General features: G+C 59.2%; 58 protein-coding genes, 1 tRNA gene and 1 pseudogene (1 of these 60 only partly in view). 40 read left to right on the forward strand and 20 right to left on the reverse strand.

Translation table 11 applies throughout. The features are described 5' to 3' along the window. From JWS10_RS01485 to JWS10_RS01510, 6 genes are all read left to right on the forward strand, one after another. Window positions 1-413 (forward strand): ATP-dependent Clp protease proteolytic subunit (locus JWS10_RS01485; RefSeq protein WP_299504092.1); only part of this gene is annotated, 413 nt, incomplete at its 5' end. Window positions 414-533: 120 nt separating this feature from the next. Continuing rightward, window positions 534-1799, forward strand: a complete 1266-nt coding sequence (clpX, locus tag JWS10_RS01490; protein WP_299504094.1) for an ATP-dependent Clp protease ATP-binding subunit ClpX — start codon at window positions 534-536, stop codon at window positions 1797-1799. An 85-nt stretch (window positions 1800-1884) separates the two neighbouring features. Further along, window positions 1885-3642 carry a cobalamin-dependent protein gene (locus JWS10_RS01495; protein ID WP_299504096.1) on the forward strand — a complete coding sequence of 586 codons (1758 nt, stop codon included), beginning with the start codon at window positions 1885-1887 and terminating at the stop codon, window positions 3640-3642. 51 nt (window positions 3643-3693) lie between these two features. After that, window positions 3694-4068 (forward strand): NADH:ubiquinone oxidoreductase subunit NDUFA12, encoded by a 375-nt coding sequence (locus tag JWS10_RS01500; protein WP_299479031.1) that lies wholly within the window; start codon window positions 3694-3696, stop codon window positions 4066-4068. A gap of 31 nt (window positions 4069-4099) precedes the next feature. After that, window positions 4100-4594, forward strand: a complete 495-nt coding sequence (mlaD, locus tag JWS10_RS01505) for an outer membrane lipid asymmetry maintenance protein MlaD (RefSeq protein ID WP_299479034.1) — start codon at window positions 4100-4102, stop codon at window positions 4592-4594. Then, the gene (locus JWS10_RS01510) at window positions 4591-5043 is read left to right on the forward strand and encodes a DUF2155 domain-containing protein (protein WP_299504098.1); all 453 of its coding nucleotides are present in this window, start codon (window positions 4591-4593) and stop codon (window positions 5041-5043) included. Before mlaD ends, JWS10_RS01510 begins: the two co-directional genes overlap by 4 nt. Here JWS10_RS01510 and aat read toward each other — a convergent pair. From aat to accB, 3 genes are all read right to left on the reverse strand, one after another. Beyond that, on the reverse strand, window positions 4995-5636 hold the full coding sequence (aat, locus tag JWS10_RS01515; RefSeq protein WP_299504100.1) for a leucyl/phenylalanyl-tRNA--protein transferase: 642 nt from the start codon (window positions 5634-5636) through the stop codon (window positions 4995-4997). The two genes, JWS10_RS01510 and aat, sit on opposite strands and share 49 nt — an antisense overlap. Window positions 5637-5713: 77 nt before the next feature. Next, the gene (accC, locus tag JWS10_RS01520) at window positions 5714-7063 is read right to left on the reverse strand and encodes an acetyl-CoA carboxylase biotin carboxylase subunit (RefSeq protein ID WP_299475110.1); all 1350 of its coding nucleotides are present in this window, start codon (window positions 7061-7063) and stop codon (window positions 5714-5716) included. 4 nt (window positions 7064-7067) lie between these two features. Beyond that, entirely contained in the window at window positions 7068-7556 is a 489-nt protein-coding gene (gene accB, locus JWS10_RS01525) for an acetyl-CoA carboxylase biotin carboxyl carrier protein (RefSeq protein ID WP_299504102.1), read from the reverse strand. A gap of 227 nt (window positions 7557-7783) precedes the next feature. On the opposite strand from accB, the gene JWS10_RS01530 reads away from it, so the two are divergent. The 3 genes from JWS10_RS01530 (at window position 7784) to JWS10_RS01540 (ending at window position 11584) form a co-directional block, all read left to right on the forward strand. Then, window positions 7784-9091, forward strand: a complete 1308-nt coding sequence (locus tag JWS10_RS01530; RefSeq protein WP_299504104.1) for an NAD(P)-dependent oxidoreductase — start codon at window positions 7784-7786, stop codon at window positions 9089-9091. A 9-nt stretch (window positions 9092-9100) separates the two neighbouring features. After that, window positions 9101-10402 carry an NAD-dependent dihydropyrimidine dehydrogenase subunit PreA gene (gene preA, locus JWS10_RS01535; RefSeq protein WP_299504106.1) on the forward strand — a complete coding sequence of 434 codons (1302 nt, stop codon included), beginning with the start codon at window positions 9101-9103 and terminating at the stop codon, window positions 10400-10402. A 201-nt stretch (window positions 10403-10603) separates the two neighbouring features. Further along, window positions 10604-11584 (forward strand): LLM class flavin-dependent oxidoreductase, encoded by a 981-nt coding sequence (locus JWS10_RS01540; protein ID WP_299504108.1) that lies wholly within the window; start codon window positions 10604-10606, stop codon window positions 11582-11584. 18 nt (window positions 11585-11602) lie between these two features. On the opposite strand, the gene JWS10_RS01545 is transcribed toward JWS10_RS01540, so the two are convergent. From JWS10_RS01545 to JWS10_RS01560, 4 genes are all read right to left on the reverse strand, one after another. Then, window positions 11603-13432, reverse strand: a complete 1830-nt coding sequence (locus JWS10_RS01545) for a potassium transporter Kup (RefSeq protein WP_299475095.1) — start codon at window positions 13430-13432, stop codon at window positions 11603-11605. Window positions 13433-13655: 223 nt separating this feature from the next. Continuing rightward, entirely contained in the window at window positions 13656-14270 is a 615-nt protein-coding gene (locus JWS10_RS01550) for a TetR family transcriptional regulator C-terminal domain-containing protein (RefSeq protein ID WP_299504109.1), read from the reverse strand. A gap of 85 nt (window positions 14271-14355) precedes the next feature. After that, window positions 14356-14805, reverse strand: a complete 450-nt coding sequence (locus tag JWS10_RS01555) for a heme-binding protein (RefSeq protein WP_299504110.1) — start codon at window positions 14803-14805, stop codon at window positions 14356-14358. An 84-nt stretch (window positions 14806-14889) separates the two neighbouring features. After that, the gene (locus tag JWS10_RS01560; RefSeq protein ID WP_299504111.1) at window positions 14890-15531 is read right to left on the reverse strand and encodes a TetR/AcrR family transcriptional regulator; all 642 of its coding nucleotides are present in this window, start codon (window positions 15529-15531) and stop codon (window positions 14890-14892) included. 126 nt (window positions 15532-15657) lie between these two features. Here JWS10_RS01560 and JWS10_RS01565 point away from each other — a divergent pair, with 126 nt between their 5' ends. The 10 genes from JWS10_RS01565 (at window position 15658) to JWS10_RS01610 (ending at window position 23714) form a co-directional block, all read left to right on the forward strand. Then, window positions 15658-16905, forward strand: a complete 1248-nt coding sequence (locus JWS10_RS01565; protein ID WP_299504112.1) for a Zn-dependent hydrolase — start codon at window positions 15658-15660, stop codon at window positions 16903-16905. A gap of 66 nt (window positions 16906-16971) precedes the next feature. Next, a complete protein-coding gene (locus JWS10_RS01570) occupies window positions 16972-17259 on the forward strand; it encodes a GIY-YIG nuclease family protein (protein ID WP_299504113.1) in 288 nt (95 codons plus the stop codon). Between the two features lie 64 nt (window positions 17260-17323). Then, on the forward strand, window positions 17324-18775 hold the full coding sequence (hydA, locus tag JWS10_RS01575) for a dihydropyrimidinase (protein WP_299504114.1): 1452 nt from the start codon (window positions 17324-17326) through the stop codon (window positions 18773-18775). Beyond that, entirely contained in the window at window positions 18775-19179 is a 405-nt protein-coding gene (locus JWS10_RS01580) for a hypothetical protein (protein ID WP_299504115.1), read from the forward strand. Before hydA ends, JWS10_RS01580 begins: the two co-directional genes overlap by 1 nt. A 57-nt stretch (window positions 19180-19236) precedes the next feature. Then, window positions 19237-20031: an ABC transporter ATP-binding protein gene (locus JWS10_RS01585; protein WP_299504116.1), complete on the forward strand. Its 795-nt coding sequence runs from the start codon at window positions 19237-19239 to the stop codon at window positions 20029-20031. 90 nt (window positions 20032-20121) lie between these two features. Then, window positions 20122-20454: a hypothetical protein gene (locus tag JWS10_RS01590; RefSeq protein ID WP_299479864.1), complete on the forward strand. Its 333-nt coding sequence runs from the start codon at window positions 20122-20124 to the stop codon at window positions 20452-20454. Next, window positions 20451-20960 carry a hypothetical protein gene (locus JWS10_RS01595; protein WP_299504117.1) on the forward strand — a complete coding sequence of 170 codons (510 nt, stop codon included), beginning with the start codon at window positions 20451-20453 and terminating at the stop codon, window positions 20958-20960. Before JWS10_RS01590 ends, JWS10_RS01595 begins: the two co-directional genes overlap by 4 nt. Next, on the forward strand, window positions 20957-21817 hold the full coding sequence (locus JWS10_RS01600; protein ID WP_299504118.1) for an ABC transporter permease: 861 nt from the start codon (window positions 20957-20959) through the stop codon (window positions 21815-21817). Before JWS10_RS01595 ends, JWS10_RS01600 begins: the two co-directional genes overlap by 4 nt. Further along, window positions 21814-22683: an ABC transporter permease gene (locus JWS10_RS01605; RefSeq protein WP_299504119.1), complete on the forward strand. Its 870-nt coding sequence runs from the start codon at window positions 21814-21816 to the stop codon at window positions 22681-22683. The genes JWS10_RS01600 and JWS10_RS01605 overlap by 4 nt, the downstream gene beginning before the upstream one ends. A 44-nt stretch (window positions 22684-22727) precedes the next feature. Beyond that, on the forward strand, window positions 22728-23714 hold the full coding sequence (locus tag JWS10_RS01610; RefSeq protein ID WP_299504120.1) for an ABC transporter substrate-binding protein: 987 nt from the start codon (window positions 22728-22730) through the stop codon (window positions 23712-23714). 6 nt (window positions 23715-23720) lie between these two features. Here JWS10_RS01610 and JWS10_RS01615 read toward each other — a convergent pair whose 3' ends face one another. Further along, window positions 23721-24704, reverse strand: coding sequence for a hypothetical protein (locus JWS10_RS01615; RefSeq protein ID WP_299504135.1), 984 nt, complete (start codon window positions 24702-24704; stop codon window positions 23721-23723). Between the two features lie 119 nt (window positions 24705-24823). After that, complete coding sequence (locus JWS10_RS01620; RefSeq protein ID WP_299504136.1) at window positions 24824-25015, reverse strand: hypothetical protein; 192 nt, start codon at window positions 25013-25015, stop codon at window positions 24824-24826. On the opposite strand from JWS10_RS01620, the gene JWS10_RS01625 reads away from it, so the two are divergent. The 5 genes from JWS10_RS01625 (at window position 25014) to JWS10_RS01645 (ending at window position 30776) form a co-directional block, all read left to right on the forward strand. After that, a complete protein-coding gene (locus JWS10_RS01625; RefSeq protein WP_299504137.1) occupies window positions 25014-26249 on the forward strand; it encodes an XRE family transcriptional regulator in 1236 nt (411 codons plus the stop codon). The genes JWS10_RS01620 and JWS10_RS01625 overlap by 2 nt on opposite strands. A gap of 159 nt (window positions 26250-26408) precedes the next feature. Further along, window positions 26409-26774: a response regulator gene (locus JWS10_RS01630; RefSeq protein ID WP_299504138.1), complete on the forward strand. Its 366-nt coding sequence runs from the start codon at window positions 26409-26411 to the stop codon at window positions 26772-26774. After that, window positions 26774-27031: a hypothetical protein gene (locus tag JWS10_RS01635; protein ID WP_299479890.1), complete on the forward strand. Its 258-nt coding sequence runs from the start codon at window positions 26774-26776 to the stop codon at window positions 27029-27031. The genes JWS10_RS01630 and JWS10_RS01635 overlap by 1 nt, the downstream gene beginning before the upstream one ends. After that, window positions 27031-29748, forward strand: coding sequence for an ATP-binding protein (locus tag JWS10_RS01640; RefSeq protein WP_299504139.1), 2718 nt, complete (start codon window positions 27031-27033; stop codon window positions 29746-29748). Before JWS10_RS01635 ends, JWS10_RS01640 begins: the two co-directional genes overlap by 1 nt. Before the next feature lie 62 nt (window positions 29749-29810). Next, on the forward strand, window positions 29811-30776 hold the full coding sequence (locus tag JWS10_RS01645; protein ID WP_299504140.1) for a FliM/FliN family flagellar motor switch protein: 966 nt from the start codon (window positions 29811-29813) through the stop codon (window positions 30774-30776). A gap of 99 nt (window positions 30777-30875) precedes the next feature. Here JWS10_RS01645 and JWS10_RS01650 read toward each other — a convergent pair whose 3' ends face one another. The 4 genes and pseudogenes from JWS10_RS01650 to JWS10_RS01665 form a co-directional block, all read right to left on the reverse strand. Next, a complete protein-coding gene (locus JWS10_RS01650; protein ID WP_299504312.1) occupies window positions 30876-31319 on the reverse strand; it encodes a TIGR01244 family sulfur transferase in 444 nt (147 codons plus the stop codon). A gap of 117 nt (window positions 31320-31436) precedes the next feature. Further along, window positions 31437-31835 (reverse strand): annotated as a pseudogene (locus JWS10_RS01655) (DUF6691 family protein); the annotation flags it as partial. Then, a complete protein-coding gene (locus JWS10_RS01660) occupies window positions 31835-32257 on the reverse strand; it encodes a YeeE/YedE thiosulfate transporter family protein (RefSeq protein ID WP_299504142.1) in 423 nt (140 codons plus the stop codon). The pseudogene JWS10_RS01655 and the gene JWS10_RS01660, both read right to left, overlap by 1 nt. 15 nt (window positions 32258-32272) lie before the next feature. Beyond that, complete coding sequence (locus JWS10_RS01665) at window positions 32273-33136, reverse strand: MBL fold metallo-hydrolase (protein ID WP_299479902.1); 864 nt, start codon at window positions 33134-33136, stop codon at window positions 32273-32275. Between the two features lie 177 nt (window positions 33137-33313). Here JWS10_RS01665 and JWS10_RS01670 point away from each other — a divergent pair, with 177 nt between their 5' ends. From JWS10_RS01670 to JWS10_RS01680, 3 genes are all read left to right on the forward strand, one after another. Further along, window positions 33314-33601: a TraR/DksA C4-type zinc finger protein gene (locus tag JWS10_RS01670; RefSeq protein ID WP_299504144.1), complete on the forward strand. Its 288-nt coding sequence runs from the start codon at window positions 33314-33316 to the stop codon at window positions 33599-33601. 10 nt (window positions 33602-33611) lie between these two features. Then, window positions 33612-33815, forward strand: a complete 204-nt coding sequence (locus JWS10_RS01675; protein ID WP_299504146.1) for a hypothetical protein — start codon at window positions 33612-33614, stop codon at window positions 33813-33815. A 121-nt stretch (window positions 33816-33936) separates the two neighbouring features. Then, a complete protein-coding gene (locus JWS10_RS01680) occupies window positions 33937-35754 on the forward strand; it encodes an enoyl-CoA hydratase-related protein (RefSeq protein WP_299504148.1) in 1818 nt (605 codons plus the stop codon). 22 nt (window positions 35755-35776) lie between these two features. On the opposite strand, the gene JWS10_RS01685 is transcribed toward JWS10_RS01680, so the two are convergent. Then, a complete protein-coding gene (locus tag JWS10_RS01685; protein ID WP_299478788.1) occupies window positions 35777-35992 on the reverse strand; it encodes a hypothetical protein in 216 nt (71 codons plus the stop codon). A 132-nt stretch (window positions 35993-36124) separates the two neighbouring features. Between JWS10_RS01685 and JWS10_RS01690 the strand changes: the two genes are divergently transcribed. Continuing rightward, complete coding sequence (locus JWS10_RS01690) at window positions 36125-36379, forward strand: DUF2312 domain-containing protein (RefSeq protein WP_299478791.1); 255 nt, start codon at window positions 36125-36127, stop codon at window positions 36377-36379. A gap of 91 nt (window positions 36380-36470) precedes the next feature. Here JWS10_RS01690 and JWS10_RS01695 read toward each other — a convergent pair whose 3' ends face one another. Continuing rightward, the gene (locus JWS10_RS01695) at window positions 36471-37343 is read right to left on the reverse strand and encodes a hypothetical protein (protein ID WP_299478794.1); all 873 of its coding nucleotides are present in this window, start codon (window positions 37341-37343) and stop codon (window positions 36471-36473) included. Between the two features lie 88 nt (window positions 37344-37431). Here JWS10_RS01695 and JWS10_RS01700 point away from each other — a divergent pair, with 88 nt between their 5' ends. The 5 genes from JWS10_RS01700 to JWS10_RS01720 all read left to right on the forward strand — a co-directional run bounded on the left by JWS10_RS01700 (window position 37432) and on the right by JWS10_RS01720 (window position 41474). Next, window positions 37432-39108: an iron ABC transporter permease gene (locus JWS10_RS01700; RefSeq protein WP_299504150.1), complete on the forward strand. Its 1677-nt coding sequence runs from the start codon at window positions 37432-37434 to the stop codon at window positions 39106-39108. Window positions 39109-39163: 55 nt separating this feature from the next. Then, window positions 39164-39239 (forward strand) — tRNA-Thr (locus JWS10_RS01705). A 31-nt stretch (window positions 39240-39270) separates the two neighbouring features. Continuing rightward, a complete protein-coding gene (locus JWS10_RS01710) occupies window positions 39271-39633 on the forward strand; it encodes a diacylglycerol kinase (RefSeq protein WP_299504152.1) in 363 nt (120 codons plus the stop codon). Between the two features lie 50 nt (window positions 39634-39683). Further along, the gene (locus JWS10_RS01715) at window positions 39684-40412 is read left to right on the forward strand and encodes an SDR family oxidoreductase (protein ID WP_299504154.1); all 729 of its coding nucleotides are present in this window, start codon (window positions 39684-39686) and stop codon (window positions 40410-40412) included. 102 nt (window positions 40413-40514) lie between these two features. Continuing rightward, entirely contained in the window at window positions 40515-41474 is a 960-nt protein-coding gene (locus JWS10_RS01720; protein ID WP_299504156.1) for a PHP domain-containing protein, read from the forward strand. Between the two features lie 51 nt (window positions 41475-41525). Here JWS10_RS01720 and JWS10_RS01725 read toward each other — a convergent pair whose 3' ends face one another. Continuing rightward, window positions 41526-42410, reverse strand: a complete 885-nt coding sequence (locus tag JWS10_RS01725; RefSeq protein ID WP_299478806.1) for a LysR family transcriptional regulator — start codon at window positions 42408-42410, stop codon at window positions 41526-41528. 131 nt (window positions 42411-42541) lie between these two features. Here JWS10_RS01725 and JWS10_RS01730 point away from each other — a divergent pair, with 131 nt between their 5' ends. The 7 genes from JWS10_RS01730 (at window position 42542) to JWS10_RS01760 (ending at window position 53585) form a co-directional block, all read left to right on the forward strand. After that, window positions 42542-44974: an FAD-dependent oxidoreductase gene (locus JWS10_RS01730; RefSeq protein ID WP_299504158.1), complete on the forward strand. Its 2433-nt coding sequence runs from the start codon at window positions 42542-42544 to the stop codon at window positions 44972-44974. A 59-nt stretch (window positions 44975-45033) separates the two neighbouring features. Beyond that, the gene (locus JWS10_RS01735) at window positions 45034-47481 is read left to right on the forward strand and encodes an FAD-dependent oxidoreductase (RefSeq protein WP_299504314.1); all 2448 of its coding nucleotides are present in this window, start codon (window positions 45034-45036) and stop codon (window positions 47479-47481) included. Next, window positions 47478-48302, forward strand: a complete 825-nt coding sequence (locus JWS10_RS01740; protein ID WP_299504160.1) for an isocitrate lyase/phosphoenolpyruvate mutase family protein — start codon at window positions 47478-47480, stop codon at window positions 48300-48302. Before JWS10_RS01735 ends, JWS10_RS01740 begins: the two co-directional genes overlap by 4 nt. 60 nt (window positions 48303-48362) lie before the next feature. After that, window positions 48363-49916: a trimethylamine methyltransferase family protein gene (locus JWS10_RS01745; protein ID WP_299504162.1), complete on the forward strand. Its 1554-nt coding sequence runs from the start codon at window positions 48363-48365 to the stop codon at window positions 49914-49916. Window positions 49917-49923: 7 nt separating this feature from the next. Beyond that, window positions 49924-51354, forward strand: a complete 1431-nt coding sequence (locus JWS10_RS01750; protein WP_299504164.1) for an aldehyde dehydrogenase family protein — start codon at window positions 49924-49926, stop codon at window positions 51352-51354. An 82-nt stretch (window positions 51355-51436) separates the two neighbouring features. Continuing rightward, window positions 51437-52336, forward strand: coding sequence for an NAD(P)-dependent oxidoreductase (locus tag JWS10_RS01755; protein WP_299504166.1), 900 nt, complete (start codon window positions 51437-51439; stop codon window positions 52334-52336). A gap of 142 nt (window positions 52337-52478) precedes the next feature. Beyond that, window positions 52479-53585 (forward strand): cystathionine gamma-lyase, encoded by a 1107-nt coding sequence (locus tag JWS10_RS01760; protein ID WP_299504168.1) that lies wholly within the window; start codon window positions 52479-52481, stop codon window positions 53583-53585. Between the two features lie 69 nt (window positions 53586-53654). Here JWS10_RS01760 and JWS10_RS01765 read toward each other — a convergent pair whose 3' ends face one another. The 4 genes from JWS10_RS01765 to purF all read right to left on the reverse strand — a co-directional run. Beyond that, window positions 53655-54311 (reverse strand): SDR family oxidoreductase, encoded by a 657-nt coding sequence (locus tag JWS10_RS01765; RefSeq protein WP_299504171.1) that lies wholly within the window; start codon window positions 54309-54311, stop codon window positions 53655-53657. Between the two features lie 87 nt (window positions 54312-54398). Further along, the gene (locus JWS10_RS01770) at window positions 54399-54944 is read right to left on the reverse strand and encodes a hypothetical protein (protein ID WP_299504172.1); all 546 of its coding nucleotides are present in this window, start codon (window positions 54942-54944) and stop codon (window positions 54399-54401) included. A gap of 22 nt (window positions 54945-54966) precedes the next feature. Beyond that, the gene (locus JWS10_RS01775; RefSeq protein ID WP_299504173.1) at window positions 54967-55317 is read right to left on the reverse strand and encodes an iron chaperone; all 351 of its coding nucleotides are present in this window, start codon (window positions 55315-55317) and stop codon (window positions 54967-54969) included. Further along, on the reverse strand, window positions 55314-55917 hold the end of the coding sequence (gene purF / locus JWS10_RS01780) for an amidophosphoribosyltransferase (RefSeq protein ID WP_299475387.1). 860 nt of this gene lie beyond the right edge of the window; the window shows 604 of its 1464 coding nt (coding positions 861-1464); the start codon falls outside the window, past its right edge; it ends in the stop codon at window positions 55314-55316. Before purF ends, JWS10_RS01775 begins: the two co-directional genes overlap by 4 nt.

Consider the following 55917-nt stretch of genomic DNA (forward strand, 5'->3'; position numbering starts at 1 on the left):
TCAACAGCCCTGGCGGCGTTGTGACCGCTGGTTTGTCGATCTACGACACAATGCAATACATTCGCCCAAAGGTTTCGACACTTGTGATTGGCCAAGCGGCATCAATGGGTTCGCTTTTGCTGCAAGCTGGTGAAAAAGGTATGCGGTTCTCGCTGCCAAACAGCCGCGTCATGGTTCACCAACCGTCTGGCGGGTATCAGGGCATGGCCACCGACATCATGATCCACGCCCGTGAAACCGAAAAACTGAAGCGTCGACTCAACGAAATCTACTCCAAGCACACCGGCAACAGCTACGAAGCCGTTGAGGCTGCGTTGGAGCGGGACAATTTCATGTCCGCCGAAGACGCTAAGGCTTGGGGCTTGATCGACGAAATTCTCGAAAACCGCAGCAAGGTTGACGAGGTGAAGTAAGCAAGTTGCCGCCGGTCTGGGCCCGATCTGGCCCGGCGGCACTTTCGGATTGTGGAGGTTTGGGCCTTGGCCTACACTTCATTCAAACGCCCTTAGCGGGCGCAGGGCTAGAGGATACCCATGGCTAACAATTCCGGCAGCGACAGCAAGAACACGCTCTATTGTTCCTTTTGCGGCAAAAGCCAACACGAGGTCCGCAAGCTGATCGCCGGCCCGACGGTTTTCATCTGTGATGAATGTGTCGAGCTGTGTATGGACATCATCCGCGAGGAAACCAAAACCACGGGGCTGAAGACGACCGACGGCGTGCCAACGCCGCGCGATATTTGCAAGGTATTGGACGATTATGTCATCGGCCAAATCCACGCCAAGCGTGTGCTCTCGGTTGCGGTGCACAACCACTACAAGCGGCTGAACCACGCTTCCAAAACTGACATTGAACTGTCGAAATCAAACATCCTGCTGATCGGCCCGACCGGTTGCGGCAAGACGTTGCTGGCGCAAACTTTGGCCCGCATATTGGATGTGCCGTTTACCATGGCGGATGCGACGACCTTAACCGAAGCAGGCTATGTCGGTGAAGATGTTGAAAACATCATCCTGAAACTGCTGCAAGCTTCGGAATACAATGTTGAACGTGCGCAACGCGGCATCGTCTATATCGACGAAGTTGATAAGATCACCCGCAAGTCGGACAACCCTTCGATCACCCGTGACGTCTCGGGTGAGGGCGTGCAGCAAGCCCTGCTGAAGATCATGGAAGGCACCGTGGCATCTGTGCCGCCGCAAGGTGGCCGCAAGCATCCGCAGCAAGAATTCCTGCAAGTCGATACCACCAACATCCTGTTCATCTGTGGCGGTGCGTTCTCGGGGCTTGAGAAAATCATCGCGCAACGCGGCAAAGGCTCGGCCATCGGCTTTGGTGCTGCGGTGAAAGACCCGGAAGATCGTGGCGCGGGCGAGTTGTTCCAAGAGCTTGAGCCGGAAGACCTTTTGAAATTTGGTCTGATCCCGGAATTTGTGGGTCGTTTGCCAGTGATTGCCACCCTGACGGACCTTGACGAAGGCGCGTTGATCACAATCTTGACCGAGCCGAAGAACGCTTTGGTCAAGCAGTATCAACGTTTGTTCGACATTGAAGGCACCAAACTGACCTTCACGCCGGATGCTCTGGTTGCGATCGCCAAACGCGCCATCAAGCGCAAAACCGGCGCGCGTGGCCTGCGCTCGATCATGGAAAGCATCTTGCTCAACACCATGTTTGAACTGCCCGGCATGGATGATGTCGAAGAAGTCGTGGTGAACGAAGAAGCCGTCACCAACAACGCGGCTCCGCTTTTGGTGCACACCGATGCGAAGAAAAAAGAACCCGCGACCGCCAGCTAAGGCGTTTCAAATAATGATGAAAAAGGCGGGTCATCGGCTCGCCTTTTTCATTGCAAGCCCCCGGGTTCTGCCCAATCATCCCGCCATGCAACGCATTGACCTCCTCCCCGAACCCGACTTGCCGAAGGGCGCTGATCTGCTCGCTGAAGGCCGTGATTTGGCCGCCATCTGGCAAACTGGCCCCTCGGCCTTCCTCACGCACTACGCCACGCCCTCCGAACTTGACTACAAACGTGATGCGATGGCGCAGGGCAGGGTGATGCAGCACGCCCAGATCGGTTACCGCGACCCCGCCAAAAGCATCCGCGCCTATCACGACATTTGGGCGGCCTGTGACGCTCAAGGCACCCGCCTAGACCGCTACGGCCTCTGCCTCGACTGGTCGATGGCGCTCCCCCGCGCGATCCGAGCGAAAGCCCAACGCGGCACCGGGATGATTCTGCCTCGCGTCGAAGATTTTATTGCCCTCGCCAACGCCGCCCCCGTCGCCGCACATTTTGGAGATTTCGTGCTGGGCTTTCCCGCAGCACTTGAGAACACACAAGCTGCCCTGACCGCCGGAGCCACCGCCATTGGCAACCTAGGCCAATACTTCACCTTCCGCGTTCCCGGACATGACGATGATATCGAAGCCACCAAAGCCACCGTCATAGCCCTCGGCCTGATCGCTGCCCAAACCATCCCGGTTCTGATCCACTCCAATATTGACGACGGGTTCGCTGCCCAATTCACCGACCTAGCCAATGCCTTGGGGATGATTCTGGTGGAACGGGATATCGCCGCGCTGATCGGCGCGCCTATCGGCCACGCCTTTGGCCACCACTTCTCCGATCCGCTGGCCCGCCTCGCCTTCCAACATGCGCTCGCCCTTGAGGGCGCGTCTCCCGGCACGATGATCTATGGCAACACCACCTCTTACCGAGGCGCGCCGTCGAAAAACTGGGCAGCACTTTCCGCCTACTTGATGGTCGATGCTTTGGGTCAACGCCTGCACCCGAGCGGCCATGCCATCAACCCGGTCCCCGTCACCGAAAACCAACGCATCCCTGAGATTGACGAAGTCATCGAGGCGCAACTGTTCGCAGGTCGTTTGATTGAGCTGTCCGACACATGGCAACCGCTGATAGACCCCGTCACGGTCGCAAGCCTAAGCCAAACTCTCCGCCAAGGTGCCCAGACTTTCCGCCAAAACCTGTGGCACGGTCTTATTGAAGCTGGCCTTGACACCAAGGACGCCTTCGAATGCCTGCTCTCGCTGCGCCGCATGGGCGGTCGCCGGATTGAGGCCGCGTACGGCGCGGGCATCCTGAACCCCCGCGCGATGGGCGGCCGAACGCCTGTCGTCCCCGCCACCATCCTTTCAGAAATTGCTCATCTCGCGAAAGCGGCGCTGGGCCCGAATCCGCCTCGCATTGAAAACCTGAACATCCTTGTAGCGACTTCAGACGTTCACGAGCACGGTAAAATGCTGATCGACGAGATGCTGAACCAGATCGGAGCCACCGCCATTGACGGCGGAACCTCGACTGATCCCGACAAAATCATCCAGCAAACTCTGGCGCACACTCCTGACGCAATTGCGATTTCCACCTATAACGGTGTTGCCCTCAGTTACTACCAAGCCCTGCGCCACGGTCTTGCCAAACACGGGCTGACCACTCCCATTCTGATCGGCGGTCGGCTGAACCAGATCCCCGAAGGCTCAAACTCGTCGCTGCCGCAAGACGTCGGCGATCAGTTGGCAGATGAGGGCGCGCTGGTCTGCCGCGATGCCGCCGACCTTCTGCCGATCCTGCAACAAATTGCTGGCCGCAAAGCCGCCGCAGCCAAATCTGCCCCCTAGACCTTTGCGGCCCTTTCGGCCATATCAGACAAAACCCCTTCGGAGTCCCCAATGTATTTTCTCAAGCGAATGCTGACATGGTGGAACAGTCAAACCCTTGGCACCCAGATCTATACGGCTCGCAAAGGCCAAAAGGTTGGCGAGGATGAGCAGGGCAATATTTTCTATCAAACCGCCGATACCAAGCGCCGTTGGGTGATTTACAATGGCGAGTCTGAGGCGAGCCGGGTTTCGCCCGATTGGTTCGGTTGGCTGCATTTCACTTGGGATGATCCGCCGACCAAAGCGCCGCTGAAGCACAAAGCGTGGGAGCAGCCGCATCAGGAAAACCTGACTGGCACCCCCTCGGCCTATGCGCCTCCGGGTTCGATCCGCGCAAGCGCGCCGGTGCTACGTACAGATTATGAGGCATGGCGGCCCGAATAAGGCAGCCCAAACAATAGCCGAGACCAAATAAATGTCAGAAAATCGCGCAGAAATCGTTGCCGGGGCTGCGGTGCTTGCCGCCGCTATCGGCTTTTTGTTCTACGCCATGGGCGGCAGCAGCCTGTCGGCAGCCGCTGGAACCTACCCGCTAAAAGCCTCGTTCCGCTCGGTCGATGGTATCACGCCGGGATCGGATGTGCGGCTTGCCGGCGTCAAAGTTGGCAGCATTACGTCGCTGACGCTAAACCCGGAAACCTTCTTTGCCGATGCCAGCATCGCCATCGACAGCAAAATCCAGCTGCCGACCGATACCGCAATCCTGATCTCATCCGAAGGTCTGCTTGGCGGCAACTTCGTTGAACTCTTGCCGGGGGGCGCGGTGGATGTGCTGGCTCCGGGTGATGAGATTGAAGACACTCAGGGCTCGGTCAGTCTGATTTCGCTGCTGATGAAGTTTGTATCCAGCGGATCATCAGACAAGCCCGCCGATCCTGCAACAGCAACCCCGGCTCCGGTAACCCCATGATCCGCTTGGCGATTTGTCTTAGCTTGCTGGCCGCGATGGCCAGCGCGCAGGAAGTCGCCGAGGCCCCGGGTGCCAAGCTGCGCCTGCTCGATAAGTTGACGGGCAAAGTCACCGATCTTGATCTGTCGAACGGGCAGTCGCAAACCGTTGGCCGTCTCACGGTGCAGATGGATGGTTGCCGTTATTACCCCGAAAGCCCCGCCGCCGAGGCTTTTGCGCATCTGACAATCCTTGATGCTCAAGTGCCGGACCCTGTCTTTAACGGCTGGATGACGGCGACCAGCCCGGCTTTATCTGCACTGGATAATGCGCGCTATGATGTCTGGGTTTTGCGCTGCGATGTGCCCGACGTGGTGCTGCCCGATGTCGAAGATCCGCCCGAGGATACCCCCGGCGAGGGTCAAGACCCCGAGGTGCCGTCTGATACCACCGATGATGGCAACGGCTGATAACCTTCCGGGGTGAAGCTGGCTTGCGTTTGAACCGCTTTCGCAAGACGGCGCTGATACTCGGCGCGGCTGATTTCGACAGCGCCAAGCGATGCCAAATGCGACGTTAGAAACTGCGTATCAAACAGCTGAAACCCACCCGCCCGCAACCGATGCGTCAGATATGCCAGCGCGGTTTTTGAGGCATTGGTTTGGCGCGAGAACATGCTTTCGCCGAAAAACGCCGCCCCCAATGTGACGCCATACACTCCGCCGATCAGCGTCTTGCCCTGCCAGACCTCTAGGCTATGCGCAAAACCCATCTGGTGCAGCGCGGTGTAAAGCCCGGTGATTTCCGCATTTATCCAGGTTTCTGGCCGATCCGCGCAACCCTCGACCACCTGCCCAAACGCCTCATCGACGCTGATCCGGTAATCCGCTGTCAGGATATGCTTGGCGAGTGAGCGCGAGATATGAAACCCGTCCAGCGGAAAAACCCCGCGCCGCTTCGGATCAACCCAATGGATTTCGGGATCATCCCGGCTTTCCGCCATTGGAAATATCCCGATTGCATAGGCGCGCAGCAGGATTTCAGGGGTTAGGATCTGGGTCATAAATCGGTTTGGCTCTGCTGATGAAGGGCGATCCTAGCCGAAACTTCGTAAAGGGCGCCCGAAAGCGCCCTTTGATCCTATTGCCCGAAGGTCGCTTCCAGCCAATTCTCCAGCCAGTGAATGCCATACTCACCATTCTGGATATCCGGCTCGGCGAGCAGCATATCAAACAGCGGCACCGTGGTCTCAATCCCGTCAATGATCAACTCACCCAACGCCCGCTTCAAGCGTGCCAGCGCCTCTGGCCGGTCCCGGCCATGCACGATCAGCTTGCCGATCAAGCTGTCATAAAACGGTGGGATCGAGTAGCCGCCATACAAAGCCGAATCCATCCGTACGCCCAAACCGCCGGGGGCATGGAATACCTTGACCTTACCCGGGCGCGGCGCGAAATCGGGCAGCCGTTCGGCGTTGATCCGAACCTCAATCGCGTGGCCGTTGATCTCCAGCTCATCCTGCGTGAAGGACATCTCCATCCCAGCCGCGACCCGGATTTGTTCGCGCACGAGGTCAACACCGAAAATCGCCTCGGTGACCGGATGTTCCACCTGAAGCCGGGTGTTCATCTCGATGAAGAAGAATTCGCCATCCTCATACAGAAACTCGATGGTGCCAGCGCCGATATAGTTGATCTTGGCGACCGCATCGGCGCAAACCTTGCCAATCCGCGCACGCATTTCCGGCGTGATGCAGGGACCGGGGGCTTCCTCGAACACCTTCTGGTGGCGACGTTGCAACGAGCAATCCCGTTCACCCAGATGCACGGCGCGACCTTTGCCGTCGCCGAACACCTGAATCTCAATGTGGCGCGGCTTTTGCAGATACTTCTCAATGTAAACTTCGTCGTTGCCAAATGCCGCTTTAGACTCTGACCGCGCGGTGCGGAAAGCGATCTCAAGTTCTTCAGCGTTTTTCGCGACCTTCATCCCACGGCCACCACCACCCGCAGTCGCCTTGATGATGACCGGAAAGCCGATGCCCGCCGCCACGCCAATCGCGGTTTCATAGTCTGGCACGCCGCCATCCGAGCCGGGAACCACGGGAATGCCTAAGTCTTTCGCGGTAATTTTGGCGGTGATCTTGTCACCCATGATGCGGATATGCTCAGGCCGCGGGCCGATAAAGGTGATGCCATGATCTTCCAACGCCTGCGCGAAGCTGGCATTTTCAGACAGGAACCCATAGCCCGGATGCACCGCCTGCGCGCCGGTAATCTCACAAGCCGAGATGATAGCGGCTTTCGACAGGTAACTCGCCGAAGACGAAGCCGGACCGATACAGACACTTTCATCCGCCATCCGCACATGCATCGCATCAGCGTCGGCGGTGGAATGCACGGCGACCGATTTGATCCCCATCTCCTGGCAGGCGCGGATCACGCGGAGGGCGATCTCGCCCCGGTTGGCGATCAGGATTTTTTCAAACATCGGCTTACTCGATGATCATCAGCGGTGCGCCGTATTCGACAGAATTGCCGTCGGCGACAAGAATGCGTTTCACCGTGCCAGCCCGCTGCGCTGGAATGTGGTTCATGGTTTTCATCGCTTCGATGATCAGTACGGTCTGGCCCTCAGTCACCACCGAGCCGACGGTTACAAACGCCGGTGCGCCCGGTTCAGCTGACAAATAGCAAGTGCCGACCATCGGCGAGGTCAAAGCGCCCGGATGCTGGGCAGGGTCTTCGATCGCCGCTGGAGCAGCGGCCGGGACCGAACCTGCAACAGGCGCGGGTGCGGATTGCATCGCGGGCGCATTTGCCGCCATTTGCACGATGTTGGACTGCTTGACGACGCGCACTTCAAGGCTGTCATCCTCGCCGTACTCGCGTTTTACCGACAACTCGGTCAGATCATTTTTGTTTAAAAGCTCTGCCAGAGCCGAGATAAACGCGACGTCCGCGTCGGAAGATTGTTTGCTCATGCGGTCCTCTTTGAGAGTCTTTTGGCGTCGTTGCTGCGCGCTGGATGGGCCATATCCGCGCCTTGATCGCACACATATACATAAGCAATCGCCCAGAAAAAAGGCCCAACATCGGCCAAGGCTTTCCGATCGCTAAAAAACTGCCGCGCGCCATTATTTACCGTTTGATAAAAAAATTCAGCTATGGCAGCCTGAATGTAACAACTTAGCCAAAGGGAGGCCCTGCCTTGTCCAATAGCCCGTTGACCCCCGGCATCGTGCCTGATCGGTTGCCAAGCGCCGCTTACGCCCGGAATTTCGCCGATGTGCAGCCGGTGTTTGACAGGCACGAGGCGCGCGTTGCCGCGGATCGCTGTTACTTTTGTTTTGACGCGCCCTGCATGACGGCTTGCCCAACCAGCATCGACATTCCCTTGTTCATTCGCCAGATCTCGACTGGTACGGCAGAGGCAGCCGCCAAGACGATCTTTGCGCAAAATATCCTCGGCGGCATGTGCGCGCGGGTGTGTCCTACCGAGCAGTTGTGCGAGGAGGTCTGCGTGCGCGAAGTGGCCGAAGGCAAGCCGGTGGAAATCGGGCGTTTGCAGCGCTTTGCCACCGATACGCTGATGGCGAAAGGCGTACATCCATTCACGCGGGCGGCGCCCACTGGCAAAAAGGTGGCGGTGATTGGGGCAGGGCCAGCGGGACTTGCCTGCGCGCATCGGTTGGCGATGAAGGGGCATGAGGTCGTGATCTATGAGCGTCGGGCCAAGCCGGGTGGGCTGAATGAATATGGCATTGCGACCTATAAAACCCCAAATGATTTTGCGCAGGCAGAGGTGAATTGGCTGCTGAAAATCGGCGGTATTTCGGTGCTGACGGGGGTGGAGCTTGGTCGCGATGTCACGCTGCCGGATTTGCAATCGGAATATGACGCGGTGTTTCTGGGCATCGGTCTCGCCGGAGTGAACGCCTTGCGCGCGGCGGGTGAAGACCTGAGCGGCGTGCGCAATGCCGTTGATTTCATTGCAGAACTGCGGCAGTCCGATAAAATGGCGGTGCCAGTTGGGCGTGATGTGGTGGTGATTGGCGGCGGCATGACCGCGGTGGATGCGGCCGTGCAATCTAAGCTGCTCGGCGCAAATTCGGTGACGATGGTGTATCGGCGCGGCAAGGATAAGATGAGCGCGTCGGAGTATGAGCAGGACCACGCCACCCAAAGCGGCGTGCGGATCATCTATAACGCCGCCCCGGTGCGGGTGCTGGGCGATACTGCGGTCGCGGGGGTGGAGTTCGCCTACACGGTTGAAGGCGCGGGCGGCTTGGAACTCAGCCAAGAAACCTTCACTTTGAACGCCGATCAGGTGTTGAAAGCCATCGGCCAGACGCTCGGGGCGGCTCCGCTGGCGAAAGACGGCAGCAAACTGGTGCTGCGGCAGGGCATGATCTGGGCGGGCGGCGATTGTGCGGCGGGTGGCGAGGATCTGACGGTCACAGCAGTGGCCGAAGGGCGCGATGCGGCGGAAGCCATGCATCTTGCGCTGATGGCATAGGGGAAAATCATGGCAAATCTTTACACCGACTTCATCGGCATCAAATCCCCCAACCCGTTTTGGCTCGCCTCTGCACCGCCAACAGACAAAGAGGTTAACGTCCGCCGCGCTTTTGAAGCGGGCTGGGGTGGTGTCGTTTGGAAAACGCTCGGGTCGGAAGGCCCTCCGGTGGTGAACGTCAACGGCCCGCGGTATGGCGCGATCTGGGGCGCGGACCGCAGGCTGCTGGGGCTGAACAATATCGAGTTGATTACCGATCGCCCGTTGGAGATCAACCTGCGTGAAATCAAATCGGTGAAGCGCGATTATAAAGACCGCGCCATGATCATCAGCTTGATGGTGCCCTGCGATGAGGATTCGTGGCGCGATATTCTTGGCCATCTCGAAGATACCGAGGCGGATGGGGTGGAACTGAACTTCGGCTGCCCGCATGGCATGGCGGAGCGTGGCATGGGCGGCGCAGTGGGGCAGGTGCCGGAATATATCGAGATGGTGACGCGCTGGTGCAAAAAGCATACGCGGATGCCGGTGATTGTGAAATTAACGCCGAATATCACTGATATCCGCAAGCCCGCCGAGGCTGCCAAGCGGGGGGGCGCTGATGCGGTGAGCCTGATCAACACGATCAACTCAATTACATCCGTTAATCTCGACAGCTTTGCGCCAGAGCCTATGATTGACGGCAAAGGCACCCATGGCGGCTATTGCGGCCCTGCGGTGAAGCCGATTGCGCTGAACATGGTGGCCGAGATTGCGCGCAGCCGTGAAACCTACGGCCTGCCGATCTCCGGTATTGGTGGCATTACCACTTGGCGCGATGCGGCGGAATTTATGGCTTTGGGCGCGGGCAATGTGCAGGTTTGTACGGCTGCGATGACTTATGGCTTCAAGATCGTGCAGGAAATGATTTCGGGCCTGTCGCAGTATATGGACGAAAAGGGCATGGTTTCGACCTCGGAACTGGTCGGTCGTGCGGTGCCGAATGTCACCGATTGGCAGTATCTCAACCTGAATTACGTGACGAAAGCCCATATATCGCAGGATGATTGCATCAAATGCGGCCGCTGCTATGCCGCGTGTGAGGATACCAGCCATCAGGCGATTGCGATGGGGCAGGATCGCACCTTCACCGTCAAGGATGATGAGTGCGTGGCGTGTAACCTGTGTGTTAACGTTTGCCCGGTGGAAAACTGCATCACCATGGTAGAGCTGCCCAAGGGGGCGATGGATGAGCGCACAGGGCGCATTGTCAGCGGTTATGCCAACTGGACGACGCATGTGAACAACCCGACGGCCACGGCAGCGGAGTAGGGGCGGGCCAACCGCAGCCTTCTAGGCAGGTGTGGTGCCCGCGCGATGATCAAGCGATTTTTCCGATCGAAGATGCGGCTGGCAGATAAATCTGCCGCTGCATCTTTCATTTCGCCAAACTGAACCCAACTGTATAGAAAGCCTGTGATCATCTAACATGATCATCCTTCTCCGGGCCGAAAATTCAGCAAAAAGAATCCCATGCAGTATTCTCTTCTCGATCTTTCTCCAGTTGCCGAAGGCCAGACCACGGCGCAGGCGCTTGCCAATACGCTCGATCTTGCCCGTCACGCCGAGGACTGGGGCTACCACCGGTTTTGGCTGGCCGAGCATCACAACATGCCAGGCATCGCCTCGGCTGCGACCTCAATCGTGATCGGGCATGTTGCGGGGGGCACCAAGACCATTCGCGTCGGGGCAGGCGGCATCATGCTGCCGAACCATGCGCCCTTGGTGATTGCCGAGCAGTTTGGCACCCTTGCGACGCTGTATCCGGACCGCATCGATCTTGGGCTTGGCCGCGCGCCCGGCACTGACCAAGGCACAGCGAGGGCGCTCAGGCGCAATATGCAGGCATCGGATCAATTCCCCGAAGACGTGCTAGAGTTGATCAACTATCTCGACGCGCCGCATCCCGATGCCCGTATCCGTGCGGTGCCCGGCGAAGGCACCGAAGTGCCGGTTTGGATATTGGGATCAAGCCTTTATGGCGCGCAACTCGCGGCCTATCTGGGTCTGCCCTACGCGTTCGCCAGCCATTTTGCTCCCGCGATGGTTGCGCAGGCGATAGAGACCTACCGCGCGACCTTCCGCCCTTCGCAGTGGCTGGAACACCCGTATTTTATGTTGCTCGCCGGGGTGGCTGCGGCTGAAACCGATGCCGAGGCGGAATATCTGCGGTCTTCGCAAGTGCTGGCGTTTTCGCGCCTGCGCACGGGACAGCCCGGAAAGTTGCCGCGCCCGGTACATGATCTGTCTGAGGTCACGCCGCAGATGCGCGCCGAGGTGGAACATGCGCTGTCCTGCGCGGCGGTCGGCTCGCCTGCGACGATGCGGGCGCAACTTAGACAGTTGATAGAGACCTACGCCCCTGATGAGATCATGCTGACGGGTATGATCCACGATCACCAAGCGCGGTTGCGGTCATTTGAAATCACCGCAGAAGTAATGCGTGGGCTTTAGCCGCGAAGCAGCTGGCGATCAGATCGCCAGCTGTTGCCCCAGTTCGACCACCCGGTTGGAGGGCAGACAGTAAAACGCGGTCGCGTCCGAGGCAGATTTCGTCATCGAGATGAACACCCGCTCTTGCCAGAACGGCAGCCCGTGATTGCGGGCTGTCCGGAACGTCCGACGGTTCAAGAAGAACGATGTCGTCATAATGTCGAACTTTTCGCCACGCCGCCGCGCCAAAGCCAAGGCGCGCGGCACGTTAGGGGTTTCCATATAGCCGAACATCAGACGCACCCGGACAAAGTTTTCGCTCAATCGCTCAATGGTGACGCGATTTTCATCGTTAACCTTTGGAGTGGTCGCCACACCGACGGTGACGATGAAGTTTTGGCTGTGCAGCACCCGGTTGTGCTTCAGGTTGTGCAGCAGAGCCGAAGGCGCGGTGTCGGGGTCTTGGGTCAAAAACACCGCCGTGCCGGGCACTTCGATCGGATGCGATTTTTCCAGCATCTTGATTAGTTTAGACAATTCCACAGCGGAATCGTGCGCTTTGCGCTGCACATGGGCAGTACCGCGCACCCAGGTCCAGATCAGGAAGCACGAGGCAGCCGCCATCAGCACCGGCACATAGCCACCATCAGGCAGCTTGATCAGGTTGGCCGACAGGAACATCAACTCGATGATAAAGATCGGCAGCAATACAGCGACAACCACCCACAACGGCCATTTCCAAGCCTTGCGGAACAAAATGGACGCGAGGATCGTGGTGATCACCATATCACCCGTCACAGCGATACCGTAGGCCGAGGCAAGATTGGACGACGAGCCGAACGCCACCACAAGGCACAGCACGCCGACCATCAGGATCAGGTTGACCTTCGGCAGATAGATCTGGCCCAGTGTGGTCTCCGAGGTGTGTCGGATCTCAAATCGCGGCAACAGGCCCATTTGCACGGCTTGGTGCATCATTGAGAACGCGCCCGAAATCACCGCTTGGCTGGCAATGATAGTCGCGCAAACCGAAAGCAGTACTAGGGGAAGCAGCAGGAAATCCGGGGCCATCAGGAAGAACGGGTTATGAAACGTCTCGGGATGCGCCAGCACCAAAGCGCCTTGGCCAAGGTAAGACAAGGTCAGCGACGGAAAGACCAAAAACGCCCAAGCCAACCGGATCGGCTTGCGGCCAAAGTGGCCCATATCGGCGTAAAGCGCTTCACCCCCGGTGACAGCCAGAAACACCGAGCCCAGCACAAAGAACGATGCCGTGCCGTTGGTCACGAGAAAGCCCGCCGCATGCATCGGGTTGAAGGCCGTCAGAATGCTCAGATCGTCGCTGAGGTGATAAATCCCCATTGCCGCCATCACCAGAAACCATGCCACCATGATCGGGCCAAACAGAATCGCCACCCGCTCGGTGCCCTGGCTTTGGAACAAAAACAGCCCGAGGATGATCGCCAGGGTCAGCGGCAACACGAATGGCCCCATCGAAGGCGCTACAAGGTCCAGACCTTCAACCGCCGACAGCACCGACATGGCTGGCGTGATCATAGCATCGCCAAAAAACAGCGAGATGCCCACGACACCAATCGCCAGCAACCAACCGGGCCGCGCCTTTAACGCGCGCTGCACCAAGGCCACCAAGGACAGCGTGCCACCTTCGCCCTTGTTGTCGGCGCGCATGATCAGGGTGACGTATTTCACCGAAACGATCAGAATGAGCGTCCAGATCAGCAGCGAGATTACGCCGATCACATCATCGCGAGACAGCCCATCATAGCTGGCGGCGTGCAGCGATTCCCGCATAGCGTAAAGCGGGCTGGTGCCAATGTCTCCATAGACCACGCCAATGCAGCCTAGCACCAATTTCCCCATGTTTTGAGGGGTTTGATGCTCTGGGTGCGTGGGGACAGGAGTCGGGTTGGCAGCCCGATCGGTGGTTTCGTTTGGTGGATTCATAACCTTCGACCGGAAACTCTTGCAAAGTTGCTGATTATACCCGCTTCACCCAAAGGTCCAGCACTCTGCAAGCAATCTGCAACTGCGGGCACGCCACGTCAATTTGACAGGAAAAGTGATTTTGCGGTCAGATCGGCTGCGGCGCGAGCAGCTTTGTGAACAGGGTCTCAAGAAATTCGCCCGCCTCGGTGAACGGATCATGCCCCGCACCGAGCACCGCGCGCACCTGCACGTCAAAATCGGCGTAGTGCTGCGTCATTGCCCAGATTGAGAAGATCAGATGCACCGGGGGCAGGCGGGCAATGCGCCCCTGATCCATCCACAGCTGCAAGACAGCAGCTTTCTCATCGACCAGCGTTTTCAGATCGCCCTCAATCACGGCGCGCATCCTTGGCGCGCCTTGCAGCATCTCATTGGCAAACAGCCGACTTTCGCGGGGGAAGTCCCGCGACAGTTCCAGCTTGCGACGCACGTAAGCCATGATTTCGACCATCGGTTCTCCGTCCGGATTCATCGCGCGCAGAGGGTCCAGCCAGTTGCACAAGAGCTGCCCGAGCAATGCCGAATGCACCGCTTCTTTCGAGGGGAAATAATACAGCAGATTGGGTTTCGACAGGCCAGCTACGTCCGCAATCTGATCCAGAGTAGCGCCACGAAAGCCATGCTGCGAAAATACGTCCAGTGCTGCATCCAGAATCACATCCGAATTGCGCGCCTGAATCCGGGTTTGGGGTTTGGTCATTGCTTGGCCGCTGTTTGCATTTCTGACGGTCAAAGTGGCGTATTCTTTGGCAAATTGTAAACCCCATTTGCCCTCGACAAGCGTGTTATCCTGCCAACACCGCCTGCATCGCAGCCACCACCAAGGCGTGATCGTCCGCTTGCGGCAGACCCGACACCGTCGCACAGGCGACCACACCAACGCCCACCACCTGAATTGGCACCGCACCGCCATGCTCGGCATAGTCCGCCTCAGACAGGCCATGGCCCGCAAGGCTGCCACCATTGGCTTTATGCCGCAGCCCGACCAGAAATGACGGCAGTTGAAACAACAGCGCCGTGTTGCTCTTGCGCCGCGCCCAAACATCATTCAGCGGCGCAGAGCCGGGCAGGGCGGCGTGAAACAACACCCGGTCGGCGCTGCGAATATTGATCACCACCGGAGCCGTGCCCGCCAAATCCACGAGTTTTTGCCCCAAAGCCCAAGCCTCGGTCTCCGCAAAGTGCGGAAAGATCAGCGTGGCGTATTCGGCTTCAAGTGCGGCGACGGTTGGCATCTGGGGTTCCGATCCTGAATGAGCGGATAGCTTCGGCGGCGCGCGCCCGACTGTCAATCCAGCACGGAGCGCGATCAAAACCTGTCAAACCGCGCCAATTCCCCGCAAGATCATCATCTTGACGCTGGCTTTCGCCTCGCGCCATTGGCGTTCGGTTAGCGGCCCAGCGTTCAAAGTCTCAATTTGATGGCCGAAATCGGCGTAATGCTGCGTCGCGGCCCATAGCAAATACAGCAAATGGCGCGGATCGACCGCCGCCATTTGCCCCGCATCTATCCAGCCTTGGATCAGAGCCACCCGCCCAGCCGTCCAATCGCGCAACGTGGTTTCGAGATAATCCTGAATGACCGGCGCACCATGCATCACCTCTGATGCCCACACTTTTGAGCCGTCAGGATGCCTGCGCGAAATCTCCATCTTGGCATCTATATAAGCGCCGATACCCTCCACCGGGCCGGGAGCGTTATCCATGCTCTCCGCCGCATGGAGCCAAATCTCAAAGATATTCTGCACCACTTTGCGGTAAAGTTCCTCTTTGGTGGCAAAGTAGTAATGCAGGTTGGCCTTTGGCAGCCCCGCCACATCGGCGATCAACTGCATCGTAGCGCCACCAAAGCCGGCCTCGGCAAAGACTTTCTCGGCTGCCTGTAAAATCAGCGCCTCGTTCTGCTGGCGGATCTCATTGCGCCGCGCGGGGCGAAGGGCTTGGTTTGCGGGTTCGGGCATTGCACCAGCCTTCAGATTTTCGTTGACCGCTTGGTCAGCTTCTATAGCCTTCAACTTGACCATACGGTCAGGAAAAGATTCGCAGCAAGCGCGATCTGGGGCAACGTCCCCGCAAGGGAGTTTGACATGACAGCGGGTGCAAATCTGCGGATCAATTCCGCGCGGCTGTGGGACAGTCTCGAAGAAATGGCCCAAATCGGCCCGGGGATTGCAGGCGGCAACAACCGCCAGACCCTTACCGATGCCGACAGCGAGGGCCGCCATTTGTTCGCGGGTTGGTGCCGCGCCGCTGGCTTGACGATGGGCGTTGATACGATGGGCAATATGTTCGCGACGCGGCCCGGTACCGACTCCGCAGCACTGCCCGTCTATATGGGCAGTCACCTCGATACCCAACCGACCGGAGGCCGCTATGACGGCGTTTTGGGCGTGCTCGGCGCGCTGGAAGTCGTCCGCACCTTGAACGATATGAACGTGCAAACCCGCCATCCGATCGTCGTCACCAACTGGACCAACGAGGAAGGCGCGCGGTTTGCCCCCGCCATGCTGGCGAGCGGCGTGTTTGCGGGGCTGCACAGCCAAGACTACGCCTACAGCCGCACCGATATGGAGGGCTTGCGCTTTGGCGACGAACTCGCCCGCATCGGCTGGGTCGGTGATGAGGTTGTCGGATCCCGCAAAATCCACGCCATGCTGGAACTGCACATTGAGCAGGGACCGATTTTAGAGGCCGAAGGCCGCGAGATCGGCGTCGTCACCCACGGCCAAGGTCTGTGGTGGCTGGAAATCACCCTGACCGGACGCGATGCCCATACCGGATCAACTCCGATGCAGATGCGGCTGAACGCAGGTCTTGGCATGGCGCGGATCACCGAACGCGTGCATCAAATCGCGATGAGCCATCAACCCGGCGCTGTCGGCACCGTGGGGCAGGTCAAGGTATTCCCCAACTCCCGCAATGTCATTCCGGGGAAGGTGATCTTCACCGTCGACATCCGCTCCCCCGATCAAACCAAACTGGATTTGATGCGCGGCGAAGTTGAACGCGCCGCATATGCGGTGGCCGCCGAGTTGGGCCTTGGCTGTGAAATCGAAGATGTCGGGCATTTCGACCCGGTCACTTTCGACGCAAACCTCGTGAACATCGTCCGCCAAAGCGCTGAAAAACTAGGCTATTCCCAGATGGATGTGATCAGCGGTGCAGGCCACGACGCCTGCTGGATCAACCGCGTCGCCCCGACCGTGATGATCATGTGCCCCTGCGTTGGGGGGCTGTCGCATAACGAAGCCGAGGAGATTTCGCCCGAGTGGGCAGCGGCAGGGACGGATGTTTTACTGCACGCCGTACTGGAAGTGGCGGGGGTGGTGGGGTGAGCGGTAACACCAAACCCCACGCCGCCCCGGACTTGATCCGGGGCCTCGACCAAAAGGGTGCGCGCTATGGGCTATTTCGTCTACATCATGGGCTCGCGTCCGGGCGGGGCGCTTTACACGGGCTCCACCAACAATCTGCGCCGTCGTGTCGAAGAACACCGCTCCAAATTGCTGCCCGGACATACTGCGAAATACAACATCACGCATTTGCATTGGTTCGAGGAATGGCCGACCTACCACGAGGCTTTGCAACGCGAACTGCGGATCAAGGGCTGGAAACGTGCGTGGAAAGACAAACTGATACTGGACGTGAATCCCGAATGGCGCGACGTCAGCGCGGATATTCCGTTCTGAGCGATGAGGCGAGGCCCCGGATCAAGTCCGGGGCGGCGAGGGTTGGATTGAGGAGTTTCACAAAATGACCACAGTCATCAAAAACGGCACCATCGTTACCGCTGATCTGACCTACAAAGCCGATGTCCTCATCGACCAAGGCAAGATCATCGAGATCGGCCCGAACCTGCACGGCGACCGCAGCTTAGATGCCTCGGGTTGCTATGTGATGCCCGGCGGGATTGATCCGCATACGCATCTGGAGATGCCGTTCATGGGCACCTACTCGGCGGATGATTTCGAATCCGGCACCCGGGCGGCTTTGGCAGGCGGCACCACGATGGTGGTTGATTTCGTGCTGCCGGGGCAGGGGCAGGGGCTGATGGATGCCGCCCAGATGTGGCACAACAAATCAGGCCGCGCGAATTGCGACTATTCCTACCATATGGCGATCACTTGGTGGGGCCAAAAAGTGTGGGAGGATATGGAGCTTTCCGTCAAAGCCGGCATGACCTCGTTCAAGCATTTCATGGCCTACAAGGGCGCGTTGATGGTCAACGATGATGAAATGTATCAATCTTTCAAACGGGTTGGCGATTTGGGTGGGCTCGCGATGGTCCATGCCGAAAACGGCGATGTGGTCGCCGAACTGACCGCCAAACTGCTGGCCGAGGGCAATACTGGCCCCGAAGCCCACGCCTATTCCCGCCCACCGCAGGTCGAGGGAGAAGCCACCAACCGCGCCATCATGATCGCCGATATGGCCGGGGTGCCGCTGTATGTGGTGCATACATCCTGCGAGGATAGCCACGAAGCCATCCGCCGTGCGAGGATGCAGGGCAAGCGGGTGTGGGGCGAGCCGCTGATCCAGCACCTGACTTTGGACGAGTCCGAATACCAAAACCCCGATTGGGACCATGCCGCTCGCCGGGTGATGAGCCCGCCGTTCCGTGATAAAAAACATCAGGATAGCCTGTGGGCTGGCCTGCAATCGGGGTCTTTGTCGGTTGTGGCGACCGACCATTGTGCCTTTACGACCGAACAGAAACGCTATGGCTTGGGTGATTTCTCAAAAATCCCGAATGGAACTGGAGGTTTAGAGGATCGAATGCCGATGCTGTGGACTTATGGGGTTAGCACGGGCAGGTTAACACCGAATGAATTTGTTGCCGTAACCAGCACTAATATCGCGAAAATCCTGAATTGCTACCCGCAGAAGGGTGCTGTTTTGGTCGGTGCCGACGCCGATTTGGTGGTGTGGGATCCTGAAAAGTCGAAAACCATCGCGGCGGGCACTCAGCAATCTTCGATTGATTACAACGTGTTCGAAGGCAAAACCGTCAAGGGCCTGCCGCGCTACACCCTGTCGCGCGGCGTGGTTTCGGTCGATGATGGCGAGATCAAAACCCGCGAAGGCCACGGGAAGTTCGTGGCCCGTGAGGCTCGACCCGCGGTAAACCGCGCGCTGAGTGCCTGGAAAGACTTGACCTCGCCGCGTCCGGTAGCGCGGTCTGGTGTGCCTGTGACGGGGGTTTGATGCGGGGTATGGCCCACATGTGTGCGATATTTCTGGCGGCTGTTGTCATCGTAACGGGCACCGAAACCGTTTTGCAGGGGCCGGTTGGGCTGCTTTCTGGCTTGGCCAAATCAGTCGGCGGGTTCATGATTTGGCTTATGCTTGGCGTCGTGAGCGCACCCATCGGATTGATTTTGCGTAATATTATGGGCAGATTGCCGTTCCATCCTTTCTATGTGGCAGTTGTCACGGGTATCGTCATTGGCTGGATACTGATCCCGGTAATGAACCCGGCAATGGCACCGCCGCTCACGTTTTCAAGTGATCCGTTGGGACTGCTGATCGTCTACAGTCTTGCGGGAGGGTTGGGGGGATTGGTATGGTATGTCATTGAATTCAGAAAAGAAAATCGCGCTAATGTTTGATTCTACCGACCAAGAAACGCCGATTGCAGAGTGCCGGGACAGCGCTAGGGGGGGTAAATGAAGGACACTCTCAACCCCTCGCCAGTCATCCAAGCCCGCGACCTGCAGCTTGTGTTTTCCACCAATGACGGGCCGGTGCAGGCGCTGAAGGATGTGAACCTGACGATCAACAAGGGGGAGTTTGTTTCGTTCATCGGGCCAAGTGGTTGTGGCAAAACGACTTTCCTGCGGGCGATTGCGGCTTTGGAGACGCCAACGGGCGGTAGTTTGACGGTGAATGGGATGACGCCGGATGAGGCTCGCAGGAAGCGCGCCTATGGTTATGTGTTTCAGGCGGCCGGGCTTTATCCTTGGCGGACGATTGCGGGGAATGTTCGGTTACCACTTGAAATCATGGGGTTTTCTAAGGCGGAGCAGAACGAACGGGTGAGCCGAGTTTTGGAATTGGTGGAACTTTCGGGGTTCGGCAAGAAGTTTCCTTGGCAGCTATCGGGCGGGATGCAGCAGCGGGCCTCGATTGCGCGCGCGCTGGCGTTTGATGCGGATATTTTGTTGATGGACGAACCCTTCGGTGCGCTGGATGAAATTGTGCGGGATCGCTTGAACGAGGAGGTGTTGAAACTCTGGGCGCGAACCGGGAAAACCATTGGTTTTGTTACACATTCTATTCCAGAGGCGGTCTATTTATCGACCAAGATCGTGGTGATGTCACCTCGTCCGGGGCGGATTACCGACATCATCGACAGCCCTTTACCGCGCGAACGCCCGTTGGATATCCGCGATTCCAAGGAATTTATCGAGGTATCGCACCGGGTGCGGGAAGGCTTAAGGGCGGGGCATTCTGATGTTTGAGCAGCAATTCTTAACCAAAGATGAAACGTATGGAAAACGGCCATTTATCGGCCATTTATCGGCCATACAATTTAGCCGCGAGGTCGGGCGATGAATTGGGTCACTCTGGCTTGGTTGGCTGCTTCAACTACCGTATTCGTGACGGCCAATGCGGTTTTGAAAACTTACGCCCAGCAGGGCGGGATCTGGGTGCTAGTGGGGGCGCTCGCGTTGTTCTGCGTCGGCAACACGCTGATGGTGCAAGTGATGCGCGGCAATGGCCTCGGCGTGGCGATTGCGTTGTCAGTGGTGTTCCAAATGGTGGCGATCACAGCGATGGCAATGGCGGCTTTTGGTGAAAAGCCCAGCGGGCTGCAACTGGCCGGGATTGCGCTGAGCGTGGTCGCGGTTTTGATGATCGCGTGGCCGGGGAGCAGCGCATGAAACTGTGCTTGGCGGTGCTTGGGTCGTTGATGTTGTTCTGCTCGGCTGCCAAAGCCGAACCGGCGGAGAGCAAACAGGTAGACGGCTTTATGGCGATGGCGATATTGACCCCGATTACCCAAGACGAGCTGGTGACGCTTTGGAATACGCCGCGCACAGAAAGCCCGCATTTCGCGATCTGGTCGAAAGTGCAGGCGGGTTCTTATCTCAGTGTGGTTATCCTTGTTGCAGGAATGACTTTGCAGGACGGCAAGGCGAGCGTTAACTGCAACGTGCTGATCCATCTGCCTGACGGCAAGACGCAAGATGTGGATTTGGGTGAATGTCTTGGCGGCCCTGTCACTGGCCCAAGCACGGATTTGGTTCTCGCAAGGAATTTTGGTCTTACGCCCGAAGCAGGCTTCATCAATCACGATCTGAGCATCGACGTTAAGGTCCGGGATAATTTTGGTGACGTGGAAATTGATCTGCATCCGTCCGTCAACATTGTCGATGCCGTCAAATGAAGTCAATTGTGCCGATCCTGAGCGTTCTGTTGACCATCATCGCCGTTTGGTATGCGGCGGCGGTTTGGATGAACGCGCCTTGGGTCTATGATCAGGCGGCGCGGGCAGAGCAGACGGTGCCGAGGCCGTGGCAGGTGGCGCAAGCGACGATGAACCAAGATCGCCCGGTGCTGCCCACGCCGCATCAAGTGATTTCTGAGTTGCTGCGCTCGACCTTCGGTTTGCCAGTGAGTTCCAAGAAATCGCTGGTCTATCATGCTTGGGTGACGATCTCGGGCACACTTTTGGGCTTTGTGATGGGCACGACTTTGGGGGTCTTGCTGGCGGTGGGCATTGTCTATTCGCGCAGCATGGAGATGAGCGTTCTGCCTTGGGCGATTGCTAGTCAGATGGTGCCGATCATTGCGCTCGCGCCGATGCTGGCGGTGGTGATGCATGCGGTGGGGGCGACGCCTTTGATGACCAAGGCGGTGATCTCGGCTTATCTGTCGTTCTTCCCGGTGGTGGTGGGAATGGTGAAGGGCCTGCGCAGCCCCGAGGTGATGCAGCTCGATTTGTTGCAGACCTATGCGGCCCCCGGTGGGGCGGTGTTCTGGAAGCTGCGGTTGCCGTCCTCGATGCCGTATTTCTTCGCGAGCGTGAAGGTGGGGATTGCGGCAAGCCTAGTTGGCGCGATTGTGGCCGAGTTGAACCAGCAGGCGGGCTTGGGCGCGCGGTTGTTGCAGGGGTCGTATTACGGGCAGACCACGCAGATTTGGGCGGCGTTGTTCCTGTCGGCAATTCTTGCGGCCGTCTTGGTAATGCTGGCCGGGCGGATTGAGCGCAGGGTGCTGGCCCGGATGGGGATGGCGCGATGATCGCAAATCCGTGGTATTTATTTCTGCTCGATCCGCGTTTGTGGTGCTTGCTGGCGTTTTGGGCTGGGGCTTGGCTGCTCAATTCCGAACTGTCGAAGGGCCGCGCTGCATGGGTGCGCTATGCGGTGCCTTTGGTTTTTGGGGTCACGGTCGTCGTGCTGTGGCAGGCGGGGGTGACGGCTTACGGCGTCAACAAGATCATTCTGCCGCCGCCGAGCGATGTGATTGCCCGGATGAGCACCAGCGTGCCGACCCTATGGGCCGATTTGGTGCAAACCTTCTTCAAGGGCGCTTTGAGCGGCTATGCGATTGGCTGCTCGGCGGCGGTGCTGGTGGCGATTGCGATTGATCGCTCGCCCTTCCTGCAAGCCGGGTTGCTGCCGGTGGGCAATTTCGTCGCGGCTTTGCCGATTGTGGGGATCGCACCGATTTTGGTGATGTGGTTCGGGTTTGATTGGCAGTCAAAGGCCGCCGTGGTGGTGGTAATGGTGTTTTTCCCGGTGCTGGTGAATACCATTGCCGGGTTGGCCGCTTCTGACGCCATGCAGCGCGATCTGATGGCGACCTATTCGGCGAGCTATTGGCAGACGCTGTTCAAACTGCGGCTGCCTGCGGCGATGCCGTTCATCTTCAACGGGCTGAAAATTGCGACAACTCTGGCGCTGATCGGTGCGATTGTTGCTGAATTTTTCGGCAGCCCTATCGTGGGCATGGGTTTTCGCATCGTGGCCGAGGTTGGGCGCTCGTCACCCGACATGGTTTGGGCCGAGATTGCGGTGGCGGCCTTGGCGGGATCGGCGTTCTATGGGCTGGTCGCACTGATCGAGAAGCGGGTGACATTCTGGCATCCGTCACAAAGAAACTGATTAACGAAATGGCCCGAAACCGGGCTTCAACTTGGAGGTTGAGAATGAAAAAGCTACTGACGTCGGCGCTGTTTCTGGCATTTGCCGGCAGCGCACAGGCAGCCGATGACGTGACGCTGCAACTGAAATGGGTCACTCAGGGCCAGTTTGCGGGCTATTATGTGGCCGCCGCCAAGGGCTTTTACGAGGAAGAAGGTCTCAACGTCACCATTCTGCCGGGTGGCCCAGACGTCGCCCCGACCCAAGTTATCGCGGGCGGTGGCGCGGATGTGGTGATCGACTGGATGCCGTCCGCCTTGGCTGCGCGCGAAAAGGGTCTCGCACTGGTCAACATTGCGCAGCCGTTCAAATCTTCGGGCATGATGCTGACCTGCCTCAAGGAATCCGGCGTCTCCACTCCGGCTGACTTCGCCGACAAAACTTTGGGCGTCTGGTTTGGTGGCAATGAGTATCCGTTCCTGAACTGGATGAACAAACTCGGGCTGAAAACTGATGGCTCGGCGGGCGGTGTGACCGTGCTGAAGCAGGGCTTCAACGTCGATCCGCTGCTGCAAAAGCAGGCGGCTTGTATCTCGACCATGACTTACAACGAATACTGGCAGGTGATTGACGCGGGCGTGAAGCCGGAAGATCTGGTGACGTTCAAATATGAAGACGAAGGCGTCGCCACGTTGGAAGACGGGCTTTACGTCATGGAAGACAAACTGGCCGACCCGGCGTTTGAAGACAAGATGGTGCGCTTTGTGCGGGCCTCGATGAAGGGCTGGAAATACGCCGAAGCCAATGGCGACGAGGCGGCGCAAATCGTGATCGACAATGATGCGACGGGTGCGCAAACCATCGAGCATCAAAAGCGCATGGTCGCCGAGATCGGCAAGCTTACCGCAGGCTCGAATGGCGCGCTGGACGAGGCCGATTACACACGCACCGTGGCGGCACTGCTGTCGGGCGGGTCGGACCCGGTTATCACCAAAGAACCAACCGGCGCATGGACCCATGTTGTGACGGATAAGGCTTTGCCTAAGAACTGAGCTCAATCAATTCACGCAAAGGCTGGCGGAGTTCTGCCAGCCTTTTTTTATGCTTGCGGCAATATTTGGGTGGGGGACCAAACTTAATATTGCCCGCACTAAAGTCTTCACATCAGCGCCAGAACGAGTCTTCGCTGACCGATCCATACTACGCCGCAGCTCTGATGGCACCTGAACGTACTTGCGCTGTAGGTACTTGCGCAAACTACCGACGTATTCCGATCCGGTGCAGATAGCGGCTGCCGTATCGCACCGTACGCCAAACCGATTTACGCATGACGCGCAATGGGGCGAACCAACCAAATAGCAAGACTGTCGTTGGGACTTGAATAATCTTTGTGCCAATTTTGCCTGCGTAGCAGTTTCGAGTTGCTTTAGTCCTTGTTTCCAAGAATGACCGAGGTTGCCTTTGCTTGCGTGCAACACGTGCCAGTCAATCACATAGGTTCCGCGACCCGCCAAACGTGCCTTTAGCGCAAGGTCTGTTCCGTAGAAGTGAAATCCGCTCAAATCAGAAGACGGCACGACGGGATTGCGCAAATTAAGGATCAACAGATTTTCATCAACCGCCCAAACCTTCGAAGGCAAAACGCCGACCTTTTGATCCATGCCGTAAGGGTCAGAAATGCGTCTCGCAGAACGTCCAAGCCCAACAAAGCCGGAATTGCCCGCGAGTGCCCAATTGGGCTCAACATGATCCAACTCGTTCAATCGATCAGCCAGATCCGCAATTCGGTCAATTGGGGTCACATCCTGATGGATAACCATCAGGTATCGGCCCGCAGCTTGCGCTAAAAAAGCTGAGATGCCTTTATAAGCGTCGAAGTGGTTCACACCGAAATTGCGGATCACCATCAACTTGACAGTATTATGATCGAAACCCTTTGCCGCTAGTCCGGCAATGCAAGTCTCAAGATCGCCTTCGCTCGTAGCGATAACACCCACAGATGCTGATGGCTTGACGGGTGTATATAAAATTTGAAATGGCAAAAAAATCTCCCATTAATAATTCGATGCCTGCTGGCCAAAAGCTGCTGCCTTAGGCCGCAATCTAAAAGTTTCTCCAAATTAAACTGGCAACATTACGATAAAATCATCAGAAGACGCGCTTAAGGAAAATCTAACTGCGCCACCATTGCACCTGAATTGCCCGTAGCATCCATCTTCCCGGGCCAACCTGTCAAGACTTTCAACGAGTAGCCAAAAACCAACCGGACGTGACTGCGACTGCCGTTTGCCACTGTCGTTGTAAAGTTTGCAATATCTTGTAAATCTCGCGGCAGCATCAGGAGTTGTGTCATGCCGATCTCTGCCCTTACTGGAAGCAGGCTGCGCGAGAGGCGGGTGGCTTTGGGGTTGCGGCAGGCGGATCTGGCTTTTTCGGTCGGGATATCAGCGTCTTATCTCAACCTGATCGAGCATAACCGCCGCCGCATTGCGGAGCCCTTGCTGTTGCGGCTGGCCGAGGCTTTGGATCAGCCGGTGCAAAACTTTCAGGAGGGTATTGCGGGCACCGTTCTGGACGATCTGCGCGCGGCGTCGGCGCGGTTGCCGGGGGCGGAGGTGGACCGTAGTGAAGATTTTGCGGGCAGATTTCCGGGTTGGGCTGCGACGGTGATCGGCTTGCACCAGCGGGTTGCAGGGCTGGAGCGCGCGCTAGAGGCGATGAACGACCGGATGAGCCACGATCCGCATCTGTCGGCAAGCCTGCATGAGGTTTTGTCGGCGGTGGCCTCGGTGCGGTCAACGGCGGCAATTTTGGCCGATACCGAGGATATAGAGCCGGAATGGCAGGGGCGGTTTTTGGGGAACCTGCAACAGGACAGCAAGCGGCTGGCGGTCGGGGCGGAAGCTTTGGTGCGATATTTGGATAACGCCGGCCACGCAGAGGAGCAGGTGCTGGCCTCGCCGCAAGAAGAATTAGAGGCGTGGCTGCTGGCGCAGGATTGGCGGCCAAGCGATGCAAGCGGTCTAGCCTTGGCTGCGGCACGGCAGATGGCAGCGGCGTGGTTGGCGCAAGCGGCGCGCGATCTGGCGGTCTATCCCGCGGCGGAGTTTGCAGGCGCGCTGGACGCACTCGGGCTTGATCCGGTCGCACTGGCGGCGCGATTTGGCGGCGAGGTGCTGGCGGCGTTCCGGCGCCTTGCTTTGCACCCGGGTATGCAGGCCGGGTTGGTGGTCTGCGATGCCTCGGGTACGCTGATATTTCGCAAGCCCATCGCGGGCTTTGCCTTGCCACGGTTCGGGGCGGCTTGCCCGCTTTGGCCGTTGTTCGCGGCGCTATCGCGGCCAATGACGCCGATTGAGATGGTGATCGAAACCGCAGGGCCACAAGCCGCGCGGTTTAGGGTTCGGGCGTTTTGTCAGCCATATTTCCCGCAAGGGTTTCGCGGACCGGAACTGCGCGAGGCGGCGATGCTGATCTTGCCCGAAGTCGGGCGCGGCGGCGATGCTTTGTTGGTGGGCTCTACCTGTCGGATTTGCCAGCGTGAGGCGTGTCCGGCGCGGCGGGAGCCTTCGATTTTGTCGGCGTGAGGGTTGGAAGGGGGGAGCCTCCGGCGGGGATTTTTAAGAACAGGTGAATTGTTAAGGCTAAGAGCCTCTGGCGGGAGTATTTGGGCCAATGTGAATTGGCAGAGGACTTTCTTTGACAGTGTGGGGCTTTGCGCGGATAGTTGGGTTGGGGGAGATTATATGCGTCAGGTTTTGCTGATCGAGGATGAGGCCAATATCGCAGAGGCGTTGCGGTTTATTCTGTCGCGCGATGGCTGGGAGGTATCGGTGGTGGCGGATGGCGCTCTGGCTTTGGCCGAGGTGGCGCGGCTGCGGCCCGATCTGGTGATCCTCGACTCGATGTTGCCCGGAATGAGCGGGTTGGAAATTTTGACCGCTTTGCGGGCTGATCCTTTGCATCAAGCTTTGCCGATCCTGATGCTCACCGCCAAAGGCCAGTTGCGCGACCGTGAGGCGGCAGAGCGCGCCGGGGTATCGGCGTTTATGAGCAAGCCGTTTGATAACTCAGAAATTCGCGCTTTGGTGCGGGAATTGCTCGGGGCGTAATGCGCAGGCCCGCGGCTCCCTTGTTCCTCGCCCGAGCGGTCTACCGTCAGCGCCGCCTGCGAGATGCCGCCCGGTTGTTGCCGATCTTTGGCTTCTTTTTGCTGATGTTGCCATTGATGTGGGGCAGTGCCGCAGGGGCGGGTCGGGTGGCGGTCTATGTGTTCGGCGTATGGGCCTTGCTGATCGGCCTCGCGGCTTACGTAGCCCCCGGTCTCGCGCAACCCGAGGCCGATGCGCAGCAGCCCGAGGACGCCTGATGCCGTTCAATGTGCTGGTGCTGACCTGTCTGGCCTATGTGGCGTTCTTGTTCGTGGTGGCCTTTGTCGTCGAACGCCGCGCCTCGCGCGGTGAGATGCGGTTCTTACGCTCACCCGTGGTCTACACATTATCGCTGTCAATCTACTGCACCGCTTGGACGTTCTACGGCGCAGTGGGGTCAGCCGCCCGCACGGGCCTCGAGTTCCTGACGATCTACCTCGGCCCCACCTTGGTGTTCGTCGGCTGGTGGTGGGTTTTGCGCAAACTCGTCCGCATCGGGCGTAGGCAGCGTGTCACCTCGATTGCCGATCTGATCTCCAGCCGCTACGGCAAATCCAACCTGCTTGGCGTGTTGGTGACGGTGATCGCCGTGGTGGCGGCCACGCCCTATATCGCGCTGCAACTGCAATCGGTGACGCTATCTTTCAGCGTCTTCGCGCAAACCACACCCGAGACTTGGGTGATGCCCGACCGTGATGCCACCGCGATCTGGGTGGCGGCGGGCCTTGCGCTGTTCACCATCCTGTTCGGCACCCGCAACCTCGACGCCAAAGAGCAGCACCACGGCATCGTCATGGCGATTGCGGTAGAGGCGGTTGTGAAGCTGGTCGCCCTGCTGGCGGTCGGCATCTTCGTGGTCTGGGGCCTTGGCGGCGGCCCGGTGGCGATGATCGAGCGGATTGAGGCTTACACCGATCCGAACTGGGCGATCCAGCCGGGGCGCTGGGCGGGCCTGATCTTCCTGTCAGCCGCCGCCGTCATCACCCTGCCACGGATGTTTCAAGTGCTGGTGGTCGAAAGCGTTGATGAGGCGCATCTGTCTCGCGCGTCTTGGGCGTTCCCGGCCTATCTGTTCGCGATGAGCCTGTTCATCCTGCCCATCGCGGTGATCGGCCTCGACCGGATGCCATCTGGCACAAACCCTGACATGATGGTGCTGACGCTGCCGCTGCAAGAGGGCCAAGGTGCCCTTGCACTGCTGGCATTCCTCGGGGGGTTTTCCTCGGCGACCTCGATGGTGATCGTCGAAACCATTGCCCTTGCCACGATGGTCTCAAACCACATCCTGATGCCCGCTTGGCTTTGGCTGCGCCCGCAAGCGGCGCTTTCCGGCAACCTGCGCGGGGCGATCCTGCTTGCGCGACGTTTGTCGATCATCATGGTGCTGGCGCTGGGGCTGGAGTATTTCCGGCTGTCCGGCGGTTCGGCGGCCCTCGCGGCCATCGGTCAGATCGCCTTTGCCGGGATGGCGCAGGTGTTGCCTGCGATGCTCGGCGGCATATTCTGGCGCGGTGGCACCAAACTGGGCGCAACCTTGGGCCTCAGCATCGGCTTTGCCACTTGGGGCTTCACGCTGTTCCTGCCATCCTTCGGCGCAGGGGCTGCGATCTCGGCAGAGGTGCTGCAAAACGGCTTGTTCGGTCTGCATTGGCTGCGCCCGCAGGCGTTGTTTGGCAGCGACGGCATGGACCCGCTGATCCACTCGATCTTCTGGTCGCTGGCGCTCAACATCGCGGGATATGCGGCGGGCTCGCTGCTGTCGTTCCCCGATCCGGTCGAACGCATCCAAGGCGCTGCCTTCGTCAATGCCTTCGATGATGAGTTGCAGGCTGAACGTTTGGGTTGGACGCATGGGCAGGCCGAACCCGAGGCGCTGATGAATATGGCGCAGCGCATCATCGGCGACGAAGCCGCGATTTCATTCTTTGAGGCTGAAGCCCGCGCGCAAGGCAAGGCTGGGTTTCTACCCGATCTGACCCCAAGTTTCTTGGCCGGGTTGGAGCGTAATCTCGCAGGCTCTGTCGGGGCTGCAACCGCACATGCGATGATCAGCCAGTTGTTTGGGCGCGCTACGGTGACGGTGGAGGATTTGATGGCGGTGGCAACCGAGGCCGCACAGATCATGGAATATTCGGCGCGACTGGAAGAAAAACAGGGTGAACTTTCCCGCACCGCGCGGCAACTGCGCGAGGTCAACGAAAAGCTGACGCAATTGTCGGTGCAAAAAGATGCGTTCCTCAGCCAGATCAGCCATGAACTCCGCACGCCGATGACCTCTATCCGCGCGTTTTCTGAGATTTTGGCGGAAGGTGATCTGCCGAAAGCCCGGGTGGCGGAATACGGCCAGATTATCCACACCGAGGCGCGGCGGCTGACCCGTCTGCTGGATGATCTGCTCGATTTGTCGGTGCTGGAAAATGGTGCTGTGCAGCTAAATCTGACGCTGTCGCATCTGGGCCAGATGATCGACCGCGCCTTGGCGGTGTCCAGCCAAACCCGACCAGAGCGCACCTTTGACATCCGCCGCGACTATCCGTCAGAGGAGATATATCTGCGCACCGATGCCGACCGTTTGGTGCAGGTGTTCATCAATCTGATCTCTAACGCGCGGAAATATTGCGCGTCGGATGCCCCGGTGTTGCGCATTTCGGTGCGGCAAAAGGGCGGGCGCGTGGTGGTTGATTTCATCGACAATGGCGCGGGCATTGCCAAAGACGCCCAAGGGCTGATCTTTGAGAAATTTGCCCGACTGAGTGACGATGGCAGGGCGGGCGGTGCAGGGCTGGGCTTGGCAATTTGCCGCGAGATCATGGCCAATCTTGGCGGCACCGTCACCTATTTGCCGGGACAAAGGGGTGCTGCATTCCGGGTGACGCTGCCGCTTCGAATGGACAAATTGGTCATGGAGAAACAGGACGCAGAGAAACTGCGGTAACGTAAACGCTTTGTTAGGTTGGCTGCGTCTAGATGGGCTTTGCAGTCGGTTAGGGAAACAAAGTGGCAGATACACAGCAAGACGGCGTTATCCGGCGCAAGATCGCGGCGATCAAGGCATTGCTGGCCGAAGGTGGGCCGGGGGCGGATCGCAGTTGGCGGCTGGCTTTGGCGCGGGCGGCGCGCGATTGCCTAAGCCTGCCGCTCGAAGTCACCTCGCTTAGCTTGCACCACCGATCACTGGCGGAATTGCTGGAATTGCCGCCGCAACAGGCGCTGATTGCGGTGCTGCAAGGCCCGAGTGAAGGCATGGGCTTGCTGATTATCTCACCGCAAGTGCTGGCGGCGATGATCGAGTCGCAGACCTTGGGCAAGGTTTCCACCGTGCAGCTAACGGGGCGCAAGCCGACCCGCACCGATGCCGCGATGGTGGCCCCGACGCTGGATGCAGCACTTGAGGGGCTGGAGCAGATGCTGGCGCAAGAGGCTGACTTGCAATGGGCGGGCGGCTTTCGCTATGCCAGCTTCTTGGATGATCCCCGCCCGCTGGGGCTGCTGTTGGAAGACATCGACTACCGGGTTTTGACGGCAGAGGTCTCGCTGGGCTTAGGTGCGCGGCAGGGCTCGGTGCTGCTGGCGCTGCCTGCGGATGGCAAAGCGCCAATGCCAGCCCGTCCTACGCCGGGACCAGAGGCGCAGTTGCAATCAGGGCTCGCCTTCGCGCAGGCTTTGGCTGAACAGGTGGAAGACGCCGGGTGCGTATTGAATGCAGTGGTCAGCAGGGTTTCGTTACCGTTGCACCGGGTAATGGGGCTGCAAGTCGGTGAGGTTATCCTTCTGCAACGCGCCGCGATTGACCGCATTCATCTGGAAGGTTTGGATGGGCGCAGCATGATCGACGGCAGGCTCGGTCAAAATCGCGGTATGCGGGCTATTCGTCTGACGCCAAACGAGGCGCAAGCCTTGGCCCTGCCGAAGGCTCAGGTATTCGAGGCGATTACTGGCGAACCGATGCGGCAAACCGGGTAACTCTGTAGCTGAAAATCCTAAGATTTCCTTAACGGATTTCCCAATACCTTGAAACACAACACTATTCTAAGCTGTCCCCGCGTGGACAACCTGCCAGCTTTAAATCCGATCAGCTTCCGCCTCAGCCGCTAAAGCATCAATCTGCCCGCGCAGATGCTCCAGATTATAGCCAAACTTTGCCGGAGTATTGATCAACTCATCCGTAGAAGCCTGCCCTGCATTCATCAGCGCCCAGACCACCGAACACCGATTTCCCGAAGCACAATAAGCAAACACCGGCCCGGTAGCCTCCGCCAAAGCCGCCGCCTGCGCCCGCAGATTTTCCTGCGTCAACGCCCCACCAATCACCGGGTTGGCGATGAATGTCAGACCCTCCGCCTCTGCAGCGGCCTTCATCACTTCGGTGTGCAAATGGGGCGGAATCTCAGCATCCGGGCGATTGTCGATCACGGTCGTATAGCCCGCCGCCTTGATCGCGGCCAGATCAGAAGGCTCGATCTGCGGCGAGACGGCATAAGTCGGGGTCAGGGCGCGAATGTCCATTTTGTTCCTCGGGCTGTCGGTCAGAGTATCCGGGTTGATCGGGGCGTCGGTGTCGCTCAGATTATCGTAAATCGCTGTAGTATCGGCCAGCGCGGCGCGATCCAGACGCGCCCGCAGGACGGGTGCGACCACCATACCGCCGAGCATAGCCAATAGAAAGAGCACGCCATTGTTGCCGCCAAAGCTTATGGAGGCAAGCGCCGGGCCGGGGCAAAGTCCCGCCAACGCCCAGCCCATGCCGAACAGCAGCGAGCCGACGATCAGATTGCGGTCGATCCGATGACTGGTGGCGGGCGGCAGATCAAGGTTGAGATATGACCGATCCAGCTTTGAGGCCACCCGCCAAGCCGCAGCCATCGGCAGGATTGCCCCGACCATCACAAAGGCCAACGTAGGATCCCAAGTGCCGAACAGGTCGAGAAAGCCTTGAACCCTCAACGTGTCGGTCATCCCCGACAAGCGCAGCCCGGCGCCAAACAATCCGCCGGACAGTAAAGCGTAGCCGTAACGCTGCATCAGATCACTCCAAGCAGGTGACGCAGCAGCGCAATGGTCAGCCCGCCCGCAAGCACATAGATCAGCGTGGCGACGATGCTGCGCAGCGACAGCCGCGAAATGCCGCAAACGCCGTGCCCCGAGGTGCATCCGCCTGCCAGACGGACACCTATGCCGACCAGCAATCCTGCAAGCATGATCACGAACCAGTTGGTTGTAAGGTGGGTCTCTCCGCCGATAACCAGCCACAAGAGATAGGGCACACCGACCAAGCCGACCAAAAACACCAGCCTCTCGGCCCAATTGCTCCAACCCGTGCCATCGACCAGCCCGCCGATAATGCCAGAAGCACCCATCACACGACCATTATAAAGCAGGAAGACTGAACCCGCACTGCCAATCATCAAACCGCCCGCAAGTCCCCAAAACCAATCCAGCATCACAGCACATCCCCGCTTTTACAGGCCATTTAGCGGCACTTTCAGGTAGGACAAGCCGTTGTCCTCGGGCTCTGGCATCTGACCGGCGCGCATATTGATTTGCAGCGAGGGGATGATCAGCTTTGGCATCGGCAGGGTGGCATCGCGCGTCTCACGCAGGGCGACGAAATCCGCACGGCTGCGGCCCGCGCCGACATGGACGTTCAGCGCTTTTTGCGCGCCGACGGTGGATTCCCACGCAAATTTATCGCGCCCCGGGGCTTTGTAGTCGTGACCGACGAAGATCCGCGTGTCGTCGGGCAGGGCTAGGATGCGCTGCACGGAGTCGAACATTACCTCGGCGGAACCACCGGGGAAATCGCAGCGGGCAGTGCCAAAATCGGGCATGAACAAACTATCGCCGACAAAAGCCGCGTCGCCAGCCACATAGGTCAGGCACGCCGGAGTATGCCCTGGAGTGTGCATCACATCGACCCGCAACTGACCGACCATCAGGCTATCGCCTTCGCGGAACAGCCTATCGAACTGGCTGCCGTCGCGGGCGAAGCGGGTGCCCTCGTTAAAAATTTTGCCGAAAGTTTCCTGCACCACGGTAATCTGATCGCCAATCCCGATCTGACCGCCGAGTGCCTCTTGGAGATAGGGCGCGGCGGAAAGATGATCGGCGTGGACATGGGTTTCTAGAACCCATTGCAGATCAAGCTGTTGCGCACGAATGAAGGCGATCACCGCATCGGCAGAGCGGGTGTCGGTGCGACCCGAGCTATAGTCGAAATCGAGCACGGAATCGATCACGGCGCAGGCGCGGCCGTTTGGCTCGTGCAGCACATAGGTGATGGTGTTGGTGGCCTCGTCGAAAAAGGCATGGACGTCGGGGTGCATGGCAGTCTCCTTCGGCTTTGTGTGTCAAGGTAAGTCTTGGCGAGATCCACCGCAATGTCGGAATGCGTTTGGGCCGGTTTATTGACCTGCATCAAGGACGCGGGCTGCGGCTCGTCTAGAGTGGATGCAGTCAGGAAAGGACAACCCATGACGTCGAGCGAAGCCCGAAAAGCGCAAATGCAACAAAGACTTGCCGCCTTGAAGGGACGGCTCAGTGGCATTTCGACCGAACTTGTTGCTGAACATTCTTCGGACTGGGAGGATCTTGCCATCGAGCGTGAGGGCGATGAAGTGCTAGAGAGTATCGGCAACGCAGGATTGCTCGAAATCCGGCGCATCGAAGCGGCTTTGGCGCGGATTGAGCTCGGCGACTATGGTTTATGCGTCACTTGCGGCGGGCCAATCGAGCCGGAGAGGTTGGATGCGCTGCCTGACACGCCGTTTTGCCGCAACTGCGCCAGCTAGGAGAAAGCCAATGTCGAAAACCAATCCGATCGTAGAATTGACGGATGAGCTGTTAATGACAACGAAATCTGCGCGGACATTGGGGCTGAACTTACTGCTCGCCGAAATCCAAGCGCTAAGCGTCGTGCTGCCGGGCGCGCTGGCGCATTTGCCGATGCGATCCGAACTTTTCGCGGCAACGGACGAAGCTGACTTCGACAATATGCCGGTCTGACTGGTTTCGATCCGGATTGCGTTGGCCGTGCAGGCGTTTGCGGTGCGGTATTGCAATGGTCGTCTTGCCACCGCTTAATGACGCCAAGCTTGTGTGAAGCGTTGGGCATGGAGCAATTGGCATGGATAGCAAAGCCTTGACGGGGGCGGTGCGCCTAGAGCGCAGGGGCGCTGTGCTGCTGGTGGTCCTTGCGCATCGTCCGCTGAACACCTTGTCGCACAGTCTTCGGCTGGAAGTCTGGGCGGGCTTAGAACAAGCGATAAGCGCAGATGTGGCCGCTGTTGTGATCTGTTCGGATATTGCGGCGTTTTCGGCGGGTGTGGATCTGGCGGAATTGGCAAAGCCAGTCGCAGGGCTCAGCCTTGCGGCGCTGTGTTTGCAAATTGAAAACTTTCCAAAGCCGGTGATAGTAGCTTTGAATGGCAGCACTTTCGGCGGTGGGTTGGAGCTGGCGTTGGCTGCGCATGGCCGGATTGCCTCGGCTACGGCGCAGTTTGGGATGCCGGATATTGGCCTTGGACTGGTGCCGGCGGCCGGGGCTACGCAACGCTTGCCGCGGCTTGTTGGTGCTGCGGCAGCGCTGAAACTGCTGTTAGAGCCCGCCAATTTGACTGCAGCGCAAGCGTTGATGATTGGGCTGCTGGACGAGGTGGTAGAAACCGATCTGCGGGCAAGGGCCTGCGCATTTGCGGAAAGCATCGTGTTGCAGGGCGGCGAGCCGATCAAAACCATCGCGCGGCGCGAGGGGTTGCGCGATGGCAAAGCCTATCAAGCCGCGATTGCTGCGGCACGGGCGAGTTGTGCGGGTTTGCCTTTGCCTGCGCCGCTGCGACTGATCGAATGCGTGGAGGCAGCGCAATTATTACCCTTAGATCAGGGCCTTGCTTTTGAGGCTGCGGCGTTTGAAAGGCTTGCTAAAACCCCCGAGGCGCGCGGCTTGCAGCATATGTATCAAGCCGAGCGCAAATTGGCTTTCCCGCCCGCCCGCGTTGCGGCTGTGGCGGTGACAAAGCTGAACAGCCTTGCAGTTTGGGGCGCGAGCCCGCCAGCCACAGACGTGGTCGGCCAAGCATTAGCAGCCGGGTTGCGGGTGGCGTTGATTGATCCGTCGCGGGAGGCTCTGGTGGCGGCGCTGCAGACGATTGCCGAACGACAAGAAGCGGCCGTCAATAAGGGCCGTCTGACCCCAGAGGCGCGCGATGCGGACTGGGCGCGGCTAAGCACGTCGATGAGCGCTGAAGGTTTGGGCGGTGCCGATCTGGTGCTGAACAACACCCAAGCGGCGGTGCCAGTACTCGAGGCTGCGGTTATCTCAATCGGAGCTTTGCCTGCGCGTGGGGCTGCGGGGCAGGTCGGTTTGAGCGTGGCTTTGGCTGCGGGGCTGGTGGCGGAGCTTGCGTCGGGACCGGAGGCTTCGTCGGAAGTGCTGGCGTTGGGGTTGGCGCTCGGTCGGCGGTTGGGCTGGCGGGTGCTGTTCAGCGGGCCTGGTGGACCGATTGAGCGGCGTTTGCGCAATGCAATGTCGGCAGCGATCACGCAACTGGAGACGGAGGGGTTGCAGCGATCGGTAATTGGCGTGGCGTTGGCTTCGTTCGGCATTGGGGTTGGCGCGCGGGGGCCTTTGCCTGCGGCACCGCCCGAAGCGCGGCAAGTGGTGGATGCCTGCGTGGCGGCGCTGGCCAATGAGGCTGCGCGGCTGGTGACGGAAGGTGTTGCGCGCAGGCCGTCGGATGTGGATGCGGCGGCGGTGCTTGCTGGGATATTTCCGCGTTGGCGGGGTGGGCCGCAGTTTCAAGCCGATCAGCGCGGCTTGCTGGTGTTCCGGGCTGATCTGCGCAGGCGCGCCGAGGTGTCACCGCAGATTTATGCGCCCGATCCGCTGTTTGGTGCGCTCATCGCCGAGGGTCGGGATTTTGCGGCGCTAAACCGCGAGGGTTAGCGTATCAGGCCGAAAACTAGGTTCAAGCCAGAATGACGCCGACCACGACCATGATCAGACCAAGAAATGAAACCGCCAGTGCGCCCATGTTCCAAACCACGACGCGCTGCATTGCAAGCCGAGCCTCCGCGTCGGGCAGCTTTTGACGTTTTATGTCCAGCACCAACTTTATGCACCACAACAGCCCCAATATACCGACCGCCGTTAGCGCCGCGCCGATCCAGATCACGAAATGCATGGGTCACCTTTGCCGTTGAACACGCTTTCGGTAACGCCGATGGCAAAGCCTTGCAACCCCACGCAGCCGCGCTTGATCCCGCAAGCCCGGCCCTATAGGAACAGCCAAACCCAAAGCGAAAAGAGAACTGCGATGAATGACGTAACCTCCTCCTATAGTGTCACCGCCGATGAACTGCGCCAATTCATCGAGCGCGCCGAGCAACTCGCCTCGGAAAAGAAAGACGTGGCGGAGCAGGAAAAAGAGCTGTTCGCAGAAGCCAAGGGTCGCGGTTATGACACCAAAGTCATGCGCAAGGTGATCGCACTGCGCAAGCGTAAGCCAGATGAGATCGCGGAAGAAGAAGCGATTATTGAGATGTATAAGACCGCGTTGGGAATGCAGTAGGCTTTGTATATCCGAGCCGATAAGAATTGCGAAACCGGGCTAAGCGTGATCGCTGCCCGGTTTTTCTTATTCACGCCCGAATTAGCGCGGTTCAGGGTGCGATGAAACGCACACCCGGCATGTTGGCGATGCGGTAGACGTCTTCGTCGTATAGCCGGGTCAACTCGGCAATGGTGGTATCGGTCCAGCCCGGCATTTCCACCTCGGTGGCGATACGGTCCGGCAGGGCGAACTTGTCGAGGAACGCCGAGACGATCTTGCGCCGCTGCATCACAGAGCCGGGTGGATGACCGTCGAGATAAGCGTGCAGTCGCGTCATGCCTTCGCCGGACATCAGCGAGGCGAGCAGATCATCCTCGCCCTCCAGCACCAGATCATCGGGCAGGCCCGCCACCGCACGCAAAACCTCGGGCCAGATCAGCGGCGTGTCTTCATCGCACCAGATCGTCAGCGGGATGCCGGGGTTAAGCTTTAGGATGCGCTGGATCACCTGCGACCAATGCAGCTGGGTGATATTGGCGCGGCCAATGAACTCGGCATAAGTTTTATTTGGGAGCTTCTCTAGCAGCGCAGGCAGGAAGGTCGCAGGATTGCGGATGGCCAAATGGAACTCGGCTTCGATTTCTGGGAATATCTGGCTGAAGGCGCGCACCCTTTCGCCCGCCGCTGGGTAAAGCGTGCCGTCGAGCGCCCAAGGTGCCAGCGATAAAAAACTGTCCCAAGACAGCACCATCCGGTTGGCGATATCTTCTTCCATGATTTTATCAAGGATCAGCGCCTGGGTGTCACGGCTGGCGGGCGTGCCTTTCAACTGAATAGCGGTATCGCGCAACAAGTTACGATACCGTTTTGGGCCCGGCACAACGATGCCATGCTCGGCCAGCACCTCACGGTTTTTCAAAAGACATTTCAATAGCCGCTCTTCATCGGTGAAGTGCGCGCCGAGGTGATAGACGATCCGCATGTGGGGGCTGCCTGCCTGCTTGTTCTTGTTGCCGCAACTATAGTGGGTTTTCTTTACAGTTAAACTGCATTCGGATACGAGGCCGATGATGACTACGCCGCAAAACAGCGAAACTTCGCGCCTGCCGTTGCGCAAAGCGCGGGTAAGGCGGCCACGTCCCGATATTTGGGTGCTGGGTTCGGCGCTGATCGGGTTGGTGGTGCTGGCACCGTTGGCGGCAGTGGTGTGGATCGCCTTTCATCCGACCGAAAACATCTGGCCGCATCTGCTCTCGACCGTGTTGCCGCGCTATTTCATGGCGACGCTGCGCATGATGCTCGGGGTGGGGGTGCTTTCGGCGGCAATGGGAGCGGGGGCGGCCTGGCTGGTGGTGATGTATCGCTTTCCGGGCAGTCGGGCTCTGGATTATGCGCTGCTGTTTCCGATGGCGATTCCGGCCTATGTCGGGGCCTATGCGCTGGTCGATTTTCTGGATTATGCCGGGCCGTTACAGCTGGTGTTGCGTGGCACGTTTGGCTGGACTTCGGCGCGCGACTATTGGTTCCCAGAGATCCATTCTGAGCCTGCGGCGATACTCGTGCTGTCGGCCGCGCTATATCCTTATGTTTATTTGCTGACGAGGTCGGCTTTGCGTGAGCAATCGGGTGCGAGTTACGAGGTGGCGCGCTCGCTCGGGCTCGGGCCATGGGGGCTGTTCTGGCGGCTGGGTCTGCCACTGGTGCGCCCGGCGATTGCGGTTGGCGTGGCACTGACCATGATGGAGACGGTGGCTGATTTCGGCACAGTTTCGACCTTTGGGGTGCAGACGCTGACCACCGGGGTGTTCTCAACTTGGCTGAACGGTGGCAATGCTGGCGGCGCTGCGCAAATTGCCGGAGTGATCTTACTGCTGGTGCTGGTGTTGCTGAGCCTTGAGTATTTCAGTCGGCGCAATGCGCGGTTTCACCGCCAATCTCGCGCCAGTCGTCCGGTGACGCCAATCGAGTTGCGCGGGCTTTGGGGGTGGCTGGCGGCGGCGCTGTGTGCGGTGCCATTCGGATTGGGCTTTGTTCTGCCCACTGCTGTCATGCTGGGTCATGCGCTGACGAAGCCGCATTTGTGGCTGGCACCGGCCTTGGCTACGGCGGCGCTTAATACGGTGATCGTTGGCGGGATTGCGGCAATTCTGACCGTCTCGGCGGCGCTATTTCTGGTGTATGGCGTTCGCATGGCGGGTCGCACATTTGCGCGCACCGTGCTTGGCGTCACCGTGCTGGGCTACGCGATGCCGGGGGCAGTTCTGGCGGTGGGCTTGCTAATTCCGCTCGCGGCGCTGGATCATCGTGTGGCTGATGCGGTATTGGCAGTGACCGGGCATGATCCGGGGCTTTTGCTGACCGGAACTTCGGCGGCGATCGTGCTGGCCTATCTGGTTCGGTTCTTCGGCATTGCTCAGGGCGCAGTGGATTCGGCCTTTGGACGGATTTCGCCATCACTGCCGATGGCTGCGCGCAGTTTAGGCCGCGGCGTTGGTGGCACCTTGCGTGACGTGTATTTGCCGTTGATGCGAGGTTCAGTGCTGGCCGCGCTGCTGCTGGTGTTTGTTGAATGCGTCAAGGAACTACCCGCCACTTTGCTGCTGAGGCCGTTTAACTTCAATACCTTAGCTACGCGGGTTTATGAGTTGGCGAGCCTAGAGCGGATCGGTGAAGCCGCCCCCGCAGCCCTGATTGTCACCGCAATGGGCCTCGTCGCCGTAGCGTTGCTGGTGCGCGCCACCCGATAAACGATGCGCGTAACCCCTTGCACCCGCCAGCTCCTGACGATATTTGAGACGAACTGCCCTTATAGCTCAGCTGGTAGAGCACCTGATTTGTAATCAGGGGGTCTCGGGTTCGAATCCTGATGGGGGCACCATTTATCTTACCAAACTCTACCGGAGCTTGCGATGAATCTTGCTGATGAAATGCGGCGGATTTTGCGGACGGCGGGGTATTCTTTGGATGGGTGGCGCCATGCATGGCGTGAGGAGAAAAGTCTTCGGCAATGGGCGGCAGTCAATCTTGCGGCATGGCTGGCGTTGGCGGTGCTGCGGCCGCCGCTTTGGGCTTGCGCGCTGATTGTAGCGCATGGCTTGTTGTTGTTGGCATTCGAGTTGGCAAACTCGGCGATTGAAGCAAGCATCGACTATATCTCAACCGAGCATCACCCGCTGGCCAAGGCTGCGAAGGATAGCGGCTCGGCTGCGGTTGCGGTGATGGGGCTGGGCTATGTGGTCACTTGGGTATTTGCGCTGCTTGCCCTTTCGTAGTGTCGGGTTAGTGTCGGAAAGGTCGGGCGGACCGTCAGCGGAGAAGCAAGATGAGTGATGCAAAGACCATTCTGATCACCGGCGCGGGGTCGGGCATCGGCCGGGCAACCGCGCGCCTTTTTATTGCCGCAGGTTGGAACGTGGCCTTATTGGGACGGCGGGTTGAGGCGCTAGAGGAAACGGCTGGGGATCTTCCAGCCCTGCTGTTGCCAGCCGACGTGGCGCAGCCTGCCGAGGTTGAGGCCGCGTTCGCCAAGTTGCCTCGGTTGGATGTTTTGTTCAACAATGCGGGGATATCGGCTAAGGCTGCGACGATTGATGAAATCTCGGTGGAACAATGGCTTGAGGTGTCAAACACCAATATCACTGGCATGTTTCTATGCGCGCGTGCGGCGTTCAAACTGATGCGGCATCAGACACCGCGTGGCGGGCGGATCATCAACAACGGTTCAATCTCGGCGCATGTGCCGCGGCCGGGGTCGGTGCCTTATACCATGTCGAAACATGCGGTAACGGGGTTGACCCGCACTTTGGGCTTGGATGGCCGGGCTTTTGACATTGCGGCCGGGCAGATAGACATCGGCAACGCGCTGACCGATATGGCGGTGGGCTTCACCAAAGGTGTGCCGCAGGCCAACGGTCAGGTTGCGGTAGAGCCTGTGATGGATGTGGCGCATGTGGCCGAGGCGGTGCTGCATATGGCGAGCTTACCGCTGTCGGTGAACGTGCCGTTTATGACGATCATGGCGCGGGATATGCCATATATTGGGCGGGGCTAGGCATACCTCTAGAAACGCGGCGACGCAAAAGAGCAGCACACCGTCACTGGACTGTAACGCGGGTTTGGCTACTGTGCGCGCAACGACGAACAAGGAGCCTTCATGCAACGCGATCCCGCTTTCACCGCCCCCGGCCAATTCTGGCGCGGCAATTTGCACACCCATTCGACTCGTTCCGATGGTGTGCTCGCACCGGAAGAAGTCTGCCGCCGCTATAAGGCGGAAGGCTATGATTTTATCGCGCTAACCGACCATTTTGTTGGGCTTTACGGCTACCCGATCGTCGATACTAAGCCTATGCGCGATGCGAGCTTTACCACGATACTGGGAGCGGAACTCCATTCTGGTGCGATGGCGAATGGCGAGTTGTGGCATATACTTGCTGTGGGTTTGCCGGGCGATTTTGCGCGCTCAAACAGCCCTAGTTTCGTTCCGGTGACCGGGCAGGAAACTGGCCCCGAGATTGCGGCGCGGGCAGTGGCTGCTGGAGCGTTTGTGGCGATTGCGCATCCGCAATGGTCCGGGCTGACCCTAGCCGACGCGCGCACGATTGCTGCAGCGCATGCGGTTGAAATCTATAACCACGGCTGTGCGAATGGTTGCGACCGACCCGACGGCTTTGCCATCGCCGATCTTCTGCTGACCGAAGGGCGGCGGCTGACGATGGTGGCGACGGATGACGCGCATTTCTCGGAACCGGATCATTTCGGCGGCTGGGTTATGGTAAAATCTGAGGCCAACACACCGGAGGCTTTGTTGACAGCGTTGAAGGCGGGGCATTTTTATTCGACTCAAGGCCCGGAACTGCGCGATGTGCGGATTGAGGGCGATATGGTGGTGGTCGAATGCTCGGCCGTAGCCTCGGTCGTGGCCATTGGGCATGGCACCGGCGCCAAGGCTGTGCACGGCCATTCAATGACCCGTGCCGAGGTTCCGCTGGCGCGATTGAACAACTCGCCATGGCTACGGGTTGCGGTGATTGATGCCGCAGGCAAGCGAGCCTGGTCGAACCCGATCTGGGTTGACGGTGTGGTCGCGAAAAATCCGCGGGTGGCTGGCTAATCCATCTGCAAGGTTTGGGCCGCTGGGAATGGCGGCCCAAACCTTTGACGTTCACACCGCTGCGGTAGGCGGGATCGCGACTGCTTCTGGCCGCGATATGCGTCGGCTCAGCATTTTGCTTAGCTTGCGGTGCACTTTCGACAAGCGTTGGCGAAGGTGCATCGCTGCGAACACTGGCTGGTTGATCGCCGCAACATCGCTCACATACCTAAACCGACCGGTTGCCACCATTTCTGCGGCTTTTTCGGCCATCACAAAGCCAGAGCCACCCATCGCCAGCAGCAGCGCCGAGATTGTCGAGCTTTGTCCAACCGACAAAGGCGCTCCGATCAGTTCCGGCAAAGCAGCGCGGTGCGCCTGCTCAAACGCCGCTGAGAAATGTCCCGAGATGTAGGTTTCGGGTTTGATCTCTGCACGGGTTTCAGCTGCAGAACTGATCAAGCGGTAAGGAAGATCGGCGAGAGTGACGAAGTGCAGATCGGGGTGGGGCTTAGGCGTGAACATTACTGCGAAATCGTGCACACCCGAAACGATATCGGCGCACATTTGCGCGGAATAATCCGGCTCAATATAGAACGCCATTTGCGGGAACATCCGGCGAAAATCGACGATCAGGTCGCCGATATAGGCGTCGGCAAGATCGTTCTGGATGCCCAAGCGCATGGTCAGCGCCGCATCGCCCGACGGTGCGACCGCACGTTTGGCCTCGTTCCAGTCGCGGCGCAACATGCGGGCATGGGTTTCAAACCGCAGCCCCTCGGTGGTCAGATCAGTGCCCGCGCGGGAGCGGTTGAACAGCCGCGCGCCGACGGCGACCTCCAAGCTCTGCACGCGCGCGGAAACAGTGGATTGTGTCACGTCCAGCCGTTCGGCGGTGCGGTGAAAACTCCGGGTTTCCACAAGGTCGAGGAATGTGTCGAGAAGTTCGATCTGCATGCGCTGCTCCGCTGATTTTGTGTCCGACGTTTGAAGCTGATCGGTTCACTCGATCAATAGCGCGGGTAATGGCCAATTGAAAGCCTCTTGCCGTACAACGATAAAGGTAAGGTAAAGACCCGGAGCCAAGCATGTCTGATTTCCCGCAAACCGCGCGTGTTGTTATCATTGGCGGCGGCGCTGTCGGTGCGTCTAGCCTCTATCATTTGTGCAAGGCGGGCTGGACCGATTGCGTGTTGCTGGAGAAGAACGAGCTGACGGCCGGTTCGACATGGCATGCTGCGGGCAACGTGCCGACGTTTTCCTCAAGCTGGTCGCTGATGAATATGCAGCGCTATTCGGCGGAACTGTATCGCGGGCTCGGTGATGCCGTCGATTATCCGATGAACTACAATGTCACGGGGTCGATCCGTCTGGCGCATACGCAGGAGCGTTTGCAGGAGTTTCAGCGGGTTGTAGGGATGGGACGCTATCAGGGTATGGCTTTGAAGATCCTGACGCCTGATGAGATTGCCGAGGTTTATCCCTTCATTGCCACGCATGATCTCGTGGGCGCGCTGTATGACCCCTACGATGGTGACATTGATCCCGCGCAGTTGACGCAAGCCTTAGCGAAGGGCGCGCGGCAGATGGGCGGCCGAATTGAGCGGTTTTGCCCGGCAACGGGTGTGCGGCGTGAGGGTGAGGAATGGGTGGTCGAAACCCATAAGGGCGATATTCGCTGCGAAATCGTCGTCAACGCGGCGGGTTATTATGCGCGTGAGGTTGGCAAATGGTTTGGCCGCGAGGTCCCGATGATGGTGATGAGCCATCAGTACATGCTGTTCGACACCATCCCCGAGGTTGAGGCGCGCACCAAAGCGGTCGGCCACAAGCTGCCGCTGCTGCGCGATGTGGATAGCAGCTATTACCTGCGGCAAGAGAAAAACGGCTTTAACCTCGGGCCTTATGAGCGCAACTGCAAGGCGCATTGGGTGACGCCGGATGACCCGTTCCCGGAGGATTTCAGCTTTCAACTGTTCCCCGACGATCTGGAGCGGCTGGAGTGGTATATCAATGATGCGATGGCGCGGGTGCCGTTGTTGGAGACGGCTCCGCTGACCAAAGTGATCAACGGCCCGATCCCCTATACTCCCGACGGCAACCCGCTGATCGGGCCGATGCCGGGGGTGCCGAATGCTTACGAGGCGTGTGTGTTCACTTTTGGCATCTGTCAGGCAGGCGGCGCGGGCAAGGTCTTGGCCGAGTGGATCACCCAAGGGGCGACGGAGTGGGATATGTGGTCGTGCGATCCGCGCCGTTTCACCGGGTTTGAAGATCAGGACTACTGCGTGGCCAAGGGCATGGAGATTTACGGCCACGAATACGCCATCCACTTCCCGCATCACGTCTGGGGCGAAGGGCGGGGCAAGAAACTATCGCCGCTGCATGAGCGCACCGCCGCGCTGGGCGCGCAGTTTGGGCCGTTTAATGGCTGGGAGCGGCCGTTGTGGTATGCGCGTCCGGGCGATGATGGATCTGAAGAGGCGCAACGCACTTGGAACCGCAAAGGCCCGTGGTTTGGTGCGGTGAAGGCGGAATGCGAGGCGGTGCGCGATGGCGTCGGTGTGCTCGATCTGCCGGGGTTCTCTCGGTTTGAGGTCGAGGGGCCGGGGGCGGCGGAATGGCTCGCGGGGCGGATTTCGGGCGGTTTGCCGAAAGTTGGGCGGATGGGGCTGGCGTATTTCCCCGATGATAAGGGCCGGATCGTCACCGAAATGTCGGTGGTGCGGCGCGAGGAAGATGCGTTCACTCTGATTACCGCCGCTGTGGCGCAAAGCCATGATGCCGACTGGCTGCGGCAGGGTATGCCCACGGGGCTTACCTTCCGCGACCGAACCGATGATTTTACTTGTCTGATCGTGACCGGGCCTAAGTCTCGCGAGTTGTTGGCGGGGTTGACCGATGCCGATCTCAGCGCGCCTTGGTTGTCGGTGCAGCCTGCGGTGGTGGCAGGGCAGGATTGCGCTTTGTTCCGGGTGAGTTTTGCGGGCGAACTCGGGTGGGAGGTTCACGCCACCCCCGCCCGGATGCCTGCGATTTACGATGCGATCTTGGCCGGGGGGGCGGTGCCATTTGGCATGTTCGCGCTGAACTCCTTGCGTGTCGAAAAGGGCTATCGGGCGTGGAAGGGTGATCTTTCCACCGATTATACTTTGCTGGAAGGTGGCTTGGAGCGGTTTATCAAGTTTGACAAACCGCAGGATTTTCCGGGCAAGGCGGCACTGCTGGCGCAAAAACAGCGCGGTGTCGGCAAGCGGTTTTGCACTTTGCTGATCGAGGCTGGCGATCAAGACCCACCTTACATGTCAACGATCTGGGCGGGCGATCAGGTGGTGGGTGAGGTGACCTCTGGATATTACGGCCACCGGGTTGGCGCCTGCATTGGGCTGGGGATGCTGCGGATTGACATGAACGTGCCGGGGCAAGCGGTGGAGGTCGAGATTTTCGGGCAACGTTATCCGGCGGTGGTGCAGGAGGACGCGCCGCTGTGGGATGCGAAGAATGAGCGCATTCGCGCGTGATACCAAGCCGGTGGCCAGCCCCCGGACCCCGATATTTATGAACAGATGAAAGACAGATGATGGGTCAGGTTCCGAACAAAGCGCGGGCAGTGGTGATTGGCGGCGGGGTTTCGGGCTGTTCGGTGGCTTATCATCTGGCGAAAATGGGCTGGACCGATGTTGTGCTGTTGGAGCGAAAACAGTTGACGAGCGGCACCACTTGGCACGCGGCGGGGCTGATCGGGCAGTTGCGCGGCAGCGCGAATATGACCCGGCTCGCGAAGTATTCGGCGGATTTGTATGTGAAGCTCGCGGCTGAAACCGGGGTTGAGACGGGCATGCGGCAGGTCGGCTCGATCTCGGTCGCTTTGACCGAGGCGCGCCATGAGGAGTTGTTGCGCCAAGCCACGGTCGCGCGGATTTTCGATGTCGATGTGGCCGAGATTTCTCCGACCGAAGTGAAGGCGATGTATCCACATCTGAACGTCGCGGATGTGGTGGGGGCGGTGCATCTGCCGCTGGATGGTCAGTGCGATCCGGCGAATATCGCGATGGCTTTGGCCAAGGGCGCGCGGATGCGGGGCGCGCAGATTTTCGAGCATACCAAAGTTGTTGGCGTGACCAAGGCCGGCGGCAAAGTGACCGGCGTGGATTATGTTGGTGCGAATGGCGAGCCGGGGCACATAGCAACCGATGTGGTGGTGAATTGTGGGGGTATGTGGGGCCGCGATCTCGCGGAAGCCTCGGGTGTCACGCTGCCTCTGCACGCTTGCGAGCATTTTTACCTGATCACCGAGCCTATTCAGGGGCTTGGCCATCTGCCCGTGCTGCGGGTGCCGGATGAATGCGCCTATTATAAATCAGACGCAGGCAAGATGATGATCGGGGCGTTTGAGCCGAAGGCCAAGCCTTGGGGTATGGATGGCATCCGAGAAGACTTTATGTTCGACACGTTGCCGGAAGATTGGGACCATTTCCAGCCGATCCTAGAAGATGCAATGAACCGGATGCCGCTGTTTCAGACGGCGGGAATCCATACGTTCTTCAACGGGCCGGAAAGTTTCACGCCGGATGACCGCTATTATTTGGGCGAAGCGCCGGAGTTGGGCGGCTACTGGGTGGCGGCGGGTTATAACTCGGTTGGTATTGCGGGGTCCGGCGGCGCGGGCATGGCCTTGGCGCACTGGATCGTTGAAGGCGAAGCACCGTTTGATCTGTGGGAGGTGGATATCCGCCGCGCTCAGCCGTTCCAGAAAAACCGCAAGTATCTGAAGGAACGCGTGACCGAGACTTTGGGGCTGCTTTACGCCGATCACTTCCCGTATCGGCAGGTTGCGACGGCTCGGGGCGTGCGGCGGACTCCGTTGCACGAGCATCTGAAAGCGCGCGGCGCGGTGTTCGGTGAGGTGGCTGGCTGGGAGCGGGCGAACTGGTTCGCCAATGAGGGGCAAGAGCGGGAATATCACTATTCGTGGAAGCGGCAGAACTGGTTTGAAAACCAGAAGGCCGAGCATCTGGCGGTACGGAACGGCGTTGGTTTCTTCGATATGACCTCGTTTGGGAAGATCAGGGTGGAGGGGCGCGATGCTTGCGCCTTCCTCAACCGGGTGTGTGCGGCTGAGATGGACGTGGCGGTGGGGCGGATTGTTTACACGCAAATGTTGAACCAAAAGGGCGGCATTGAAAGCGATCTGACGGTAACGCGGCTGTCGGATACGGCATATCTGGCAGTGGTGCCGGGGGCTACTTTGCAGCGCGATCTGGCGTGGCTACGAGGGCATCTGGGCGACGCATTTGCCGTGATCACCGATATGACGGCGGCGGAATCGGTGCTTTGTGTGATGGGGCCGAAATCGCGCGAGTTGATGCAAAAGATCAGCCCGAACGACTTCTCGAATGCTGCGCATCCATTTGGCACCATGCGACAGATTGAGGTCGGCATGGGCATCGCTCGGGCGCATCGGGTGACTTATGTGGGGGAGTTGGGCTGGGAATTGTATGTCTCATCCGACCAGACTGCGCATGTGTTTGAGGCGTTGGAGGACGCTGGCGCTGATCTGGGGTTGAAGCTGTGCGGGCTGCATACTCTCGACAGTTGTCGCATCGAGAAGGGCTACCGGCACTTCGGGCATGATATTACCGATGAGGATCATGTGCTTGAGGCTGGACTTGGTTTTGCCGTGTCAAAGAAAAAGCCGAGCTATATTGGGCGAGACGCGGTGTTGGCCAAACAAGAGGCGGGATTAGAGCGCAAGCTGTTGCAGTTCCGCCTGACCGACCCCGAGCCGTTGTTGTTCCACAATGAAGCGGTGGTGCGCGATGGCGTGATCGTCGGGCCGGTGACTTCCGGCAATTACGGGCATTTTCTGGGCGGCGCGATTGGCCTTGGCTACGTGCCCTGCAAGGGGCAGTCGGACGCGGAGATTTTGGGCTCGCGCTATGAGATCGAAGTGGCGGGGGTGCGGCATCAGGCGGTGGCCTCACTGACCCCGATGTATGATCCGAAATCGGAAAGGATAAGGGCATGACACTGGCACGGCATCAGGCGTTTTGGGATTTGCATCAGAATGGTTGCTTTGTGATCCCGAACCCGTGGGATGTGGGGTCGGCGCGGATGATGGCGGCTTTGGGAGCAAAGGCGCTGGCGACTTCGTCGGCGGCGCATGCGTTTACCATGGGGCGGGCCGATATGGGCGGGGTCAGCCGGGATGAGGCTTTGGCCCATGCCGAGATGATGGTGGCGGCAACCCCGCTGCCCGTTTCGGGCGATTTTGAGGAAGGATTCGGCGATGATCCAGACGATGTTGCGGAGACAGTCAAGCTAGCGGGTGAAGTTGGCCTTTCGGGCTGCTCAATCGAGGATTCGACGGTGGATGGCGTGCCGTTTGCCTATGGATTCGAACAAGCGGTTGAGCGCGTTCGGGCGGGAGCCGCCGCCGCGCGTGCCTTAGGGCGGCCTTTCGTGTTCTGCGCGCGCGCCGGTGGTGTGATGAACGGCGTTTATGATCTGGCAGAGGGCATCCGGCGGCTTCAGGCGTTTGAGGCGGCGGGGGCGGATTTGCTGTATCTGCCAGTGCCTCCGGGCCGGGCGGAATTGGCGCAGGTTTTGGCCTCGGTTTCAAAGCCGGTTAATGCGCTGGCGGCAGGACCGTTGAAGGCGCTGTCGGTGGCGGAACTGGCGGCGATGGGGGTGCGGCGGATTTCCACTGGCAGCCAGATCGCGCGGCTGACCCATGCGGCGATCCGGGATTCGGTGGCGGCGATGCTGGGTGAGGGATCTTTTGTGCCGCTGATGGGTGCCGCCTCGGGTGATGAAGTTGATGCGATGCTGGCGCGTGGCGCTACTTAAGGCGCAGAACCGAGGGTTTCCAACCCCCGGACCCGTAGGACATTTGGGAGGATGACCAAGATGAGCGATATCGGCGAGCTATGTGAACCGAGCCGGGTGCGGCGGTCCGGTGGGCGTACCGCAAGGGTGGCGCTGCGTTCGGCACCTTTGGCGGACGATATTCGCCCGGTGCGGGGCGGCATGGCGGGCGGTCAGTATAAACCGCTGACCGAGGCTGGTGTCGCGCAAATCCACGAGAGCGCTTTGCAAGCGTTGGAGCAGATCGGGCTGTCACAGGCGCCGCCCTCAGGCGTGAAACTGCTGACCGAAGCCGGGGCTATTCAAGGCGACGATGGCCGCATCCGCTTTCCACGCGCGTTGGTGGAAGACATGCTGGCGGTGGCTGCGCGCAACATCACTTTGCACGCCCGCGATCCAAAGCATGATCTGCACCTGACGGGAAACAATGTGCATTTTGGCACAGCGGGCGCGGCTGTTCATATCGTTGATCCGATCTCGCTCGAGTACCGCGAAAGCACCGCGCAGGATTTGTATGACGCGGCGCGGCTGGTGGAAAATCTCGATAACATCCATTTCTACCAGCGCACTATGGTCTGCCGCGATGTGGTGGACAATCAGGACATGGACCTGAACACGCTTTACGGCTGCCTTGCGGGCACCAAGAAGCATGTCGGCACATCGTTCAGCGATCCAGCCCATGTCGCCGCGTGTTTCGATATGATCTACACAGTGGCGGGGGGCGAGGAAAAATGGTTGGAGCGGCCATTTGTTAGCAATTCCAACTGCTTCGTGGTGCCACCAATGAAGTTCGCCGAGGAATCCTGCATCACGATGGAGGATTGTATCCGCCGTGGTATGCCGATGCTTTTGCTGTCGGCGGGGCAGGCGGGGGCGACGTCTCCGGCGCCGATTGCGCTGACGATTGTGCAGGCGATGGCGGAGTGTCTCGCAGGCGTCGTCTATGCCAATGCGATCAAGAAGGGTGCGCCGTGTATATTTGGCACTTGGCCGTTCGTGTCTGATCTGCGCACCGGTGCGATGTCGGGCGGCTCGGCGGAGCAGGCGTTGCTCACGGCGGGTTGTGCGCAAATGCACCATTTCTACGATCTGCCGGGTGGGGCTGCGAGCGGCATTTCCGACAGCAAACTGCCTGATATGCAGGCGGGATGGGAGCAGGGCATCACCAACTCGCTGGCGGGTTTGGCGGGGCTGAACATGTGTTACGAGGCGGTTGGGATGCACGCTTCGCTGCTCGGCTTTTGTCTCGAATCGCTGGTTTTGGGCGATGATTTGCTCGGCCAAGCCATGCGTTTGGTGCGTGGCATTGATGTGACGCCGGACAGCACCAGTATTGAGGCGATGAAAGAGGTTTGTTTGGGCGGACCGGGGCATTATTTAGGCAGCGATCAAACGCTAAAGCTTATGCAAACCGAATACATCTATCCTGCATCGGCCAATCGGATGTCGCCGAAGGAATGGAATGAGGCTGGTAAGCCGCTGCTGCTTGACGCGGCCATCGCGCGGAAGAATAGTATCCTCGCAAAGGCCGGAAACGTGATCGATCCCGAAATCGACCGCATCATCCGCGCTAAATATAACATCTACTTCCAGTGAGGACGCTATGATCTCTGCCAATATGACCAAATTCTACATCAACGGCGCTTGGGTCGAGCCAAACTCAAGCGAACGGATGGGAGTTGAAAACCCGGCGACCGAAGAAATCGTCGCCGAAGTGGCGTTGGGCAATCAGCAGGATATTGACTCGGCTATCGCGGCGGCGCGGGCGGCTTTTGATGCGTACACGGTTTGGCCGGTGCAAAAACGCATCGACTTGGTGAAGCGGATTCTGGAAGTCTACAATTCACGCTATGAAGATTTCGCACAAGCGATGAGCACCGAAATGGGCGCTCCGATTGAATGGGCGCGCGGCGCTCAGGCTTGGGCTGGGCAGGTGCATATCGAGGCGACGATCAAGGCCGCTGAGGAAACGGCGTGGGAATATTCGCGCGGGACTACTCGGATTGTGCACGAGGGCATCGGCGTTTGCGCGCTGATCACGCCGTGGAATTGGCCAATGAACCAGATCGCCTGCAAGGTCGCTCCGGCTTTGGTTGCGGGCTGCACGATGGTGCTGAAGCCGTCGGAAATAGCGCCACTGTCGGGCGTGTTGTTCGCGGAAGTCTGCCATGAGGCCGGGGTTCCGCCGGGCGTGTTCAACTTGGTGAACGGCACCGGGCCGGATGTCGGCGCGCGGATGTCTTCGCATCCTGAAGTCGATATGGTGTCGTTCACTGGCTCAACCCGGGCCGGAACGGCGGTGGCGGCTGCGGCAGCGCCGACAGTGAAACGCGTGGCACAGGAACTGGGCGGAAAATCAGCCAATATCATCCTGCCTTCGGCTGATCTGGCGGCGGCAGTTGCGGCTGGCGTCAATGCGATCATGTCAAATACCGGCCAATCCTGTGATGCGCCGACCCGGATGTTTGTGCAGCGTGACCAACAGGCTGCGGCTTTGGCTGTGGCGAAAGAAACCGCTGAGGCGCTCATTCCCGGCGATCCGACGCTTGAGGCGACCACCATGGGGCCGCTGATCTCGAAGACGCAATACGAAAAGGTGCAACGCCTGATCCAAGCTGGCATTGATGAGGGTGCTACTCTTGTTACGGGGGGCGTTGGTCGTCCGGCTGGACTTAATCGCGGTTGGTTTGCCAAGCCCACGATATTCGGCGATGTGCAAAATGATATGACGATTTCGAAGGAAGAAATCTTCGGGCCGGTGCTGGCGATCTTGCCCTACGACAGCGTGGATGATGCGGTTCGGATGGCGAATGACACGGTTTATGGTCTGGCGGCCTATATTGCTGGCCCGGTGGAAGACGCTCGGCCCATAGCACGCCGTTTGCGTGCAGGCACGATTAACCTGAACTACCCGGACTGGGATACGTCGGCACCGTTCGGCGGCTATAAGCAGTCCGGCAATGGGCGCGAGTATGCTGATTGGGGCATCCACGATTTCTGCGAGATCAAGGGTATCGTCGGCTACGGCGAGTAATTCAAACACGCGGATAAAATTTCGCGCGATATTGGAAACGTTTCGCGCGAAAAACGCCTGAGCGGCGGCTAAAGGATAATTGATGCATTACGGATATATCGGCTTGGGAAATCTGGGCGCGAGTTGTGCGGCTTGTTTGATCAAGGCGGGGTTGCAGGTCACGGTCTTCGATCTGAATCCCGCTTTGGCGGAGAGATTGGTGGCGTTGGGCGCGGTTTTGGCTCCGAGTGCAGCGGATTTGGCGGGCTCGGTGGATCATGTGATCACCTGCCTGCCGTCTCCGGCTGTGTCGGAAAAGGTGCTGCGGGCGATTTTGCCGCAGATGAAACCGGGGGCGCATTGGTTGGAAATGTCGACCTTGGGGCGCGATGATGTGCTGCGATTGGGGGCGGTGGCCGCGGATGCGGGCGTGCGGATGATGGAGCTTCCGGTCACTGGGGGGGTGCATCTGGCGGCGCAAGGCAAGATTACGATGCTGGCGGGGGGCGACAAGGATTTGTTTGATCTGCACCGGCCTGCGATGGCGGCGATGGGGGATAAGATATTCCACATGGGGCCGCTGGGGTCGGCTTCGATCATCAAAGTGATCACCAATATGCTCGCGTTTATTCATTTGAAAGCGACCTCTGAGGCTTTGATGCTGGCGAAACGGGGCGGGCTTGATTTGGGGCAGGCTTGGCACGCGATTGCGGCCTCGTCTGGGAATAGTTTCGTGCATGAAACTGAGGGCGCGTTGATTTTGAACGGGTCTTATGATGTGGCGTTCAATGTTGATCTCGCGCTGAAAGATCTGGGGTTTGCGCTGGGATTTGGCCGTGAGTTCGGCGTGCCGCTGGATTTGGCTGCCGCGACTGAGCAGACTTATGTGGCGGCGAAAGCGGCTTATGGGGGCGAGGCTCAATCGCCGATGATTGCGAAATTACTGGAGGATTTGCTCGGCACCGATTTGCGGGCTGAGGGGTTTCCGGCGCGGTTGGAATAGGCTTGTCCACGTGTGGCGGAGGGTGCGATTTTATACGAATCAATGGCTTAGTTAGGGCTACTTAAGGTTCGGTTAATCTTTGCCTGCGGTTGCGTTTGTCGTGGCTTGCAGGCAGGATAGCCTCAATTCAAGGGGCTTGGTGATGACGGACAGAATGAAAAAACGCGCGGCAGATCTGCTGCATCATCGCTCGGCTGGGCTGAAAAAGGGCGATCCGATCAGCTTGCCGATCGTGCCTGCCGCAACGTTTCATCTGCCAGAGGTCGCGGGGGCCAGCCATTTTTATGGCCGCAATGGCATGACGACCTGGGAGGCTGTGGAGGATCAGCTGGCGCTGCTGGAGGATGCGGCTTGCGTCAGTTTCCCGTCTGGGATGGCTGCGATTTCGGCGGCTTTGATGGCGACCTTGAAGCATGGCGCAAAGCTGATCATTCCGGCGGATGGCTACTATGTGACACGGGTTTTGTCGCAGGGTTTTTTGGCTCCGTTTGGGGTTGAGGTGGTCGAGATTGCCACCGCAGATTATGCTACGCACGATTTCGCCGGGGCGACGGTGGTTTATCTGGAGACACCCTCGAACCCCGGGCTGGATGTGGTTGATATTGCTGCGGTATCGGCGCGCGCCCATGCTGCCGGGGCTGTGGTGATTGTAGACAACACCACGATGACTCCGCTGCTGCAGCGGCCTTTGGATTTGGGCGCTGATCTGGTGGTGGCGGCGGATACCAAAGCGCCGGGCGGACATTCGGATGTGTTGTTCGGGCATGTTGCGGGGCGTGACGACGCTTTGATGGCGCGGGTGCGCGATTGGCGCAGGCTGTCGGGTGCGGTGCCCGGGCCGTTTGAGGCTTGGCAAGTGCATCGCGGTATTGAAACATTGGAGCTGCGGTTGGAGCGGATGTGTGCAAGCGCCGGGGTAATTGCTGAGCGTTTGCAGGCACATAAAGCGGTGGCGAACTTGCGCTATCCGGGGCTGCCGGATGATCCGTCTTATGTGATTTCCAAGGCGCAGATGGCAGGTTTCGGCTTTCTGATCGGCTTTGAGCTGGCAGATGAGGCGCGGGCCGAGCGGTTTTTGGGCGAATGTCGCTACATCGTGCAATCGACCAGCTTTGGCGGCACCCATAGCTCGGGAGAGCGGCGGGCGCGTTGGGGCGATAAGGTTGCACCGGGGTTTATTCGGTTGTCGGTGGGGATTGAGCCGCTGGAACCGCTTTGGGCGGCGATGGAAGTGGCGCTGAACGCCTGAGCGCCGGCGATTTCTGAGAGAAATCTGAAGCGGGATTTTACTTAAAATACCTGGGCTTGCGCGGTGATGTTACAGCAGATTGATCAGGCGTGTGGCTTCTTCGCGGGGATGGATCAAGGGGGCGCGATCCTCGCCGGGGAAGAACCGCGCGCGGGTAGCGGTGGGCATTGGCGCGGGTGTTTCGATGCGGACGTGCGGGCCGATTTGGGCGTTCTCGGCCGCCCAGCTGCGGGCCAATGCGATCTGCGCGGCTTTGGTGGCACCGTAAGCGCCGAAGAATTTATCGCCTGCGCGCGGGTCGTCGAAAAATAGAGCTTGGCCGTCGCCTGCACGCAGCAAAGGCTCCACCATCGGGATTAGGGTTCCGGTGGCGCGCACGTTGGTCGCGATGCTTTTGTCCCAATCTTTGATATCCAAAGAACCTGCGGGAGCGAGCGGGGCCGCGTGGATTGCTGCATGAATCCAGAGGTTTAGTTGGCCCCAACGCTGGTGGATCGACAGGCACAGATGGCGCATTGCGTCATCATTGGTCACATCCATCGGGGCCAGCGTCAGTCCGCCAGCACCGGGTAACTTCAGGGTTTTGACGCGATCATCGAGTTCTTCCAAGCCGCCAACCGTGCGGGCCACCGCGACCACATGCCAACCGCGCTGTGCGAGTTGCTCGGCCATTGCCGCGCCAAGGCCGCGCGAGGCTCCGGTGATCAGGGCTGTGCGTTCGGTCATGGCTTATCCTTTAGCGGCTGGTTCGTTATGGCTGTAGAAGCCTCCGGCGGGGATATTTGAGCCAGTCCGAAAGGGCAAGGGGGCCAGCTATTCCGTGGCGTTGTGGCGCACGGTCCATTCGGTCATCGCGGCGTCGAGATCGCCTTTTGCGCCGATCCAGTCCCAGAACTTCGGGAAATCCTGCTCCATGGTTTCCACCTGCATGTGCAACACTTTGGTTTTATCGCGCAGGAAATAGGTGATGTTGCTGGTGATGGTGTCGATCAAATCCTCGGCAATCGCGGTGAGATCGGTCTTGGGTTTGCGCAGCACGAGGTTGCAGAGCATGGTCTCGCGGTAGGCTTTAACGAGGCCGTAATTTTTGCGGGCAACGTAAGATTGCACCACGGCGTCGCGGTCGCGGGTGAGGTGGACGTAGTAGGGCGCGTCGCCGAAGGTCGCGTCGAGCTTGCCTGTCCACCACGCGAGGCGGTTGTCAATTTCGATGTGGTTGTCGGGGTAGGCGAAGCGGTTCGCGCCGAGCAGGTGGGTGCGCGATTCGTGGCGGGCGGTGAAGTTGGTCGAATGTTCAGAGGCGCGCGTGAAGGTTTTGGAGCCGCAGCGGCCAGTGCAGAGCACGAAAACTTGGGTCATTTGCGGGGCACGAGAAATGTGGTCATTTTGCAAGCTCGGCCTGACGGGCGCGGATGATTTTCGCGATCAGCGCCGGAGGAAGCGGCTGGTCCGGTGTGAACAGGACGCCGGATTTGGAGGTTTTGAACGGGGTGCAGTCGATGTTTGGGATGATGCTGCCGGAGTGTGGGTAGAGGCCAAGGTGGCGGGTGAAGGCGGCATAACCTGCGACCATTTTGCCGCGGGGTTTTGGTTCGCGGAAGCCGGGCATGGCGTAGCTTAAGCATTCGATATGGTCGGGGAGCAGGGTTTTGAGCTCGGCGCGCAACGCCTCGGCGGCGCTGCGAAAGGCGGGGGGCAGGGCTGCGAGGTAGGTATCGACCTCTGCGCTCATTCCGCCGCCTTCATCTGGAAGCCTTCTTCGAGTTTGTCGGAAGGCGCGATGGGGTATTCGCCCGAGAAGCAGGCGTCGCAGTATTGCGGGCTTTGCGGATTGCGGCCAGCGGCTTCGCCCGCGGCGCGGTAGAGGCCATCGAGCGAGATGAACTTGAGGGAGTTGACGCCGATCCAGTCGCGCATTTCATCCTCAGACATGGTGGCTGCGAGGAGTTTTGAGCGTTCTGGGGTGTCTACACCGTAAAAGCAGGGCCATGCGGTAGGGGGGGAGGCGATGCGGAAGTGGACCTCGGCGGCACCAGCCTCGAGGATCATATCTTTGATTTTGCGGGACGTTGTGCCGCGTACGACTGAGTCGTCCACCAAGATCACGCGTTTGCCTTTGATCAAGGCGCGGTTGACGTTGAGTTTGAGGCGGACGCCCATGTTGCGGATCGACTCGGAAGGTTCGATAAACGTGCGGCCCATATATTGGTTGCGGATGATGCCCATGGCGTAGGGGATGCCGGATTGTTGGCTGTAGCCGATGGCGGCGGGGGTGCCGCTATCGGGGACGGGGCAGACCAGATCGGCGTCAACGGGAGCTTCTTTGGCGAGT

This window comes from Cypionkella sp., assembly GCF_028290025.1.
Classification (GTDB): Bacteria; Pseudomonadota; Alphaproteobacteria; order Rhodobacterales; family Rhodobacteraceae; genus Cypionkella.

Excerpts from the sequence above, each read along its gene's own strand:
- clpX (WP_299504094.1), top strand. The coding sequence starts at position 534 with ATGGCTAACAATTCCGGCAGCGACAGCAAGAACACGCTCTATTGTTCC.
- JWS10_RS01495 (WP_299504096.1), top strand. The coding sequence starts at position 1,885 with ATGCAACGCATTGACCTCCTCCCCGAACCCGACTTGCCGAAGGGCGCT.
- JWS10_RS01500 (WP_299479031.1), top strand. The coding sequence starts at position 3,694 with ATGTATTTTCTCAAGCGAATGCTGACATGGTGGAACAGTCAAACCCTT.
- mlaD (WP_299479034.1), top strand. The coding sequence starts at position 4,100 with ATGTCAGAAAATCGCGCAGAAATCGTTGCCGGGGCTGCGGTGCTTGCC.
- JWS10_RS01510 (WP_299504098.1), top strand. The coding sequence starts at position 4,591 with ATGATCCGCTTGGCGATTTGTCTTAGCTTGCTGGCCGCGATGGCCAGC.
- aat (WP_299504100.1), bottom strand. The coding sequence starts at position 5,636 with ATGACCCAGATCCTAACCCCTGAAATCCTGCTGCGCGCCTATGCAATC.
- accC (WP_299475110.1), bottom strand. The coding sequence starts at position 7,063 with ATGTTTGAAAAAATCCTGATCGCCAACCGGGGCGAGATCGCCCTCCGC.
- accB (WP_299504102.1), bottom strand. The coding sequence starts at position 7,556 with ATGAGCAAACAATCTTCCGACGCGGACGTCGCGTTTATCTCGGCTCTG.
- preA (WP_299504106.1), top strand. The coding sequence starts at position 9,101 with ATGGCAAATCTTTACACCGACTTCATCGGCATCAAATCCCCCAACCCG.
- JWS10_RS01540 (WP_299504108.1), top strand. The coding sequence starts at position 10,604 with ATGCAGTATTCTCTTCTCGATCTTTCTCCAGTTGCCGAAGGCCAGACC.
- JWS10_RS01550 (WP_299504109.1), bottom strand. The coding sequence starts at position 14,270 with ATGACCAAACCCCAAACCCGGATTCAGGCGCGCAATTCGGATGTGATT.
- JWS10_RS01555 (WP_299504110.1), bottom strand. The coding sequence starts at position 14,805 with ATGCCAACCGTCGCCGCACTTGAAGCCGAATACGCCACGCTGATCTTT.
- JWS10_RS01560 (WP_299504111.1), bottom strand. The coding sequence starts at position 15,531 with ATGCCCGAACCCGCAAACCAAGCCCTTCGCCCCGCGCGGCGCAATGAG.
- JWS10_RS01565 (WP_299504112.1), top strand. The coding sequence starts at position 15,658 with ATGACAGCGGGTGCAAATCTGCGGATCAATTCCGCGCGGCTGTGGGAC.
- JWS10_RS01570 (WP_299504113.1), top strand. The coding sequence starts at position 16,972 with ATGGGCTATTTCGTCTACATCATGGGCTCGCGTCCGGGCGGGGCGCTT.
- hydA (WP_299504114.1), top strand. The coding sequence starts at position 17,324 with ATGACCACAGTCATCAAAAACGGCACCATCGTTACCGCTGATCTGACC.
- JWS10_RS01580 (WP_299504115.1), top strand. The coding sequence starts at position 18,775 with ATGCGGGGTATGGCCCACATGTGTGCGATATTTCTGGCGGCTGTTGTC.
- JWS10_RS01585 (WP_299504116.1), top strand. The coding sequence starts at position 19,237 with ATGAAGGACACTCTCAACCCCTCGCCAGTCATCCAAGCCCGCGACCTG.
- JWS10_RS01590 (WP_299479864.1), top strand. The coding sequence starts at position 20,122 with ATGAATTGGGTCACTCTGGCTTGGTTGGCTGCTTCAACTACCGTATTC.
- JWS10_RS01595 (WP_299504117.1), top strand. The coding sequence starts at position 20,451 with ATGAAACTGTGCTTGGCGGTGCTTGGGTCGTTGATGTTGTTCTGCTCG.
- JWS10_RS01600 (WP_299504118.1), top strand. The coding sequence starts at position 20,957 with ATGAAGTCAATTGTGCCGATCCTGAGCGTTCTGTTGACCATCATCGCC.
- JWS10_RS01605 (WP_299504119.1), top strand. The coding sequence starts at position 21,814 with ATGATCGCAAATCCGTGGTATTTATTTCTGCTCGATCCGCGTTTGTGG.
- JWS10_RS01610 (WP_299504120.1), top strand. The coding sequence starts at position 22,728 with ATGAAAAAGCTACTGACGTCGGCGCTGTTTCTGGCATTTGCCGGCAGC.
- JWS10_RS01625 (WP_299504137.1), top strand. The coding sequence starts at position 25,014 with ATGCCGATCTCTGCCCTTACTGGAAGCAGGCTGCGCGAGAGGCGGGTG.
- JWS10_RS01620 (WP_299504136.1), bottom strand. The coding sequence starts at position 25,015 with ATGACACAACTCCTGATGCTGCCGCGAGATTTACAAGATATTGCAAAC.
- JWS10_RS01630 (WP_299504138.1), top strand. The coding sequence starts at position 26,409 with ATGCGTCAGGTTTTGCTGATCGAGGATGAGGCCAATATCGCAGAGGCG.
- JWS10_RS01635 (WP_299479890.1), top strand. The coding sequence starts at position 26,774 with ATGCGCAGGCCCGCGGCTCCCTTGTTCCTCGCCCGAGCGGTCTACCGT.
- JWS10_RS01640 (WP_299504139.1), top strand. The coding sequence starts at position 27,031 with ATGCCGTTCAATGTGCTGGTGCTGACCTGTCTGGCCTATGTGGCGTTC.
- JWS10_RS01650 (WP_299504312.1), bottom strand. The coding sequence starts at position 31,319 with ATGGACATTCGCGCCCTGACCCCGACTTATGCCGTCTCGCCGCAGATC.
- JWS10_RS01665 (WP_299479902.1), bottom strand. The coding sequence starts at position 33,136 with ATGCACCCCGACGTCCATGCCTTTTTCGACGAGGCCACCAACACCATC.
- JWS10_RS01670 (WP_299504144.1), top strand. The coding sequence starts at position 33,314 with ATGCAACAAAGACTTGCCGCCTTGAAGGGACGGCTCAGTGGCATTTCG.
- JWS10_RS01675 (WP_299504146.1), top strand. The coding sequence starts at position 33,612 with ATGTCGAAAACCAATCCGATCGTAGAATTGACGGATGAGCTGTTAATG.
- JWS10_RS01680 (WP_299504148.1), top strand. The coding sequence starts at position 33,937 with ATGGATAGCAAAGCCTTGACGGGGGCGGTGCGCCTAGAGCGCAGGGGC.
- JWS10_RS01685 (WP_299478788.1), bottom strand. The coding sequence starts at position 35,992 with ATGCATTTCGTGATCTGGATCGGCGCGGCGCTAACGGCGGTCGGTATA.
- JWS10_RS01690 (WP_299478791.1), top strand. The coding sequence starts at position 36,125 with ATGAATGACGTAACCTCCTCCTATAGTGTCACCGCCGATGAACTGCGC.
- JWS10_RS01695 (WP_299478794.1), bottom strand. The coding sequence starts at position 37,343 with ATGCGGATCGTCTATCACCTCGGCGCGCACTTCACCGATGAAGAGCGG.
- JWS10_RS01700 (WP_299504150.1), top strand. The coding sequence starts at position 37,432 with ATGACTACGCCGCAAAACAGCGAAACTTCGCGCCTGCCGTTGCGCAAA.
- JWS10_RS01710 (WP_299504152.1), top strand. The coding sequence starts at position 39,271 with ATGAATCTTGCTGATGAAATGCGGCGGATTTTGCGGACGGCGGGGTAT.
- JWS10_RS01715 (WP_299504154.1), top strand. The coding sequence starts at position 39,684 with ATGAGTGATGCAAAGACCATTCTGATCACCGGCGCGGGGTCGGGCATC.
- JWS10_RS01720 (WP_299504156.1), top strand. The coding sequence starts at position 40,515 with ATGCAACGCGATCCCGCTTTCACCGCCCCCGGCCAATTCTGGCGCGGC.
- JWS10_RS01725 (WP_299478806.1), bottom strand. The coding sequence starts at position 42,410 with ATGCAGATCGAACTTCTCGACACATTCCTCGACCTTGTGGAAACCCGG.
- JWS10_RS01730 (WP_299504158.1), top strand. The coding sequence starts at position 42,542 with ATGTCTGATTTCCCGCAAACCGCGCGTGTTGTTATCATTGGCGGCGGC.
- JWS10_RS01735 (WP_299504314.1), top strand. The coding sequence starts at position 45,034 with ATGGGTCAGGTTCCGAACAAAGCGCGGGCAGTGGTGATTGGCGGCGGG.
- JWS10_RS01740 (WP_299504160.1), top strand. The coding sequence starts at position 47,478 with ATGACACTGGCACGGCATCAGGCGTTTTGGGATTTGCATCAGAATGGT.
- JWS10_RS01745 (WP_299504162.1), top strand. The coding sequence starts at position 48,363 with ATGAGCGATATCGGCGAGCTATGTGAACCGAGCCGGGTGCGGCGGTCC.
- JWS10_RS01750 (WP_299504164.1), top strand. The coding sequence starts at position 49,924 with ATGATCTCTGCCAATATGACCAAATTCTACATCAACGGCGCTTGGGTC.
- JWS10_RS01755 (WP_299504166.1), top strand. The coding sequence starts at position 51,437 with ATGCATTACGGATATATCGGCTTGGGAAATCTGGGCGCGAGTTGTGCG.
- JWS10_RS01760 (WP_299504168.1), top strand. The coding sequence starts at position 52,479 with ATGACGGACAGAATGAAAAAACGCGCGGCAGATCTGCTGCATCATCGC.
- JWS10_RS01765 (WP_299504171.1), bottom strand. The coding sequence starts at position 54,311 with ATGACCGAACGCACAGCCCTGATCACCGGAGCCTCGCGCGGCCTTGGC.
- JWS10_RS01770 (WP_299504172.1), bottom strand. The coding sequence starts at position 54,944 with ATGACCCAAGTTTTCGTGCTCTGCACTGGCCGCTGCGGCTCCAAAACC.
- JWS10_RS01775 (WP_299504173.1), bottom strand. The coding sequence starts at position 55,317 with ATGAGCGCAGAGGTCGATACCTACCTCGCAGCCCTGCCCCCCGCCTTT.